The following is a 46,549-nucleotide window of genomic DNA, read 5'->3' as shown; positions in this document are numbered from 1 at the left end:
TCGCGTGCGCAAGCCGATCGGCTGGTCGACCATCATCATCGCAGCCCTTGTGGCGGTGAGCGCAGGTCTGGTCTGGCGGCGTGATGGCACCGACGGTGTTCTCGAGATACTGACCCACGATCTCTCGCTGTTCGGCGGCATCCTGCCCCGCGTGCTGGCCGGCTGCCTGCTCGGTGCGTTCATCTCCGAGATCCTGCCGCACGAAAAAGTCTCGCGCGCGCTCGGGCCGAAATCGGGCCTGAAAGGCCTTCTGATCGGCACCGCCTTCGGCGCGATCCTGCCCGGCGGTCCCTTCACCGCCTATCCCGTGGCGAGTGCGCTGCTGGCGGTCGGCGCCGATTTCGGTGCCACCATCGCCATGGTCGTGAGTTGGACCTTGATCGGCTATGGCCGGGCGGTCGCCTGGGAAATCCCGATTATGGGCACCGACTTCACGCTGTGGCGCATCGTCATCTCGCTGCCGTTGCCGGTGCTCGCAGGCGCGCTCGGCCGCTTCGTCTATGTCCGGCTTTATCCGAAGCCGGCCATGAAGGACGACGAGACATGAGCGCCGCGCTCCTGATCGACATCCTGTTGTGGGGTTCGGTGTTCGGCGTCGGCCTGATCGCCTTTCGCCGCGGCCCACCAGTGTTCAAGGCCTCGCTGCGCGAAGGCTCGATGGACTTCATCAACATCGTGCCGCGGATCGCGCTGGGGGTGATCGGCTCCGGCTACATCGCCGCTATCATCCCACAGGAGGTGATCAGCGGCTGGCTCGGCCCGGACAGCGGCTGGCTCGGGGTCGCGACTGCCGTGGTCGCCGGGGCCGCGACGCCCGGTGGCCCGGTGATCGGGTTCTCGATCGGGACGGTGGCCCTGAAATCGGGTGGTGGGGTGCCGCAGGTGGTCGCATATGTCGTCGCTTGGGCGCTATTTGCCTTCCAACGGGTGATTTTGTGGGAAATTCCGTTCATGCCGGCCCGTTTCGTCTGGTTCCGCTGCGCGGTTTCGGTGCCGTTCCCGTTCGTCGCCGCCGCCATCGCCATGCTGATCGGCAAACCCTGAGCCCGGCATGGACAGCTGTAATGTTATAATATAACATCCAGGAATGGTTCCCGCCGCGTCCCAAGCCCATCATAGCGATCATGCTCATAGCCATTCCCATGACGACGGGCATTCGCATGGACACGATCACACCCACGCACATGTCCACGGTGCGGCCTCTCCGCATCCGGCTCAGGCGGCGCACTGGTCGATCCTGCGCATGACGATGGCCGCCCGTCTCGCGGCCGCGCTCGCGGTCTGCGCCGTGCTTTGGGGCGTGGTCTTCCTGGCGATGAGGTGACCATGGCGGCGCTGCATTTCCACAACGTTACGCTCGGCTATGACCGCCATCCGGCCGTGCACCACCTCAATGGGGAGGTCGCGCCGGGCGCGCTGCTGGCCGTGATCGGCCCGAACGGCGCCGGCAAGTCGACGCTGCTGCGGGGCATCGTCGGCATCCTCAGGCCGCTCGACGGCAGCATCCATCTCGGCGGGCTCGACAGCCGCGATATCGCCTATCTGCCGCAGAGTGCGGAGATCGACCGCAGCTTCCCGATCTCGGTGCTGGACTTCGTCGCCACCGGGCTGTGGCGTGGGACCGGCCTGTTCGGCGGCATCGGCAAGGCGGCGCGCGAAAAGATCCTCCGCGCGATCGCTTCCGTTGGCCTCAACGGTTTCGAAAACCGCCCAATCGGCACGCTCTCGGGCGGCCAGATGCAGCGCGTGCTGTTCGCGCGCGTACTGCTCCAGGACGCGCGGCTGATCGTGCTGGACGAGCCCTTCAACGCCATCGACAGCAAGACCACGGCTGATCTGCTGACGCTGGTGAAGCACTGGCATGGCGAGGGCCGCACAGTGCTCGCCGCACTGCACGACATGGAGATGGTGCGCACCCATTTCAGCGAGACGCTGGTGCTGGCGCGCGGTCCCGTGGTGTGGGGGCCGACGGCGGAGGTGCTGACGCCGGAAAACCTGCTGGTCGCAATGCGGATGTGCGAAGCCTTCGACGACAGCGCCGCCACCTGCTCGGCCGATGATGCCCGCTCACGGGCGGCTTGATATCCGATGCTCTATGACGCGTTGATCGGCCCGTTCACCGAATTCGAGTTCATGCGACGTGCGCTCGCGGCCGTTATCGCGCTGTCGCTCGCGGGTGCGCCGATCGGCGTGTTCCTGATGTTGCGGCGGATGAGCCTGGTCGGCGACGCCATGGCACATGCAATCCTCCCCGGCGCCGCTGTCGGTTTCCTGCTCTCCGGCCTCAATCTGTTCGCGATGACGGCCGGAGGCCTGATCGCAGGTTTTGCCGTCGCAATCCTCGCAGGCCTCGTCGCGCGCTCGACCGGGTTGAAGGAGGATGCCTCGCTCGCGACCTTCTATCTGGCCTCGCTGGCGCTCGGCGTCACCATCGTCTCGATCAAGGGCACCAATATCGACCTGCTGCACGTGCTGTTCGGCAATATTCTCGCGATGGACGACCAGACGCTGCTGGTCGTCGCATTCAACGCCACGGTCACGCTGCTGGTGCTCGCCGTGATCTACCGTCCGCTGGTGATCGAAAGCGTCGATCCGCTGTTTTTGCGCACCGTCAGCCGGGCCGGCGGGCCTGCGCATCTCGCTTTCCTCGCGCTGGTCGTGATCAACCTCGTCAACGGCTTTCAGGCGCTCGGCACGCTGCTCGCGGTCGGCCTGATGATCCTGCCGGCCGGCATCGCGCGGTTCTGGTCGCGCGATCTCACCGTCATGATCTGCATCGCGGTCGTCGCTGCCGCCGTGTCCGGCTATGCAGGTCTCGTGCTGTCGTTCCAGACCCGTGTGCCGTCGGGTCCTGCGATCATTCTGGTGGCAAGCGCGCTCTACACCGTCTCCGTCCTGTTCGGCCGGGTCGGCGGCGTCGTTAGGCAGCTGTTTCCCGGCCGGCATTTGGAAGCGTGATAGCGATGCGGCGCATCCTGCTTTGTGTGCTTATGCTGATCGCCTCGCCGCTGCACGCCGCTGAGCAACTGAAAGTCGTCGCGAGCTTCTCGATCCTGGCCGACTTCGTCCGTAATGTCGGCGGCGACCGGATCAATCTGACGACGTTGGTCGGGGCCGACAGCGACGTCCATGTCTACGCGCCCGCGCCAAGCGATGCGAAGCGGATCGCGGACGCAAAGCTGGTCATCGTCAACGGGCTTGGTCTCGAGGGCTGGCTGCCACGGCTCGTGCAGTCCTCGGGCAGCAAGGCGCAGGTGGTTATCGTGAGCGCCGGCATCGCGCCGCTCAAGCTCGGCTCGGCCGCAGATCCGCATGGCTGGCAGTCGGTCCCCAACGCCAAAATCTACGTCACCGACATCGCCAATGCGCTGGCCGCGGTCGACCCTGACGATGCGGAGTTCTTCCGCGCCCGGGCCAAGGCCTATTTGGAAAAGCTCGAAACGCTCGACCGCGAGGTCCGCGCAGCCGTGGCCAAGATCCCGCAGGAGCGTCGCAAGGTGATTTCGACCCATGACGCTTTCGGCTATTTCGCCGCCGAATACGGCGTCCAGTTCATCGCGCCGCTCGGCGTCTCCACGGAAACCGAGCCCAGCGCGCGGGACATCGCCACCATCATCGGCCAGATCAAGGCCCAAAAAATCCCAGCCGTGTTCCTGGAAAATATCAGCGACGACCGGCTGATCCGGCGGATCGCGGCGGAGACCGGCTCAAAAGTCGGCGGGACCCTGATTTCGGACGGTTTGACCGGCGAAAAGGGGCCTGCACCCACTTACATTGATATGGTCAGGCACAATATAAAGGCCCTGACCAGTGCGCTTGACCACTAGGGCAGGGGCCACCCCGCCTCGCGTCGCGCGAAAAGCCCGAAGTCCGGAGTTGTTATGTCTGAAGCGACCGCCCCAAAAATTCCCGTGACCGTCCTGACCGGCTATCTCGGTGCGGGCAAGACCACGCTGTTGAACCGCATCCTGTCGGAAAACCACGGCAAGAAATACGCCGTCATCGTCAACGAATTCGGCGAGATCGGCATCGACAACGACCTCATCATCGGTGCCGATGAGGAAGTGTTCGAAATGAACAACGGCTGCATCTGCTGCACCGTGCGCGGCGATCTCGTGCGCATCATGGAAGGCCTGATGAAGCGCAAGGGCAAGTTCGACGCCATCATCGTCGAGACCACCGGTCTTGCCGATCCGGCCCCCGTCGCCCAGACCTTCTTCGTCGACGAGGACGTGCAGAAGAGCGCGCGCCTCGATGCGGTGGTCACGGTTGCGGACGCCAAATGGCTATCCGACCGCCTCAAGGATGCACCTGAGGCCAAGAACCAGATCGCCTTTGCCGACGTCATCGTGCTGAACAAGATCGATCTCGTTTCCAAGGGAGAACTTGCCGAGGTCGAGGCCCGCATCCGCGCCATCAATCCCTATGCGAAACTGCATCGCACCGAGCGCTGCTCGGTGGCTTTGGCGGACGTGCTCGACCGCGGCGCTTTCGACCTCGACCGCATCCTCGACATCGAGCCGGACTTCCTGAATGCCGAGGATCATGACCACGACCATGATCATCACCATCACGACCATCATCACAATCATGATCACAGCCACGGCCTGAAGCACTATCACGACGAGGACATGCAGTCGCTGTCACTCAAGACCGACAAGCCGCTCGATCCGAACGTGTTCATGCCCTGGCTTCAGAACCTGGTGCAGGTGGAGGGCGGCAAGATCCTGCGCTCCAAGGGCATCCTTGCTTTCCACGACGATGATGACCGCTACGTCTTTCAGGGTGTCCACATGATGCTGGAGGGCAACCACCAGCGCAAATGGAAGGACGGCGAGCCGCGCGAGAGCCGCCTCGTCTTCATCGGTCGCGAATTGCCGCAAGACCTCATTCGCCAGGGTTTTGAGAGCTGCATCGTCTCGTGATGAAAGAGTTTACGCCACCCGCCGATTCCGCCTCGATCGTCTCCGTCACCGAGCGCGTCAAACCGCTCGCGCTCGGCATGGTCGTGACCTCCGTGCATTTCCTTGGCAACCGCGCCGCCTTCGTCGGCGGCGAGGAGAATGTCGCGCTCGTGGATAGCCAGGGTGAGATCAGCAAGATCGCCGTGCACAGCGGCGGCATTCTCTCGGCCGCCTCCGACGGCAAGCGCCTCGTGATGGGCGGCGACGATGGAAAAGTCGTGTCGCTCGAGGCCAAAGGCGAAGTGACGCTGCTTGCGACCGACCCGAAACGGCGCTGGATCGATGCGGTGGCGCTGCATCCGGACGGTGCCTACGCCTGGTCGGCTGGCAAGACTGCTTTCTTCAAGAGCGGCAAGAGCGAGGAGAAGTCGCTCGAGGTGCCCTCGACCGTCGGCGGCCTCGCGTTTGCGCCGAAGGGCCAGCGTCTCGCGATCGCCCATTACAACGGCGCGACGCTGTGGTTTCCCAACATGGCGGGGTCGGCCGAATTCCTGCCTTGGGCCGGCTCGCATCTCGGCGTCACCTTCAGCCCGGACAACAAATTCCTGGTCACCACGATGCACGAATCGGCGCTGCACGGCTGGCGGCTTGCCGACAACAGGCACATGCGCATGACCGGCTATCCCAGCCGCGTCCGCTCGATGTCGTGGAGCGCGGGCGGCAAGGCGCTGGCGACCTCGGGCGCCGACACGGTGATCCTGTGGCCGTTCGCTAGCAAGGATGGCCCGATGGGCAAGGAGCCAGCGATGCTCGCGCCGCTGCAGGCGCGCGTGTCGGTCGTCGCCTGCCACCCCAGGAACGACATCTTCGCCGCCGGCTACAGCGACGGCACCGTGCTGATGGTCCGTCTGGAGGACGGCGCCGAGATCCTCGTCCGCCGCAACGGCACGCCCGCAGTCGCCGCGCTCGCCTGGAACGCGAAGGGGACGCTGTTGGCGTTCGCCGACGAAAATGGTGATGGCGGCCTGCTCGAGCTTTAATCTGTCATCGTTCCGACCGTGGATGGGGCCATGTGGCGCGCAGCCGTCGAGTTCCGGCCGCCACGGGCGGGAACCGCAGAGCGGCAATTTCGTTGATCCCGCAGACAAAGGCGGTGATCGACATGCCCGGCCAATATGACAAGCGCAGACTGAAGCTCGACTTGATGGTCGCCTGCTCGCTGTTCGCGGCAGGCGTCGTGGTGTCAGGCATGTCGCTGGCGCAAATCCGCGCCGAGACCCGGATGCAGACAGCCCAAGCGACGCAACCCCTTCAGGGCACGCCGTCCGACGATCAGAATAAGCCCGCGGAAGCCAAGCCCGGCGGCGACCGGCCGACCACGCCCGCCCCAGAGCCCGCGCGGCCCGAACCGCAGACGCAGGGCGCTGCCGGCGCGGCGAAACCAGCATTGCCGCCAGCCCCAGCCGAGAAGATCGCGCCGCCGATCGAGAGGAAGTAGGTTCTGCATCTACGCGGGTGCTGTCATCGTCCGCGAAGGCGGACGATCCAGTATTCCAGAGGCTGTGCGTGGATACGGAGATGCTGCGGCGTACTGGATGCCCCGCCTGCCGCTTACGCTAAAGCTTCGGCGCGCCTGGACCTCAACCTCGGCTAAGCCTTGGCGTAGCCGGGTCGCGGGGCATGACAGCAGTGGCCGTGGCGCGACGCCGCCTCACCGCACCAGAACATTCCGGAACTGCCAGGGATCGCTCGTGTCGATGTCCTCCGGGAACAGTCCCGGACGATCCGTCAGCGGCGTCCAGTCGGTATAAAAACCCTTCACCGGGCCGAGATACGGCAGCTGAATTTCCAGCAGACGATCGAAATCCATCTCGTCGGCTTCGACGATGCCCTCGTTCGGGTTTTCTAGCGCCCACACCATGCCGCCGAGCACGGCGGAGGTCACTTGCAGACCGGTGGCGTTCTGATAGGGCGCGAGCTTGCGGGTCTCTTCGATCGAGAGCTGCGAGCCGTACCAGTAGGCATTGTTGTCATGGCCGAACAGCAGCACGCCGAGTTCGTCGATGCCGTCGACGATTTCGTTCTCGTCGAGGATGTGGTGCTTTTCCTGCATCTTCGCGGCGCGGCCGAACATTTCATGCAGCGACAGCACGGCATCGTCAGCCGGATGATAGGCGTAGTGGCAGGTCGGCCGATAGACCGCCGTGCCCGATGCGTCGCGCACGGTGAAATAGTCGGCAATCGAGATCGACTCGTTGTGGGTGACGAGGAAGCCATATTGCGCGCCGCGGGTCGGGCACCAGGTGCGCACGCGCGTGTTGGCGCCGGGCTGCATCAGATAGATGGCAGCGCCGCAGCCGGCTTCGTGAGTCCGCGCATTCTCGGGCATCCATTTTTCGTGGGTGCCCCAGCCGAGCTCGGAGGGCTGCACGCCTTCCGACAGGAAACCTTCCACCGACCAGGTGTTGACGAAGACATCGGGCTCTTTCGGCTTCTTGGAGCGCTGGGTGTCGCGTTCGGCGATATGGATGCCCTTGATACCGGCCTGTCGCATCAAGTCCGCCCATTCGGCTTTGGTCTTCGGCTTGGGGGCATTGAGCTTCAGATCGGCGGCGACGTTGAGCAACGCCTGCTTGACGAAAAACGAGACCATGCCGGGATTGGCGCCACAGCAGGAGACGGCCGTCGTCGACCCCGCGGGGCGCGCCTTCTTGGCGGCCAGCGTCGCTTCGCGAAGGGCGTAGTTGGAGCGCGCCTCCGGGCCCTTCGACGAATCGAAATAGAAGCCGAGCCAGGGCTCGTTGACGGTGTCGATATAGAGAGCGCCGAGCTCGTTGCAGAGCTCCATGATGTCGGTGGAGCCGGTGTCGACCGAGAGATTGACGCAAAAGCCCTGGCCGCCGCCTTCGGTGAGCAGCGGGGTCAGCAACTCGCGGTAATTGTCCTTGGTCACACCCTTCTGGATGAAGCGCACATTGTGCTTCTCGCAATGCGCCTTGCGACCCTCGTCCTTGGGATCGATCACGGTGATGCGCGATTTGTCGTAATCGAGATGCCGCTCGATCAGCGGCAGCGTGCCTTTGCCGATGGAGCCGAAGCCGACCATGACGATGGGGCCAGTGATCTTCGCGTAGATCTGCGAGGCGGGGCTCATAGGATGGTTTCTCCGGAACGTGCTGGCGAGCAAATGGTGAGGGATGGCTCAGGTGCTGCGGCGCTTGGCAGTGGCTTCGATCTCGACTTTCATCTCGGGCTTGTAGAGCGCCGAGACGACGAGAAGCGTGGCGGCCGGGCGGATCTCGCCGAGGACTTCGCCGCAGACCGCGAAATGCGCGTCTGCGTTCTTGGCGTCGGTGAGGTAATAGGTGACGCGGACAATGTCGGCCATCTCGAAGCCGCCCTCCTTCAGGGCAGCTTCGATGGTCTTGAAGCAGTTGCGTGACTGGCTCGTGACATCGGCCGGCATCGTCATGGTGGTGTAGTCGTAGCCGGTGGTACCCGCGACGAAGGCGAACTCGCCGTCGATCACGGCGCGGCTGTAGCCGGCGGTCTTCTCGAACGGGGAGCCGGTGGAAATCAGGCGGCGGGACATGGTCGTAGGCCTCGACTGAAGAGGAATTTCGTGGGGTTTACGCAATTTGCCGGCCTGCGCAACCCCAAAGGAATGGAGCTTAACGCAGGCACAGCCGGGCGTTGCCGCTTAACGCGGCTAGGTCGTCGCCATCATGGCGATCCCTTAAGCCGCGCGCGCCTGGAGGGCGCGAACTACCCTCCGTTTGGGCAGGGCCGCACCAGTCGGGACGATCATCCCGGCGGCGCCGTCCAGCGCGCCTGTCGTGAATTCGATCGCCAGCAGGCGGTCGCGCTCGAACGGACCGGGCAGCGACAGCTCGCCGGTGTTGGCGGCCGAGAAGCCGAAGCGGGCGTAATAGGGGGCATCGCCGAGCAGGATCACGGCGGCATGCCCGCGCGCCCGGGCGGCAGCCAGCGCTTGTTGCATCAGCGCGGCGCCGATCCCGAGCTCGCGGCAGGCAGGGTCCACCGCCAGCGGTCCGAGGACCAGAGCGGGCCTGCCTCCGGCGCTGACGTGCCACAGCCGCACGGTTCCCACGAGCTTCCCCTCGCGCATCGCGGCCAGCGCAAGGCCGGCAGCGGGGGCGCGTCCGTCACGCAGGCGCTGACAGGTACGGCCATGGCGGTTCTCGCCAAAGGACGCATCGAGCAGCGCTTCACGCATCGCAACGTCGACAGCACGCTCCGCACGGATCGCGAACGGAGCGGCTTTCGAAGTGGGGTCAATTTGTGTCTTCCGAAGAGCAGTCATGGCGCGTCAGTCCCCGCTTGAAACTGACGTGCGCAAAGCACGCCGGTTCAAGGCGTCGTCAGAAATCGAAATGTCAGGGAGGGAGCCGGCAAGCCGGTTCCCGGGTTCGTCAGGCCTCAGACGCGAGGCGGATCAGATGTGGTAGGTTTTCAGCGGCGGGATGCCGTTGAAAGCCACCGCCGAGTAGGTCGACGTATAGGCCCCGGTGCCTTCGATCAGCAGCTTGTCGCCGATCTCGAGCGTCACCGGAAGCGGATACGGGTTCTTCTCGTACAGCACGTCGGCGCTGTCACAGGTCGGGCCCGCGAGCACGCACGGCGTCATGTCCGCGCCGTCATGCGGGGTGCGGATGGCGTAACGGATCGACTCGTCCATGGTCTCGGCGAGACCGCCGAACTTGCCGATGTCCAGATAGACCCAGCGCACCTCGTCCTCGTCGCTCTTCTTCGAGATGAGCACGACTTCGGACTCGATGATGCCGGCGTTGCCCACCATGCCGCGGCCCGGCTCGATGATGGTCTCCGGAATCTGGTTGCCGAAGTGCTTGCGCAGCGCGCGGAAGATCGAGCGCCCGTAGGTCACCACCGGCGGTACGTCCTTCAGGTACTTGGTCGGGAAACCGCCGCCCATGTTGACCATGGTCAGGTTGATGCCGCGCTCGGCGCAGTCGCGGAACACCTGCGAGGCCATTGCCAGCGCACGGTCCCACGCCTTCACCTTGCGCTGCTGCGAGCCGACATGGAAGGAGATGCCGCACGGCTCCAGGCCCAGACGCTTGGCAACGTCGAGCACGTCGACGGCCATCTCCGGGTCGCAGCCGAACTTGCGCGACAGCGGCCATTCGGCGCCGGCGCAGTCATAGAGGATGCGGCAGAACACCTTTGCGCCGGGCGCGGCACGGGCGACCTTCTCGACTTCGGCGGCGCAATCGACCGCGAACAGCCGAATGCCGAGCGCGAAGGCGCGCGCGATGTCGCGCTCCTTCTTGATCGTGTTGCCGAAGGAGATGCGGTCGGGCGTCGCACCGGCGGCCAGCGCCATCTCGATCTCGGCGACCGTCGCGGTGTCGAAGCAGGAGCCCATGGAGGCGAGCAAAGCCAGCACTTCCGGCGCCGGGTTCGCCTTGACGGCATAGAACACGCGGCTGTCGGGCAGCGCCTTGGCAAAGGTCTGGTAATTGTCGCGCACGACTTCGAGGTCGACGACGAGGCACGGCTCGGTGTCGAGGCCCTCGCTGCGGCGGTTGCGCAGGAATTCCTGGATACGGTCGGTCATAGCACTCTCCCAAACGGCCCAGCGACGGGGATCCGTTCAAAAAATGACGTCGGATAAGAGCGCTCCGGCCAGATCGCGCGATGGAGGCGCGACGAGCCAAAGACTCACATCAGACTGTGCTGCCGTGGATTGGTTGGGAATGTTCCCGCCCGCACACCTGGCAATGAAGGACAAGCCTTTTCAGTAGCCCGCGCCGGCGTTGGACTGCCGGTAGAGACCAAAAAAGCCCGATCCGTCGTTGCTTTAAGTCGCGTCCCCCGTTGAGAGCGGGGTGCGCCGGTTCGCCTCCGGCTGCCAGTCACGGTTGCAAAGAGCAAAGTCACCTTCGACAAGGCATCTCTTTGAGAGAGATGCTGGACGCTCCGGGTTTGCTTTCGTCTTCCGGCGATGAGCCTTCCGACTTCCACACTTCCGAAGAGCCCCTCGGCTTCTTCACCCCTTGGCGGCTGTCCGGCCTCTTGTCCGGATACCTACCGACTGACACACGACCACAGGCACGTGCGAAATTGGGCAATCCGCACATAAGTGTTTTGACTCTGCTTCGCAAGAGATTTTTTAGGCTGCGAACAGAATTGCCTAACATCTGCTTGCGCAGTGTTGCGCGCGCGACGCGAAAGATGAACGCGCGTTAAGTTTTCTGCGCGGCGCGCGTCACTCGCGAGCGTCCGCGCTTCAGCCGCGCTTCGTGAACGGCTCGACGCGTTGAGCGGCGCGGATGAAGGCCGTCATCACGAGCACGCCGAGCGCAAACAGCGTGGCCTGAAGGATGTGCGTGCCTTGCTCGCCCAGCCCGAACAGGATCGCGAGCGCCCAGCCGCCGGCAAACGCCGCGCCGAACACCTCGGCGCCGATCAGGATGGCGGCGCTGACGACGGTGATGACGCTCGGCCAGACGATCCGACGGGAAGACGAGGAGGTCGCGTTCATGAGCTCAGGGGTCCTAGGCTTGGAGGGCCGCAATCTCACCGAAAAGGCAGCCGGGAGCAAGGGCAAACGGCCCAAAAAAGCCCTATCGCGTGCTATAGCTGGCCGCAACAATCGAGCCACAAATCGGGACTTGTAATGTCAGAACCCCGCCAAACTACGGACTCCGAGACCAACCCGCTGCTGAAGGCGTGGGTGACGCCGTTTGCGACCCCGCCCTTCGACGAAATCAAGCCGGAGCACTTCCTCCCGGCCTTCGAGCAGGCCTTCGCCGACCACTCCGCCGAGATCGCAGCGATCACCAACGACCCGACCGCGCCCGACTTCGCCAACACCATCACGGCGCTGGAGCGCTCGGGCAAGCTGCTCAGCAAGGTCGCGTCGGTCTTCTACGACCTCGTCTCGGCGCATTCCAACCCGGCCATTCTGGAGATCGACAAGGAGGTTTCCTTGCGGATGGCGCGGCACTGGAATCCGATCATGATGAACGCCGTGCTGTTTGGCCGCATTGCCCAGCTACACGAGAACCGCGCCAATCTCGGTCTGACACCGGAACAGCTCCGCCTGCTCGAGCGCACCTACACCCGCTTCCACCGCTCCGGCGCCGGCCTCTCCGAAGAGGCCAAGACGCGGATGGCGGAGATCAACGAGAGACTCGCCCAGCTCGGCACCAGCTTCAGTCATCATCTGCTCGGCGACGAGCAGGAATGGTTCATGGAGCTCGGCGAAGCCGACCGCCAGGGCCTGCCGGAGAGTTTTGTCGCCAGCGCCAAGGCTGCGGCGGAAGAACGCGGCATGGCCGGCAAGGCCATCGTCACCCTGTCGCGCTCCTCGGTCGAACAGTTCCTGAAGAGCTCGGCCCGGCGTGACCTGCGCGAGAAGGTCTACAAGGCCTTCACCGCGCGGGGCGACAACGGCAATGCCAACGACAACAACGCGACCATCGTCGAGGTCCTGAAGCTGCGCGAGGAGAGCGCCAATCTCCTGGGTTATCCGACCTTCGCGGCCTACCGGCTCGAGGATTCCATGGCCAAGACGCCGGAAGCGGTGCGCGGCCTTCTGGAGCGGGTCTGGAAGCCGGCCCGGGCGCGGGCGCTCGCCGACCGCGACGACATGCAGGCGCTGATCACGGAGGAGGGCGGCAATTTCAAGCTCGCCCCCTGGGACTGGCGCTTCTATGCCGAAAAGCTGCGCCTTCAGCGCGCCAATTTCGACGACGCCGCGATCAAGCCGTATCTCGCGCTCGATCACATGATCGCCGCCGCCTTCGACTGTGCCACGCGCCTGTTCGGCGTCACTTTCGAGGAGCGCAAGAACGTGCCGGTCTGGCATCCGGACGTCCGGGTCTGGGAGATGAAGGGGCGGGACGGCAAGCACAAGGCGCTGTTCTATGGCGATTACTTCGCCCGGCCGTCGAAGCGCTCCGGCGCCTGGATGACCTCGCTGCGCGACCAGCAGAAGCTCGACGGCGAGGTCGCGCCGCTGATCCTCAACATCTGCAACTTCTCCAAGGGCGCGGACGGGGAACCCTCGCTGCTGTCGCCCGACGATGCCCGCACCCTGTTCCACGAGTTCGGCCATGGCCTGCACGGCATGCTCTCCAACGTGACCTATCCGTCGCTGTCGGGCACCTCCGTGTTCACCGACTTCGTCGAATTGCCCTCCCAGCTGTACGAGCATTGGCAGGAGCGGCCCGAGGTGCTGCAAAAGTTTGCCCGCCACTACCAGACCGGCGAGCCGCTGCCGGACGATCTGCTGCAACGGTTCCTGGCCGCGCGAAAATTCAACCAGGGTTTCGCCACGGTCGAGTTCGTCTCCTCGGCGCTGATCGATCTCGAATTCCACACCCAGCCGGCCTCCGCCGCGCAGGACGTCCGCGCCTTCGAGAGACGCGAGCTGGAGAAGATCGGCATGCCCGAGGAGATCTCGCTGCGTCACCGTCCGACGCAATTCGGTCACATCTTCACCGGCGATCATTATGCCGCCGGCTATTACAGCTACATGTGGTCGGAGGTGATGGACGCCGACGCCTTCGGCGCATTCGAGGAAGCCGGCGACATCTTCGATCCCGCCGTCGCAAAACGCCTGCACGACGACATCTACTCGAGCGGCGGATCGGTCGATCCGGAAGCCGCCTATGAGGCCTTCCGCGGCCGCCCGCCGGAGCCCGATGCGCTGCTGCGTCGCCGAGGTCTGCTTGACGCCCCGAAGGCGGCCTGATGGGCGTGCGCGCCCTGCTCGGGCTGCTGCTCGCCGCTGGCCTCACCTTTGTGGCCGGGGCGGCGCAGGCGCACCCGCATGTCTGGATCACCGCGACCAGCGAGTTGCTCTATGCCGCGGACGGCACCATCACCGGCGTGCGCCACGCCTGGACGTTTGACGACATGTTCTCGGCCTATGCCGTGCAGGGGCTCGAGAGCAAGACCAAGGGCGTCTATACCCGCGAGGAGCTCGGACCGCTGGCGCAGACCAATGTCGAGTCGCTGAAGGAATATGCCTACTTCACCTTCGCGCGAGCCGACGGCAAGAAGGAGCGATTCCAGGAGCCGGTCGACTACTTCCTCGACTACAAGGATACGGTCCTGACCCTGCACTTCACGCTGCCGCTGAAGAATCCGGTCAGGTCCAAGCAATTGATGCTCGAAGTGTTCGACCGCTCCTTCTTCATTGACTTCCAGATGGCCAAGGACAACCCGATCAAGCTGGTCGGCGCGCCCGCCGGCTGCCAGATGAAACTTGAGCGGCCGAGCGACGGCACCGCGAGTGCGCAGAAGCTCAACGAGCAGACCTTCATGAACGGCGAGAACTCCAATTTCGGCATGATGTTCGCCAACAAGATCACGGTGGATTGCCCTTGAAGTCGAAACTCTCCCCGCTCGCACGTGGGCTGCTCACCTGTGCCGCCGTTCTGCTGGTTGCGGGCGTGGCCGACGCGGCCCTCCACGAACTCGTCGCGCAGAACCCGTTTGGCGCACCAAGACCCGCGCGGGCGGCTGAGCCTGAGGCCAGTGGCCTCATCGGCTGGCTCTTGGCAAAACAATCGGAATTTTATCGCCAGATGTCGGCGACCATTCGCGCCGCCAAGTCCGACGGCTCGGCGGTGTGGACGCTGCTCGTCATCTCCTTTGCCTACGGCATCTTCCACGCCGCAGGGCCCGGCCACGGCAAGGCGGTGATCGCCTCCTATCTCGTCGCCAATCGCGAGACTGTCAGGCGCGGCATCGTGCTGTCGTTTGCATCCGCGTTGATGCAGTCGCTGGTGGCGATCCTGATCGTCGGTATCTCGGCCTGGGTGCTGAATGCGACCGCCAGGACCATGTGCAAGGCGGAAGGCGCGATCGAGATCGCAAGCTACGCCCTGATCGCGCTTTTCGGCCTGCGCCTGGTCTGGGTCAAGGGCCGTACCTTCATCCGTGCGCTGCAGGCGGTTCAGCCGGTGTCGGCGATCGCGGGCGTGCCGCATGACCATCATGATCACGGTCACCACCATCATGATGCGCATGATCATCATCGTCACGATCATGCGCACGCCCATCATCACCACGCGCATCACCACGTCCATGACGAGCATTGCGGCCATTCCCACGGCCCCATGCCGAGCGAGCTCGCCGGCCTCGGAGGCTGGGGACGCGGCTTTACCGCGATCCTGACCGTCGGCATCCGTCCCTGTTCGGGCGCGATCCTGGTGCTGGTGTTCGCGTTGGCCCAAGGCCTGTTCTGGGCCGGCATCGCCGCAACTCTGCTGATGGGGCTCGGCACCGCGATCACCGTCGCGGTCATTGCCGTGGTCGCCGTCTCCGCCAAGGACATCGCCGCCCGCCTGAGCGCCGGACGCGACGGCAACGGCGCGCTGTTCATGCGCGGCATCGAATTCGCCGCCGCCGGCCTCGTGCTGCTGTTCGGTGCAGGCCTGTTGTTGGGTTACATCGCGGCCGAACGGACGACGTGTTTCTGAGTTTTTCCCTCTCCCCTTGTGGGCGAGGGTGGCTCGCCGCGTAGCGGCGAGACGGGTGAGGGGTTGTCTCCGCGAGCGATCCTCTTGCAGCTGCGTTCGCCGATAGAACCCCTCATCCGGCGCTTCGCGCCACCTTCTCCCACAAAGGGAGAGTCACACCGGCAAGAACTGCTTCAACGCCGGCATGAAGAAGATCCCGAGATTGATCGCAAAGCCGATGCTCCAGAGGATGGAGCGCAGCGTCGGGCGGTTCCCGAGATAGGTCAGCACATAGGCGATCCGTACGATCAGGAACAGCACCGCGAGCTCGTCGATCATCCGCTGCGGCGAGTCCCGGAATTCGGCCAGCAGCACCGCGAAGGCGAAGAACGGAAAGGTCTCGATACCATTCTGGTGGGCGCCGAGCGCGCGCTGCGCGATGGCCTCTTCGTAGAAGGCGGGATCGCGCGGGCGTGAATTGTCGAACCCGCGAAACCTGATCCATTTGACCGAGACGATCGTCACCAAATAGAGCAGCAACGCTCCGGAGACGCACCATTCCGCGAGTGTCATCTTTCCTCCCCCGCCTCGGTGCGACCCTAGCGAAACCGGCCTGATCTTGACAAGCTCGGGGCAACGCGCGACCCAACGAGCATGACAACCCTAGCCCCTCTCAAGACCACGAAGCCGCTGCCTCAGTCCGGCCAGCCGCGCGTCGGCGTACTCCTGGTCAATCTCGGCACGCCCGATACCGCCGACGCGCGCGGCGTGCGGGTCTATCTGAAGGAGTTCCTCTCGGACGCCCGCGTCATCGAGGATCAGGGCTTGATCTGGAAGCTGGTGCTGAACGGCATCATCCTGCGCACCCGCCCCCGCGCCAAGGCGCGCGATTATCTCAAGATCTGGAACACCGAGAAGAACGAGTCGCCGCTCAAGACCATCACGCGCTCGCAGAGCGACAAGCTCGGAGCCATGCTGTCGGACCGCGACCAGGTCACGGTGGAATGGGCTATGCGCTACGGCAATCCCTCGATCAAGTCGGGCGTCGATGCGCTGATTGCGAAGGGCTGCGATCGCATTCTTGCCGTCCCCCTCTATCCGCAATATTCCGCCGCGACGTCGGCCACCGTCTGCGATGAGGTGTTTCGCGTGCTTGCGCGGCTGCGCGCGCAGCCGACGCTGCGGGTGACGCCGTCTTACTACGAGGACGAAGCCTATATCGAGGCGCTCGCCACCTCGATCGAGACGCATCTGGTGAGCCTGTCGTTCAAGCCAGAGCTGATCGTCGCCTCCTTCCACGGCATGCCGAAGGCCTATGTCGACAAGGGCGACCCCTATCAGGACCAATGTGTGGCGACCACCGAGGCGCTGCGGCGCCGGCTCGGCATGGACGAGACAAAGCTGCTGCTGACCTTCCAGTCGCGCTTCGGATTCGACGAGTGGCTGCAGCCCTACACTGACAAGACCATGGAGCGTCTGGCGAAAGAGGGCGTGCGCCGTATCGCGGTGATCACGCCGGGTTTTTCCGCCGACTGCCTGGAGACGCTGGAGGAGATCGCGCAGGAGAATGCCGAGATCTTCAAGCACAATGGCGGGGAGCAGTTTTCCGCGATCCCCTGCCTCAACGACAGCGACCCCGGCATGGATGTGATCCGAACGCTGGTGCTGCGCGAGCTCCAGGGCTGGATATAGTGAGCCTGGATCCGAGGAGCGCCCCATGAACCGCCGCGAGGTTCTGGCGCTTCTTGGGGTGACCACGATGCTGCCGGCCTCGGTGCTGGCGCAAGCGAATGCGACGCGCCGGCTCGGCGTGCTCTCGGTCACTGCGGCGGACGATGCGATCGGGCAGACGCGTAGCGCGGTCCTGGTCGAGGCGCTTGCCGGCCATGGCTGGAAGGAGGACGGCAGCCTTGAGATCGATTGGCGCAACGGCGGCGGCGACCGCGCGCGGATCGCGCAACTCGCCGACGAACTCGTGGCGCTCAAGCCCGACATCCTGCTTGCGGTCGGCACGCCCTCAGTGGAGGAGCTGCGCCAGCGCACGACGACGATCCCGATCGTTTTCGCCGTCGTCACCGATCCTGTCAGCCAGGGCTTTGTCCAGAATCTCGCCCATCCCGGCGGCAATATCACCGGCTTCACCGATTACGACGGCCCGCTGGCCGGCAAATGGCTGGAGATGCTTACGCAGGTCGTGCCAAAGCCGTCACGCGTTTCCGTCGTCTACAATCCCGCCACCGCGCCGTTCGCGCCGCTGATGCTGCGGACGATCGAAGACGCCGGCCGCGCGCTCGATGTGACGGTGGTGCCCGCGCCGGTCCATGACACGGCCTCGATCGCCGCCCTGGCCTTGCGGAAAGACGGCGGCCTGCTGGTGCTGCCGGATTTCTTCACCATGTCCAACCGTGCGCTTCTCCTGGCAGCCATCAATGAAGCGCGCGTGCCGGCGGTGTTCTGGAGCCGGACCTTCGTCGACGAGGGTGGCTTGATGTCCTACAGCACCGACAGCGCCGAGCAGCTCCGCCGCGCCGCCACCTATATCGATCGCATCCTGAAGGGTGCGCGAGCGGCCGACTTGCCGGTCCAGAATCCGACCACGTTCGAGCTGGCGATCAACTTGAAGACGGCCAAGGCGATCGGCGTCACGCTTCCGCCAAGCCTGCTCGCAACCGCGAACGAGGTCATCGAGTAGGATTTGGCTGCGACCGCCGGATTCGTTAACGTCGTCGCTAGGTGTGCGCCAGCACGCTTTCAAGAGCGCCTCGCAAATACATAATCGCGACCATTCCCTCTCCCGGTGTCTTGTGTAGAATCCTACCGATGCCGAAATCAGGCACGACCGCTGAGCCTTGAATCCTTCTGAACTCTTTACTGAATACTTTACTGAACCCTTGGGGTCGTGATCCCGACCAATGACAGCGCGGAAAAGGCCTTTTCCCGCCAATCTTTTCCGCCTTGGAGGAAATATGAGCGGTTTCGACATTTTCGCGATTGTTCTGGTCTTGCTCGTCATCGTCACGCTGGTGGCCGGCGTGAAGACGGTGCCGCAGGGCTATGACTGGACCATCGAGCGGTTCGGCAAATACACCCAGACGCTGAGCCCCGGGCTCAATCTGATCGTGCCCTATTTCGATCGCGTCGGACGCAAGATCAACATGATGGAGCAGGTGATCGACATTCCCGAGCAGGAGGTGATCACCAAGGACAACGCCACCGTGACGGTCGACGGCGTCGCCTTCTTTCAGGTGTTCGATGCCGCCAAGGCGAGCTACGAGGTCTCTAACCTGACCCAAGCCGTCACCGTGCTGACCATGACCAACATCCGTTCGGTGATGGGCTCGATGGATCTCGACCAGGTGTTGTCGCACCGCGACGAAATCAACGAGCGCCTGCTGCGTGTAGTCGATGCCGCCGTCTCGCCCTGGGGCCTCAAGGTCAATCGTATCGAGATCAAGGACATTGTGCCGCCGGCGGACCTCGTCGAAGCCATGGGCCGACAGATGAAGGCCGAGCGCGTCAAACGCGCCGACATCCTTCAGGCCGAAGGTGCACGCCAGTCCGAGATCCTGCGCGCAGAGGGTGCCAAGCAGGGCCAGATCCTCCAGGCGGAAGGTCGCCGCGAGGCCGCCTTCCGCGACGCCGAAGCACGCGAGCGGTCGGCGGAAGCTGAGGCCAAGGCGACGCAGATGGTCAGTGAAGCCATTGCCAAGGGCGACGTCGCGGCGCTGAACTACTTTATCGCCGACAAATATATCAAGGCGTTCGGGCAGTTTGCGGACTCGCCGAACCAGAAGATCATCATGCTGCCGATCGAGGCCACCAGCATGCTCGGCTCGCTCGCCGGCATCGGCGAGATCGCCAAGGCGACGTTCGGCGAGAGTGCTGCATCCGCCGCTGCCGCCGCTCGTCGCGGTTCGGTGCCGACGACTGGGAGCACGCCCCCGGCGGTGCCGCCGCGGCAGGGGTAAAGCGCATGCCCCGGAAAAGTGGACACCGGTTTTCCGACAAGGGCATGCGCCATTTCAAAGAGGTCGTGTCATGACCGACATGTTCGTATCGCTCGGCACCTGGAACTGGCTGATCTTCGGCTTCATCCTGATGGCGCTGGAGGTGCTGGCGCCGGGAGTCTTCCTGTTCTGGCTCGGGCTCGCCGCGCTGCTGGTCGGGCTGATCTCGTTCGGAGTGGCGATATCCTGGCAGATCCAGCTCGTGATGTTCGCGATCTTCGCCGCCGCCGCCGTGCCGGTTTGGCGTCGGCTCGCCCGGCCGAAGCCGGATGCAATTGCCGCCAGCCCCTTCCTCAACAAGCGCGCGGATGCGCTGCTCGGCCGCGAGTTCACGCTGGAGAAGCCGATCGTCGACGGCAACGGCACCATGCGCATCGGCGACACCGTCTGGCGCGTCGCAGGTCCCGATACGCCGGCGGGCACGCGTGTGAAGGTGGTGCAAGTGGACGGCGCGAATCTGACGGTGGCGGCGGCTTAGTCCACCGTCATTGCGAGCGCAGCGAAGCAATCCAGACTGCTGCCGGTGGAAAGATTCTGGATTGCTTCGCTTCGCTCGCAATGACGAGCTAGTCGGGACGGCATCGCCAGACTTACGCGCCGCTCTTGCTGCGCCACCGCTCCGCAAACCTATGCAGCGGCATGAACGTCTCGCACAAGTCCCGCCCGAGCGCCGTCAGCGCGTAACCGCCGGCTTCGCCGAGCTCCACGAACCCGGCCTCGCGCAAATCGTCCAGCCGCGCCTGCAGCACCGTCGGCGAGGCCTCGTCGCAGGCGGTGCGCAATGCGCGCGAGGTGAGGGGGGCGTCGCGCAGCTCCCACAGGATTCGCAGGCTCCAGCGTCGTCCGAGGAGGTCGAGCAGCACCATGATCGGCCGCCCGCTGCGCGGGCCACGGACGCCGCGCGATCTCGAAGTGGTCTGTTTCGCCATCGTCGCCCCCTTGCGCGGTGCTACAAATAGTGTAGCTTCATGCTACGTTAAATGTAGCAAGAGAGGCGGCCAATGTCCCCGGTCACAGCGCGCATTGCCCCGCTCACCCCGCCTTATCCCCCGGAGATCCAGGCCCAGTTCGACCGCATCATGCGCGGCGCGCCGCCACTGCTGCTGTTCCGGGTCATGGCGGGCCACACCCGCGCCTGGGACAAGTTTCGCGCCGGCGGCTTGCTCGATCCCGGACCGCTGTCGCTGCGCCAGCGCGAGATCGTGATCGACCGCACCTGCGCGCTGAACAAATGCGAATATGAATGGGGCGTGCATGTCGCGGTCTTTGCCGGGCCGGCGAAACTCACCGAGGAGGAAGTGCGCGCCACCGTGCAGGGTGATGCGGCGTCGTCGTGCTGGTCCCCGGCCGAGCAGACGCTGATCGCCGCCGTCGACGCGCTGCATCACAGCGCGACGTTTGACGACGCTGAGTTCGCTGCGCTGTCGGCGCATTACGACGAGGCGCAGATCCTGGAGATCATGCTGCTGTGCGGCTTCTACCGCACGGTCTCGTATCTGGCGAACGGACTGCGGTTGCCGCTGGAGGAGACGGCGGCAAGATTTCCTGCGCCGCTCTAGCCGCCGTCGTTGCGAGCGTAGCGAAGCAATCCAGAGTCTTTCCGCGGTGGCACTCTGGATGTTTCGCTGCGCTCGCAATGACGGTGAGTGGCTCCCTACGCCACGCCTGCCCGCAGCAGATCGTGCAGGTGCACGATGCCCACCACCTTGTCCGCCTCGGTCACGACCAGCGTCGTGATCTTGCGGGTGTTGAGCACCTCGATCATCTCGGTGGCCAGCATCGAGGGCGGTACGGTTTTCGGCTGCCTGGTCATGACGTCGTCGACCGACGCCGTCAGCAGGTCGGGCCGCATGTGGCGGCGCAGATCGCCGTCGGTGATGATGCCGAGAGCCTCGTTCGCCTCGTTGACGATGCAGACGCACCCCAAACCCTTGGCGGACATCTCCATCACCGCGTCCGACATCTTGGTGCCGAGCGGCTTGACCGGGATTTCCGCACCGGTGCGCATGTAGTCGCGGACGAATTTCAGCATCGCCCCTAACTTGCCGCCGGGGTGGAAATGCGCGAACTCCAGCGCGGTGAAGCCGCGGCCTTCGAGCAGCGCGATCGCAAGCGCATCGCCTATCGCGGCCTGCATCAGGGTCGAGGTGGTCGGCGCCAGATTGTGCGGGCAGGCCTCGCGCGCCTTCGGCAGCTCGATCACGACGTCGGCCGCTTGTCCCAGCGAGGATGCCGCGTTCGACGTCACCGCGATCATCGGGATTGCGAATCTTGCGGAATAGTTCACGAGAGTCTTCATCTCCGGCTGCTCGCCGGACCAGGACAGCGCCATGATGACGTCGTCGGTGGTAATCATGCCGAGGTCGCCATGGGCGGCTTCGGCGGTGTGCACGAAGAAGGCGGGCGTGCCGGTCGAGGCCAACGTTGCCGCGATCTTGCGGCCCATATGGCCCGACTTGCCGAGCCCGGTGACGATGACGCGGCCCTTCGCGTTGCGGATCAGATCGACCGCCTGGGCGAAGCTCGCGCCAAGCGGGCCGCGCAGGGCGGCGGCGAGCGCGTTGATACCGCCGCTCTCCGTTTCCAGCGTGCGGAGTGCGGATTCGACGCTGTCGGGAATGGGGCCGGATGATTGGGTCATCAGCGGTTTCGAACTCGGCATGTTCTGGTCCAGGAGGAGGGGCCTTCGCCCGTTGGCGCCTGCTTAACACGCCGCGGCCTTCGAGGCGACGAGCCCGACCCGACCCTCAACCGGTCGTTAACCATAATTGTTTTAACTCCATTAACGATAGTTCCCGCCGATCGGTGGGGACAATCGCGAAAGTGTTTGATTTCGTTGGAGTTCTTCCATCGTGGGGTCGTCTCCAGGCACGAGCCGGAGCAAACGCGCGCATTTCCTGCGCGCGGCTTTGCCGTGCTTTGCGCTGACGGTCCTCGGAAGCGCCCCCGTGGCCGCCCAGAGCCTCACCCCCGACCTGTTCAGTCCCAACCGCGGTGGCTTCGCTTCGCCCGACACGCTGCCGACGCGCCGCACCGCGGGCGTTCCGCAGGCACCGTCGGATGCGCTGCCGGCGCTGCCCGATCCCAACTCCGACTTTCGCAAGCGCCAGCAGACGCCGGCGCGCCCATGGCAGAACCCGACGAACCAAAACGCGACCAGCCAGGTCCCGACCTATGGCCTGCCGGCCGCCAACGGTGCGAGCAGCTCCGGCTACGACTCGCTGAACCGCAAGCGGCAGCAGCCGAAGTTCTATCCGGGTCAGCCCAAGCCGAAGCGCCCTGCTGGTCCCGGCTCGCGGGCGCCGACCACTACGCCGCCGCCATCCACGCTCGGTTCGCCGAAGATCGCGCCGCCCCCGTCCGCCTCCGCCAACAAGGCGCCCGTGCCGGCGGCGATGGCGGGCACCGTGCCCGGCCAGCCGCTACGCCGCCGCCTCAAGGCCGATGACGATGCGTTCGGCGCGGTCGGCGACTATGCCGGCAGTTTCCTGATCAAGGGCGGGCTCGAGCTCTCCACCGGTTACGACACCAATCCGGCGCGTCTGAACAAGCCGGTCGGCTCGCCGGCCTATGTGGTTGCACCCGATCTCCTCGTGGCGTCCGATTGGGAGCGCCACGCGCTGGTCGCGGATCTGCGCGGCTCGTTCTCGGGCTACACCAACAACATGCCGGCGACGATCGACGGCTTTGCCTCGCCTTCGCCGGTCGAGGTCGACCGCCCCGACTTCAACGGCCATGTCGACGGCCGCCTCGACGTCAATCGCGATCTCAAGCTGACCACGCAGCTGCGCCTGCGGCTCGCCACCGACAATCCCGGCAGCCCGAACGTGCAGGCCGGCCTGCAAAAATATCCTGTTTATGCCGCCTATGGCACGACCGTCGGCTTCGACCAGAGCTTCAACCGCTTCCAGATCGCGGCCGGCGCCACTGTCGATCGCACCGCCTACACCAACTCAAAACTGACCGACGGCTCGACCTTCAGCAACGACGATCGCGACTTCAACCAGTATGGCGGCGTCGGACGCTTCTCCTACGATCTCAAGCCGGGGCTGAAGCCATTCGTCGAGATCCAGGGCGACACCCGCGTCCATGACCTGGCCGCCGACCGCAACGGCTATTTCCGCGATTCGAACGGCGGCTACGCCAAGGTCGGCACGTCCTTCGAGTTCTCGCGGATCCTCATCGGCGAGGTCTCGGTCGGCTATTCCGCGCGCAACTATGTCGACCCGCGCCTGAGCCAGCTCGCGGGCTTCCTGACCTCGGGCTCGCTGATCTGGAGTGCAAGCGGCCTCACCACGGTGAAATTCGCCACCGACACCCAGATCGCCGAGACCACCGTCCCCGGCTCCTCCGGCGTGCTGGTGCACACCTACGGGGTCGAAGTCGATCACGATTTCCGCCGCTGGCTTACGGCAGTGGGCAAATTCACCTACGGCACCTACGACTATCAGGGCCAGAATCGTAACGACAAGACCTACTCGTTCGAAAGCAATCTGATCTACAAGCTCAACCGCAACATCTGGATCAAGGGCACGCTCCGCCACGACATCCTGGATTCGAACCAGCCGGGGTCAAGCTCGCAGGCGACGGTGGTGATGGTCGGGGTGAGGTTGCAGAATTAGAGGGGAGGCCCCGTGGCGGCTCGGATTACTTTGGACATCAACTCGGCTGGAGTATTCGAGCTATGGCTCAATCCCGAAGGCCGAGACCTTCTCGTCAAGGAACTGCTCGCCCTGAGCGAGACCAACGACCACTTTCACCTGATGCCCAGTGAAGTAGCCTCGGACGTCGAAGTTTCGGCGCGTCCCTATCGGCCGAACGACAAGCTTCTCGAATACGGTAAGGTGCTGTTCCGGCTTGACGAGTGGGACGCACAGCACTTTCCGCACGTCTTGGGCTAAGGCCCCGTCGCTCTCGCCATCTACTCCGCCGTCATGCCCCGCGAAGGCGGGGCATCCAGTACGCCGCGGCTTCTCGGTAAATCACAACTGTTTCGGAATACTGGATCGCCCGCTTTCGCGGGCGATGACACCGTTTGTAAATCTGACAGCGAGCCAAGCAACTACCGCGGCAGATCCGTCTTCCCCATCAGGAACGTATCGATCGACCGGGCACACAGCCGGCCCTCGCGGATGGCCCAGACCACCAGCGACTGGCCGCGGCGCATGTCGCCGGCGGTGAACACGTTGGGGCGTGAGGTCTGATAGTCCAGCGTGTTGGCCTTGACGTTGCCGCGGGGGTCGAGCTCGACCGAGAGCATCTTGAGCAGGCCCTCGTGCACGGGATGGACGAAGCCCATCGCGAGCAGGACGAGGTCGGCGTCGAGTTCGAACTCGGTGCCGGCGATCGGCTTGAACTTGTCGTCGACGCGCACGCAGTGCAGCTTCTTGACCTTGCCGTTCTCGCCGGTGAACTTCTGCGTCAGCACGGCGAATTCGCGGATCGCGCCTTCGGCCTGGCTGGAGGACGTCCGCATCTTCAGCGGCCAGTTCGGCCAGGTGAGGCCCTTGTTCTCGTGCTCCGGCGGGGCGGGCATGATCTCGAGCTGGGTCACGGAGAGCGCGCCCTGGCGCAGCGAGGTGCCGATGCAATCGGATCCGGTGTCGCCGCCGCCGATGACGACGACATGCTTGCCACCGGCCAAAATCTCCTGGACGCCGTTCAACGGTTCCTCCGACACGCGGCGGTTCTGTTGCGGCAGAAAGTCCATGGCATAGTGGATGCCGGCAAGGTCGCGGCCGGGAATCGGGAGGTCGCGCGGGGCTTCGGCGCCGCCGGTCAGCGCCACGGCATCGTACTCGTTGAGCATCTCGCGTGGGTCGACATTGCCGTCGGCGCCGACATGGCTGTTGTAATGGAAGGTGACGCCTTCGCCTTCCATCTGCGCGACGCGGCGGTCGATGATGCCCTTCTCCATCTTGAAGTCGGGGATGCCGTAGCGCAGCAGGCCGCCGGCCTTGGCGAACTTCTCGAACAGATGCACGTCGTGGCCGGCGCGCGCGAGCTGCTGCGCGCAGGCCATGCCGGCCGGACCGGAGCCGATCACCGCGACCTTCTTGCCGGTCTTATGGGCGGCGATTTCGGGCTTCAGCCAGCCATTGTCCCAGGCGCGATCGACGATCGCGCATTCGATGGTCTTGATGGTGACGGGGTTGTCGTCGATGTTGAGCGTGCAGGACGCCTCACACGGCGCCGGGCAGATGCGCCCCGTGAACTCCGGGAAATTGTTGGTCGAGTGCAGATTGCGCGAGGCTTCTTCCCAGTTGCCCTGATAGACGAGGTCGTTCCAGTCCGGGATCTGGTTGTTGACCGGGCAGCCGGGCGTGCCGGGCGAGACCGAGCCGGTGCCGTGGCAATAGGGAATGCCGCAATTCATGCAGCGCGCGGCCTGGTCGCGCGTTTCCTTCTCGGAGAGGGGAACGACGAACTCGTGGAAATGCTTCACGCGCTCGGCGACCGGGGTGTACTTGCGGTCATGCCGTTCGATTTCGAGAAAACCCGTGATCTTGCCCATTAAACCCGAAGTCCCTGCCGCTTAAATTCGTTGTGTTTCTCTCTCGTCGTCATTGCGAGGAGCGTGAGCTTCGAAGCAATCCAGTCTGCATCCGAGGAGAAAGTCTGGATTGCTTCGCTACGCTCGCAATGACGGGCGCTGATATTTCTTACGCCCCGATCGCGATTTTCGGCTCGGCGTCCGCGTTGGCGGCCATCTCGCGCAGCGCGCGCCGGTATTCGACCGGCATCACCTTGCGGAATTTTGGCAGCCAGTCCTTCCAGTTGGCCAGGATGTCGGCGGCGCGCCTGGAGCCTGTCGCCTTCGCATGGCGCGTGATCAGGACGTGCAGCCGCTCGACGTCGGAGGCGAGCAGGTCCTTGAACACGTCGACCCGGCCGTGCGCTTCGAGGTCACCGGAGTGGTGATAGGTGCCGGCGTTGATCAGCTCTTCCGACAGCACCGGCTCGAGCTCGACCATCGCCATGTTGCACAGCCTGTCGAAGTCGCCGGTCTCGTCCAGCACATAGGCGATGCCGCCGGACATGCCGGCCGCGAAGTTGCGTCCGGTCTTGCCGAGCACGACCACGATGCCGCCGGTCATGTATTCGCAGCAATGGTCGCCGGCGCCCTCGACCACCGCCACGGCGCCGGAATTGCGCACGGCAAAACGCTCGCCGGCGATGCCTCGGAAGTAGCACTCGCCTTGAATGGCGCCGTACATCACGGTGTTGCCGACGATGATGCTCTCTTCCGGCACGATGCCGCTGTTGGCCGGCGGCTTGACGATGATCTTGCCGCCCGAGAGGCCCTTGCCGACATAGTCGTTGGCTTCGCCTTCGAGCTCGAAGGTGACGCCTTGCGCCAGCCAGGCGCCGAAGGCCTGGCCGGCGGTGCCCTTGAGGCTGACATGGATGGTCTCATGCGGCAGGCCGGCATGGCCGTAGATCTTGGCGACCGCACCCGACAGCATCGCGCCCGCGGAGCGGTTGGTGCTGTTGATCTTGGCCTCGATCTTCACCGGCGCACCGCGGTCGAGCGCAGGCGTCGCCTGCTCGATCAGCGTGCGGTCGAGCACCGCTTCCAGATGATGGTTCTGGCGCTCGGAGTGATAGATCTTCTGGCCCTTCTCTTCCTTCTGCTTGACGAAGAGCTTGGAGAAATCGAGCCCCTTGGCCTTCCAGTGCGCGACCAGCTTGGTCTGGTCGAGCAGCTGCACCTGGCCGATCATCTCGTTGAAGCTGCGGAAGCCGAGCGAGGCCATGATCTCGCGGACCTCCTCGGCGACGAAGAAGAAGTAGTTGATCACATGCTCGGGCTGGCCGGTGAAGCGCTTGCGCAGGACGGGGTCCTGGGTCGCGACGCCGACCGGGCAGGTGTTGAGATGGCACTTGCGCATCATGATGCAGCCGGCCGCGATCAGGGGCGCGGTGGCGAAGCCGAACTCGTCGGCGCCGAGCAGCGCGCCGATCACGACGTCGCGGCCGGTGCGGAAACCGCCGTCGACCTGGACCACGATGCGGCTGCGCAGCCGCTCGCGCACCAGCGTCTGGTGGGTTTCGGCGAGGCCGATCTCCCACGGCGAGCCGGCGTGCTTGATCGAGGTCAGCGGCGAAGCGCCGGTGCCGCCCTCGAAGCCCGCGATGGTGACATGGTCGGCGCGCGCCTTGGCGACGCCCGCGGCTACGGTTCCGACGCCGATCTCCGAGACGAGCTTGACCGAGACCGCGCCGTCCGGGTTGACGTTCTTGAGGTCGTAGATGAGCTGCGCCAGATCCTCGATCGAGTAGATGTCGTGGTGCGGTGGCGGCGAGATCAGGCCGACGCCCGGCGTCGAATGCCGGACCTTTGCGATGGTGGCATCGACCTTGTGGCCGGGCAACTGGCCGCCTTCGCCGGGTTTTGCACCCTGCGCCATCTTGATCTGCATCATGTCGGAGTTGACGAGATACTCCGTGGTGACGCCGAAGCGGCCCGAGGCGACCTGCTTGATTGCCGAGCGCATGCTGTCACCGTTCGGCATCGGCTTGAAGCGGTCGGCTTCCTCGCCGCCTTCGCCGGTGTTCGACTTGCCGCCGATCCGGTTCATGGCGATCGCGAGCGTGGTGTGCGCCTCGCGCGAGATCGAGCCGAAGCTCATCGCGCCGGTGGCGAAACGCTTGACGATGTCCTTGGCCGGCTCGACCTGGTCGAGCGGTACCGGCTTGCGCTTCTCTTCGTCCGCATTCTTGATCCGGAACAGGCCGCGCAGCGTCAGGAGACGCTCCGACTGCTCGTTGAGGATCTTCGCGAAGGCGCGGTAGCGTTCCAGCGAATTGCCGCGCGCGGCGTGCTGGAGCAGCCCCACCGACTCGGCGGTCCATGCATGGTCCTCGCCGCGGCTGCGATAGGCATATTCGCCGCCGACATCGAGCGAGGTCTTGTACACGAGCGCGTCGCCGAACGCGTCGGCATGACGGCGCACCGCCTCTTCGGCGATCTCGCCAAGACCGACGCCCTCGACGCGGGTGTGCGTGCCCGCGAAGAATTTTCCGACGAATTCCGCCTTCAGGCCAATGGCGTCAAAGATCTGCGCGCCGCAATAGGACTGGTAGGTCGAGATGCCCATCTTGGACATCACCTTGAGCAGGCCCTTGCCGATCGACTTGATGTAGCGCTTGACGATCTCGTAGTCGTCGAGCGAGCCGGGCAGGCGGTCCTTCATCGCGATGATGGTCTCGAACGCCAGATACGGATTGATCGCTTCCGCGCCGTAGCCGGCGAGACAGGCGAAGTGATGCACTTCGCGCGGCTCGCCGGATTCGACGACGAGGCCGACCGAAGTGCGCAATCCGGTGCGGATCAGATGATGATGCACGGCGGCGCAGGCCAGCAGCGACGGGATCGGAACCCGGTCGGTGCCGACCATGCGGTCGGACAGGATGATGATGTTGACGCCCTCGCGCACCGCGCTCTCGGCGCGCGCGCAGAGCTCGTCCAGCACCTGGTCCATGCCGGCCGCGCCGAGGCCGGCGTGGAAGGTGGTGTCCAGCGTGCGCGACTTGAAGTGCGACTCGGCGACCTCGGAGATTGAGCGGATCTTTTCGAGGTCCGCGTCGGTCAGGATCGGCTGGCGCGCTTCGAGGCGCTTGGTAGTGGCTAGGCCTTGCAGGTCGAACAGGTTCGGCCGCGGTCCGATGATGGAGACGAGGCTCATCACCAGCTCCTCGCGGATCGGATCGATCGGCGGATTGGTGACCTGCGCAAAGTTCTGCTTGAAGTAGGTGAACAGCGGCTTGGCCTTGGCCGACAGCGCCGAGATCGGCGTGTCGTTGCCCATCGAGCCTGCGGCTTCCTCGCCGGTGGAGGCCATCGGCGTCATCAGGATGGTGATGTCTTCCTGGCTGTAGCCGAACGCCTGCTGGCGATCGAGCAGCGACAGGTTGGAGCGCACGCCGGTGGTCGGCACCTTCGGCAGCTCTTCCAGCACGATCTGGGTCCGCTCCAGCCACTCCGTGTAGGGATGGCTCCTTGCGAGCTCGGCCTTGATCTCGTCGTCGGGGATGAGGCGGCCCTGCTCGAGGTCGACCAGCAGCATCTTGCCGGGCTGCAAGCGCCACTTGGTGATGATCTGGTCCTCGGGAATCGTCAGCACGCCCATCTCGGACGCCATCACGATGCGGTCGTCCTTGGTGACGAGATAGCGCGCCGGCCGAAGGCCGTTGCGGTCCAGCGTGGCACCGATCTGGCGGCCGTCGGTGAAGGCGATCGCGGCGGGGCCGTCCCACGGCTCCATCAGGGCTGCATGATATTCGTAGAAGGCGCGGCGCTTCTCATCCATCAAGGGATTGCCGGCCCACGCCTCCGGAATCATCATCATGACGGCGTGCGGCAGCGAGTAGCCGCCCTGCACCAGGAATTCGAGTGCGTTGTCGAAGCAGGCGGTGTCCGACTGGCCTTCGTAGGAGATCGGCCAGAGCCGGTTGATGTCCTTGCCGTACAGCTCGGAGCTCACCGAGGCCTGGCGCGCCGCCATCCAGTTGACGTTGCCGCGCAGCGTGTTGATCTCGCCATTATGCGCGATCATGCGGTAGGGATGCGCCAGCGACCACGCCGGGAAGGTGTTGGTCGAGAAACGCTGGTGCACGAGCGCCAGCGCGCTCTCGAAATCCTTCTCGTGCAAATCGGGATAGTACTTGCCGAGCTGGTCGGCGAGGAACATGCCCTTGTAGATCACGGTGCGGCAGGACATCGAGCACGGATAGTAGCCGGCGAGGCCGCGGTCGCGGCGCTGATAGATCGCTTGCGAGATCGACTTGCGCAGGATGTAAAGCCGGCGCTCGAAATCGTCCTCGGTCTTGGCGGTGCCGTTGCGGCCAATGAACACCTGCATGCAGGCGGGCTCGGTCGGCTTTACGGTGACGCCGAGCGAGGAATTGTCGGTTGGCACGTCGCGCCAGCCGAGCAGCGTCAGGCCCTCTTCCTTGATCTGGTCGGCGATGATGCTCTTGATGACGTTGCGCCAGGCAGTGTCGCGCGGCATGAACAACGCGCCGATGGCGTATTCGCCCGGATTGGGCAGCACGAAGCCGAGCTCCTTCGCCTTGCGGCTGAAGAAAGCATGCGGGATCTGCACCAGAATGCCGGCGCCGTCACCGGCGCGCGGGTCGGCGCCGACGGCGCCGCGGTGCTCGAGGTTACAGAGGATGCTGAGCGCGTCCGCGACGATCTCGTGCGACTTCTGGCCCTTGATGTTGGCGATGAAGCCGACGCCGCAGGAATCTTTTTCCAGGCTCGGATCGTACAGGCCTACGGCCGGCGGCCGTGAATTGTGTTCCTGAATCGGATCGGTCGTTTTCGAGGCGACCGTCGCCGACAGTTGTTCTGCCACGATGTTTCCGCGCTCGACTTGCGACCCGTTCATGTTCTCGTCCTCTCCATGCGGCAAGCTGCCTCACCGCCATCTTCGGCGCACCTTGGGCGTCCCGCGGCACCCGCTTCTGGGTCACCGCTCGTCCGCTCGCGAGCCGCATTTTCTTAAATTCAGGCCAAGGCGTTCTTCGTCCCCGAGAACGGCTTTGCCTGTTGCCTTCTTGGCGCTCGAAAGCACCGACTTTCGTTGCAATCCCTATGCCGGAACCGCAAGCAAAATTGAGACAGTCTTCCTGTCCTAACCATCACCTTGCCAAATTTTTGTCTATCACACAAGCGCGCGCAAGTCCCGATTCCCCATATGTCAATCAATCGCTTTCCAAAAGTTGCGCGGCCCCGGTTTTGAAGCAAACGCGCCCTGATCCGGCCCTGCCGACGCCGGAATCCCCAATGAAGCTTCGGATCAACCCTTTGGAAGACCCGCCACGCCGCAAGAAGCAAAAGAGCGCGATCCATCCGGGGGCCTGACAGGAGCGTCTCGACCATGAAGTTTTTCACAGGATGTGTGGCCGCCGCCACGCTGGCGCTGGCCGCGACCGCGGCTCAAGCGCAGGTTCCAGCGCGAGGGGCGATGATCGCGGTCTCGGATTTCGACGCCCCCTATGCGCCGTCGGAGGCCGCGCCGCCGCCGCGCTACGGCTATGGCTACGAAGAACGCGGGCCGGCCCCGGTGCTGCTGCCATCGACCGAGGTCTACGCGGTGCTGCGCGAGAACGGCTTCTCTCCACTGGGCATCCCGCGCCTGCGCGGCGGCGTCTACACCATCGCGGTGATTGACCGCCGGGGGGAGGACGGCCGGCTCGTGATCGATGCCCGCGACGGAAGGATTTTGCGCTTCATGCCGGCTGCCGACGCCTACGGCATGGCACCCGGCTACGAGCAGCCTGCGGTTGCACCTTACCGCCCGCAAAGCGCGCTGCCGCCGCCGACCATGGTCCGCAGTGGTCCGCCCCGCCCTCCGGCCCCGATCCCGCATGTCGCCAGCCGTTCCGTGCCGCTGCCCAAGGCGGCTCCGCCGCGCGAGGCCCCGGGCGTCCCCGCCAAGCCGGCCGAGCCTGCGACGCCGCAGGCCCAGGTGCCGCAGGCACAACCTGTGACGCAGACCGCGGCCGCCGTGCCGTCCAAGCCCGCTGAGGTCGCACCGCAAGCCGCCGCGCCAACCGTAGGTCAGGTCAAGCCTGCCGCGACTATCCTGCCTACGCAGGAGATGCCGGCGGCACAGGGGCTGGACTAAGCGCGGGCGTTTGAGGCGATGGCCCGCATCACCCCAACGGTGTCGTCCTGGCGAAGGCCAGGACCCATACCGCGAGGTGCATCATATGAGTGACGCGGGAGTACCGAACTCCGAATCTTCGCCAAACTCCTCCCTGTGGTGATGGGTCCTGGCCTTCGCCAGGACGAGGTTGGGGAGAGAGTTAGCGCAAACAGAAGGCGTCTCAGCACTCAGGCGCCTTCTGAACCATGACGAGCGCGGCTCAGCTCCGGCCATACCCCGCCGCTTCCAGGATCAAATTCGCCACCTCCTTCGGATGCGACACCAGCGACAGATGGCCGGCGTCGAGCTCGATCGTGGTTGCGTTCATGCGCTTGGCGAGGAAGCGTTCGAGATCGGGATTGATGGTGTAGTCGTTCTTCGACACCGCGTACCAGCTCGGCTTGGAATGCCATGCCGCCTCCGTGGTGCGACCGGCGAAGATCGAGGCGGCCGTCGGCCATTGCACGGCGTAGAGCTCCTTGGCCTGCTCCGGCTTAACGCCATTGGCGAAGTACTTCAGGAAGGCGTCTTCTGACAGCTTGGTGTAGCCGTCGCGCTCGACGACGCCGGCGCGTGCCGGTCCCGCCGGAAACTGCTTCGACAGCGCGACAAAATCCTCGTTGGCATCGGGCGCACGGGCGGCGACATAGACGAGGCCGGTGACCTTCGGGTCGGTGCCGACCTGGCTGATCACGGTGCCGCCCCAGGAATGCGCGACCAGCACGGTCGGACCATCCTGTTCGGCCAGCACGCGCTTGGTCGCCTCGACGGAATCCGCAAGCGACGACAACGGATTTTGCACGGCAGTTACGTTGAGCCCTGCGGCCTGGAGGATCGGGATCACTTCCGACCAGCTTGAGCCGTCGGCCCAGGCGCCGTGCACCAGCACAACGTTCTTGGCCTTTACGGTCTGCGGCGTCTGCGCGTGAGCGAGGCTGAGAGGGGCCGCCAGCAGGCTCGCGGCGACGAAAAGGCTGCGCCAGAAAGTCATGATTGTTCTCCGTCTTGTTTTTGGGTTCGATATCCAAAAGACGATGCGCGGGGCGGCGGTGTTACGCCATTTCACCGCTCTGTGATGCGGCGCAACAGTCCAGCACGGCCGTTCAGCAATCGGTGACGTCCCGGCGACGACCGAGACCATCCTCTCTGGTAAGGTATGGCAGATCCGTCGTTCGGTATTTCTTCCGTGCACGATTGATCGATCTCGCGGCAGGATTCCCCGGCTCTCGCCGGGACGAGGAGAGCCCAACAAAAAAACGCCCCGGGGCACCGGGGCGTTTTCGCAACCTGGAAGCGGCCGACGTGATTTACGCGGCTACCGAGTTCTCGATCACCTGTGCGCCTTGCGCACCGGTGTTGATCGCGATGTGGCGGGGCTTCTTCGCTTCGGGAATCTCACGGACGAGGTCGACGTGAAGCAGCCCGTTCTCGAGCGAGGCGTTCTTCACCTGCACGAAGTCGGCAAGCTGGAAGGCGCGCTCGAAGGCACGCGCGGCGATGCCACGGTACAGCACTTCGGCCTTCGAGTTCTCGTTGGCGACTTTCTCGCCCTTAATCGTCAACGTGTTTTCCTTCGCGACGATGGAGAGCTCATCCTTGGCAAAGCCCGAAACCGCAACGGTGATGCGGTAGTCGTTCTCACCGGTACGCTCGATATTGTAGGGGGGATAACCGGGGCTGCCGTCCGAACCGGCCTGGTCGAGCAGGTTGAAGAGACGGTCGAAGCCGACGGTGGAACGGTAGAAGGGGGTCAGGTCGTAGGTACGCATGGTCAAGTCCTCCATTGAGCGACTGTTGAGTAACCCGCCCGCCAATCGGGCCGGGCTTTCGTCTGTGTGCAGCCTGATGTTCCGGTTCCGAAACACTGGTAGCGGCCTGCACCAAGGTGATATGGGTTCAGGGGAACGGCGTTCAAGAGGGCGGATACTCAGCCTTTTCGGCGCTCCCGCCCCTGATTTGCAGCTCTTCGTGCCCAAGCCCTCCCCATCATGACGCTGGTCTCGATACCGTCCAATCCCGTTCCCGAAGACGTCGTCAGCGGCACCATCAAGACCCCTGATGGCGTCGAGCTGCGCTTTGCGCGCTGGGCACCGCCGGCGAACCGCAAGGGCACGGTCTGCGTCTTCACCGGACGCAGCGAGCAGATCGAGAAGTATTTCGAGACCGTGCGCGACCTGCGCGACCGCGGTTTTGCGGTGGCGATGATCGACTGGCGCGGGCAGGGCCACTCCTCGCGCCGCCTGCGCGATCCGCGCAAGGGCTATGTCCGCGACTTCGCTGATTTCGAGATCGACGTCGAGACCTTCGTGCAGCAGGTGGTGCTGCCGGATTGCCCGCCGCCCTTCTTCGCGCTCGCCCACTCCATGGGCGGCACCGTGATGCTGCGGGTGGCGCATGCGGGCAAGCGCTGGTTCGACCGCATGGTGCTGTCTGCGCCGATGATCGACCTCCCCGGCCGCGCCACCTCGTTTCCGGCGCGGGCTCTGCTGAAGACGATGCGCGTGCTGGGGATGGGCGGCCGTTATGTCCCCGGCGGCAGCGACCAGATCACCGGGCTCAATCCCTTCATCAACAATCCGCTGACCAGCGACCCCGTGCGCTATGCGCGCAATGCCGCAATCCTGGAGGAGGATCCGACCCTCGGGCTCGCGTCACCGACGGTCGCCTGGGCCGATACCGCCTTCCGCGCGATGAACACCTTCAAGGGCAAAAACTACCCGTCCGAGATCCGTCAGCCGATCCTGATGCTGGCGGCCTCCAGCGACACCGTGGTCTCGATCGCGGCGATCGAGGAGTTCGCCTATCATTTGCGCGCAGGCTCCCATCTCGTGATCGCCGGTGCCAAGCACGAGATTCTCCAGGAGCAGGACCGCTACCGTTCCCAATTCTGGGCAGCCTTCGACGCCTTCGTGCCAGGCACGCCGCTGTTCAAGTGAGGGGAGGCGATGCTGCCCTGCGACCACACGCCGGCATGCCGGGACAAGCCCGGCCATGACGAGGAAGTAGCATCACCCACTACAGCGTCTTCAGATACTCGATCAGATCGTAGCGCTCGTTGTCGTCCTTGAACACGCGGCCGATGACACCGGGACGTTTTTCCTCGCCCGGCTTGCGCTCGAAGGAATGGCCGAGCACGCTGTTGCCCTGGATCGGATCCTTGTCCGACCCGGCCGAGAACTCGGTTTCACCCGTCTTGCACTTCTCGTTGGCGGTGACCGCAAAGCCGACGGTCACGGGATCATAGTCGCGGCGGCCCATGCAGAATTTTTGCGGGCGCTCGCTTGCAGGCTTCAGCAACCAGTAGAGAGAGGGCACCGAACCGTTGTGCAGATAGGGTGCCGTGGCCCAGACGCCGTTCAGCGGCCGTGCCCGATAGCGTGCTCCCCCCACCGGATTGAGGCAGTTCTTGCGCGCGAGATTCCACAATTTCGACCGCTCGGCGTCCGGAGTCTTCTCGTCGTCCATCCATTTGCGGGCGACGAGATCCACCACCGTCATCAACCCGAGCGCATAAACCATCTCGGTCGGCGAGCTTGCGGTCGAGACGTCGCATTGCCACCATTTCTGGAGGTCGGCCGTATTCACCTTCAGGAAGCCGGGCAGATCGACGATCCTGTTGCTGAGCACGAGCGACTGTTCGGGATCCGTCTTGATCTCGTCGAGGGGGATCGTCACCGCGTTCAGCACCTTGCTGTCGCCGCTCGGCTCCCAATGTCCCGACGACCAGAAAGCCGGGGTGTCGATCGCCGGCAGATGGCATCCGGAGCACATCTCGGCGTAGATCTTGCGGCCATTGTCGACCTTCTTTTGATCGAGCCTCCAATTGTCGCCAAGGATCTGCGAGGGCCATTTCGGCGCCAGCAGGCCGCCGAACTTCGGGCCGGTGGAGGGATCTGCCGTCTTGAACGGGTCTGGCCCCCTGAGCATGTCCTCGATCCAGCCGAGCGTGTTGATATGAACCGAGGAGCGCCACAGCCTGTCCTCCGGGTAGGCGTCGGACAGGTTGAGCAGCGCCGTCACGCCGAGGGCTTCGCCGGCGTTGCGGATCAGCGGCTGCTCGATCGAGGCGTCGTACTGGGCGAACTTGAACCAGGGCACGGTCCAGATCGGGGGATAGCTGACCGGCGCGTCCTGGGCGTGCAGGTTCTTCTCGAATCCCTTGATCCCGCTCAGCGCGAGATCCTGCGAAAAAACTTGATTGCCGATGCGATTGAGAGCGTCGAGGCGACCGAACCCTTCCTCGGTGTCCTGCTGCTGCCTGCCGTTCCAGGTCTTCTTGCCTTCAATCGTCTTTTGCTGGGTTTGCGCCCAGTCGATCAGGAAGTTGCCGATCGCGCTGAGCTTCTGCTTGAGCGCGGCGCGGTCAGCCTTGCTGGCATCGGGGCCGAGCACGCGATCGGCGAAGCGCTGGAAGCGGAACGGCACGTAAAGCGTGTAGGCGATCGACAGGCCGGTGGAGACCTCGAGCTTCTTCAGGTCGGTCATGGCCGGGCCGCCGTCGAAACGCACGTCCACGCCCTGGTAGTGGATCTGGCCGGTATGGCAGGCCGCGCAGGTCAGCCCGATCTTGTCCTCTTCGCGACGGCCGGTCGCGGGATCGACGACACCGGTCATCCGTGCGAAGCCGACCGGCAGGCCGTCGACGTTCTCCGCCGGCGTCCACCTGGTCGACCAGTCCGGCACCTGTGTCGTCTCGTAGACATTGGCATAGCCGAAGCGGCGCAGTGACGTCGCGTCAGTCTGGATCGACTGCGGGCTCGGGATGAACCCGAAGCGCTCGAGATAGGTGCCGTCCGTCATCATGCCCGGCGCCGAGAACAGATGCAGGCGCGGCTGCTCCAGGGCCATGAACCATTCATAGGGCACCGGGAAGGTCGCTGTGCCCTGGCTGGCATGGTGAAACCAGTGCCTGTCCTTCAGCGACCAATTCTGTTCGAGCCAAAAGGCCGCCTTCGTCTCCGGGACCGTGGGCAAGGGTGGCGGCAGGAGATTCACGAGAATTCCCTTTTGCGGCAGCATGGCGCGCACCTGGTCGGGAAATTCGGCGACCGCAACGAGCAAGGCGAGACCGAGGGCGAGCAGCAGGGCCGCAACCTTGAGGGCGCCCCGCACCACACGCTGGCAGGTGGACAGCACCGGCTGCGATACCAGCCGCTGGTTGATGCGAGCAGGGAATTGCCGCTCGTTGAACAGAGTGCGCACGTCGGCCACGCTGAGATAGCGGTCCTCACCCGCGCCCTTGCCCATGATCTTCAGGAGGATCGGCCACTCGAACTTCATCAGCAGGGGGTAGTACCAGCGCGCGGCGCTGCCGGCGCGCTTGAGGTTGTCGCGCATGAAGACGCCGATTTCCGAGGCGTTGAGACCGGGCTCAGAGCCGCCGCCGTTCGGATCCCGGTAGTCCCGGCCGAAGCTCGCAAACCGCGCAAGCTCGTCCTCATCGACCTTGCCGTCGACGCCGAGGACGCGCGAGCCGGCACCGCGCTTGTCGAGAGGGCCGCCACGCAACGCGTCGAGCTGTGCGCCCGAAAATATGCTCTTCAGGATGTGACCGAGCCCGTTGGCGATAAGCGCAACGCCGCGGACCTGGATGCGGGCCGAGACCTTCTTCAGCCCGGTCTCGCCGCTCGCATTCGCGATCGTTTGCGACAGCGTGCCGAGCGGAACGGTTCTGCCGTCAACAAACCCCTCGCCGACGAGGCCGCGGAGGAATGGACAGGGATTGTTCGGGGAGACCTGGATCGAAGGGTCTAAGGAGGGCTTCGGAGCGGAGTCATGCATGGCCCAAATCCTGAAAACGGCGAATCGTGAAATACAGACGCGGCGATAGAGCGCGGAAAGTCCTGACAAACCGACAACACGTTATACTACTTCAGCGTGTAGCCGAGTGTGGCTGAATTCACTGTCGTGTCAATAAAGGCGGAGGGGACATTGCCGCGTGGCCGCGGCTGGCTCTCAGGATTCGGCGACGCGTTTGACGTCGCTCGAAACCAGGGTCAGTTTGCCGAGCGGCACGCCCGCATTCAAGAGTCCGGCGCGGTAATGGGCGAGGTCCTCGGGCCGCTTCCAGTGGAAATTGCGCAAATGGCGGTCGACATTGAGAGTCGGGTAGTTAGCCATGAGCACGCGGGTCGCCTCGACCGCCTCGTCGCCGCGTCCCAATTGCGCCAGCGCCGCGGCGCGGATTGCCAGCGCCTGCAAATGGTTCGGGTTGATGTAGAGCTGTTCTCGAGCCCATGACAGAGTCGCGTCATATTGGCCCAGCAGATAATGGCTGAAGGCGTTCAGTGCGGCCCATTGGTAGCGCGGATCGCTGTTGTCGCGCTGTGCGGCCATCGAGAACAGCTCGATCGCCTCGCGGTGCTCGCCGATGACGAAATGGCAGATGCCGAGCACGCCGCGCGCGCCGTTGTCGTAGGGGTTGAGCGCGACGGCGCGCTTGGCGGCGTCCATCGCGGCCTCGTAATGCCCCTCCAGCGCGTGGGTCCAGGACAGGATCGAGAACGCAAATGACGAGCGCGGATCGAGCCGAACGCTGGTTTCGGCAAGCTTCATCGCCTCGGCCCACATCTCGCGCGTGCCCTTGACCCAGCCGAACTGGATGCTCTGGATCTGAATCGTGGCGAGATAGGCGTGCGCAATCGACAGCTTGGGCTCGAGCCTGATGGCCTCCCGGAACAGGTCGACGGCGATGGCCAGGTCTTCCTTGGTTTGCCGATAATAGTGCGACAGTCCTTTGAGGAAGCGGTCCCAGGCGGTGACGTCGGTCGAGAGCCGCGCCGGCGCCGAGGCTTCGGCCCGGACGATCTCGGTGGCGATGGCGGCGGACAGGTTGGTGGTGATCTCGTCCTGCATCGCGAAGAGATCGCCGATGTCGCGGTCGTAGCGGCCAGTCCAGAGCTGCTCGCCGGTCTCCGGCGCGATCAGCTCTGCGGTCACGCGGATCTTGGCTCCGGCACGCCGCACCGAACCCTGGATCAGATAGGTGGCGTCGATCTCCCGCGCGATCAGGCGGGTGCTGGCGTTGTTGCCCTTGAACACGAACGTCGAGTTGCGGCTCAGCACGCGATAGAAGGATTGCAGCGACAGCGCGTGGATCAGATCCTCGGTCAGGCCGTCGGAGAAATACTCGTCCTGTGCGTCGCTGAGATTGGCGAAAGGGAGCACGCCGACGATCGCGGTGCGATACTGCTGCGAGAGGGCGGATGCCTCCCTCAGCGCGGGCGCAAGCGCCGGTGCACCTTCAGGCGTCCAGGTCCAGACCCCGATCGGATCCTTGATGTTCTTGAAGCGGTGGTTGCCGGCATCGACCAGCGGCACGGTGAGATGCTTGCTGGCCTCCTTGTAGGCCTTGGCCGAGATGGCGAAGCCGCCGGGGCTCGCCACGGCTTCGAGGCGGACGGCAATGTTGACATCGTCACCGAAGACCTCGTCCTCGTCGGCGATGACGTCACCCATATGGATCCCGAGGCGGAACTGCATGGCGCGATCGGCGGGCAGATGGTGATTGCGCTCCGCCATCAGGGTCTGCATCGCGATCGCGGCCTCGGTGGCGCCGACGATCGAGGGGAATTCCAGCAGGAAGCCGTCGCCGGTGTTTTTGACGACGCGGCCGCCGTGATTGAGGATGATGGGATGGATCGCGCTGCGATGGGCCTTGAAGGCGGCATGGGTGCCGGCCTCATCGGTGCCCATCATGCGCGAATAGCCGGCGACATCGGCGCAGACAATGGCAGCCAGACGTCTTTCCATATTCCGGAGCTCCAAGAGACTTGCAAGAGACTTGGAAGAGATCGAGGACCGGCCACAGCGTGGCAGTCGCCTCGAATCCCGCATTCAAAGAACCCGTTCCTTATAGAGCAGATGAGGCCGAGCGAAAGTATGATCCGCATTGCAAATTCGAGGTAAATCCTCGGCAATCCGGCAGTGGACGGGGACGAGCGAACGCACTAAGCCGACCTCTTGGGCTACGGTTGGGCGGCGGAGGCACGTCACACATGCTGGGCATTCACGAAATCTGGCTCTTCGTCCTGTCGGGCGTGCTGCTCAACATCACGCCGGGGCCTGATACGGTCTATGTGATCGGCCGCAGCATGCAGCTGGGCTGGCGAGGTGGCGCCGCGGCCGCGCTGGGCATCAGTTGCGGCTGCTTTTTCCATGTCGCGGGCGCGGCAATCGGCCTTTCGGCCCTGCTGATGGCCTCATCGACCGCGTTCTCGATCCTGAAGCTGGTCGGAGCGGCCTATCTCGTCGTGACCGGGCTTCAGATGCTGTGGTCGCGCCCGGTGCTGGCCTCGGCCATCGACGAGCCTGTGCAGAGCTCGCTGCGGCGGGTTTTCCTCCAGGGCGTCTTCACCAACGCGCTCAATCCCAAGGTCGCGCTGTTCTTCCTTGCCTTCCTGCCGCAATTCGTCGCAGCGGACTCGGCGCACAAGCCGCTCGCCTTCCTGATGCTGGGCCTGATCTTCATCTGCACGGGAACGCTGTGGTGCCTGGTGCTGGCGGCGTTCGCGGCAAGGGCCGCCCACCGCTTGCGGAGCTCCGAAGGCGCGGTCGCCTGGGTCAACCGTACCCTCGGCGGCCTCTTCATCTATCTCGGCATCCGCGTCGCCATGCTGGAGACGCGGTAACGTCCTTTACGCGAATTCCTTCAGCAGCGCGCTGCCGGCGAGATAGAGGCCGAGCAGGATCATCGCGATCAGGAACCAGCGGCGAAACGCTTCCGCCGGCATCCGCGCCCGCACCGTTTGGCCGATATACATGCCGGCAAACGCGCAGGCCATGCCCACGGCGCCCGGCACCGCGTTGGCCGGCGTCAGCAATCCCCCCGCGGTGAGATTGAAGGCGAGCGCCAGTGTCGCTGTCGTGAAAAACACGCCGAGCGCCTGCACCAGCTCGTCCTTCTCCATGCCGATCGCCTGCATGAACGGCATCGAGGGGATCACCTGCACGCCGGTCGAGGCCGAGATCACGCCGGTGACCACGCCGACCACGCCGCCGACCCATTTCTCGTTCTTTGGCGCAACATGAAACTGGAATTTGTTCAGCCCGATGATCGCGTAGATGACCAGGAGCACGCCGAGCACGATCGTGCCGTAGCGCGCATGCGGGCCGGTGAGCGCGCCGGCATTGAGCCAGCACCCGATCACGGTGCCGATCATCAGCGGCCACAGCCGCCTCAGGATATCGCGCAAATGGGGGCCGACGAAGGTCTGCCAGATGTTGGTGACGATGGCGGGGACGATCACGATGGCGATCGCGCGGCTCGGCGCCATGCTCACCGCGAGCAGGCCCATGGAGACAGTCGGCAGGCCGAGCCCGACCACGCCCTTGACGAATCCGGCGATCAGGAAAACGGCGGCGATGAGAATGAGGAGCGGGTCGATCATATCTGCACATTGACCGATGCAGCGCGCCGGCACAATCTGTAGCTTACGGAGAAAGCCTTCGTTTGGAACGAAGGCTGAAGGGACCCCCGATGCGCTTCGACCTCGTCGACCTCCAGCTGTTCATCGCGGTCGCCGACCAGCGCAGCATCACCCGCGGCGCGGAGCGGTCGCATCTGGCGCTGGCCTCAGCCAGCGCGCGCATCAAGGGGCTGGAGGATGCGCTCGGCGTCGCGCTGCTCAAGCGCGGGCGCCGCGGCGTTGAGTTGACCTCGGCCGGCGAGAGCCTGCTCGATCACGCCCGTCTCGTCATTCACCAGATCGACGCCATGCGCGGCGATCTCGCCGGCTTTGCCAGCGGCGTGCGCGCCAGCGTGCACTTCCTCGCCAATACCTCGGGGCTTTCGGAGCATCTGCCGAAGGCGCTCGCCGGCTTCCTGCGCGAGCATCGCGACGTTGCCATCGACATCGAGGAGCGCGAGAGCACCGACATCGCGGCCGCGATCACTGCGGGCGCGGCCGATCTCGGCTTCGCCGCCGAGCACGCGCTGCCCGATCATATCGAGCGATTCGCCTTCAGCGAGGATCGCCTGACGCTGGTGACGTCTAGGCGCGGCCCGTTCGCCGGCCGCCGCGCGATCGATTTCCAGGAGGCGGGCGCTTGCGACTTCGTCGGGCTGACCAGCGCCACCGCGCTTCAGGTGCATATTTCGAAGCACGCCGCCCGGCTCGGCATGCGGCCGCATTACCGCGCACGCTTGCGCGACTTCGATGCGATCTGCCAGATGGTCGCCGCCGATGTCGGCGTCGCGCTGGTGCCCGAAGCCGCGGCCCGCCGCTGCGCAAAACTGATGCCGCTCGCCATGGTCCGCCTGCGCGATAGCTGGGCCAACCGCAAACTCGTGATCTGCGCGCGAAGCTTCAAGACACTACCGCGCCCGGCGAAGATGCTGGTGGAGCATTTGCGGTCTGCGGCGGTGTGAGTTCTGGGATTTCCCCTCCCTTTAGAAGAGGTTAAGACGCAGCTACTTCGCCGTCTCCACGCCAGCGTCCTTGATCACCTTCGCCCATTTCTTCGTCTCGTCCGCGATGAATGTGCGAAAATGCTCCGGCTCATCGCCGACCAGCGTCGCGCCCTGGGCAGCGAGCTTTTCCTTCACCGCCGGATCCGCCATCGCCTTCGTGGCCAGATCATGTAGCGCGGTGACGATCTCCTTCGGCGTGCCCTTCGGCGCGACCATGCCGTACCAGTTCTCGATGCGCAGATCCGCAAAGCCCGCTTCCGCGGTGGTCGGCACGTCAGGCGCCGTCGGCGAACGCTCGGCGGAGCCGACCGCGATCGGTCGCAGGGCGCCCGCCTTGACCTGCGGCAGCAGCACGGGGAGGTCCAGGAACGTCATCTGCACCTGCTGGCCCAGCAGATCGTTCACGGCGGGCGCCGCGCCGCGATAGGGCACGTGCACGATGTCGATCTTGGCCGTCAGCTTGAACAATTCACCGGCGAGATGCGGCAGGCTGCCGGGTCCGGAGGAGGCGAAGTTGAGTTTTCCCGGCTGCGCCTTGGCGAGCGCGATCAATTCCGCGATGTCCTTTGCGGGGACGTTGGTGGCGACCACCAACATTTCCGGCACGGTTGCGACCAACGTCACGGGCGTGAGGTCGTTGAGCGTATCGTAGGCGACCCTTTCCATGCTCGGGCTGATCGCCAGCGCGCCGGCGCTGGAGATCGCGATGGTGTAGCCGTCAGGTGCAGCCTTGGAGACGGCATCGGTGCCGAGCACGCCACCCTGGCCGCCGCGATTGTCGATCAGCACCGGCTGCCCTGACAGTTCCGACATGCGCTGGCCGATCACCCGCGCGATGATATCGTTGGGGCCGCCGGCCGGAAACGGCACGATCAGCTTGATCGGCTTGGCCGGGAAATTCTGGGCGGAGGCGAGCGTCGGAAAAAGAAGCAAGGCCGCGAGAAGGAGCGTACGCCGGTTGGTCATGCAGGCTCCTAGATCGCCTAGCCGTTGAGCAGTTTCAGTGCTTCTTCGTGAACCCTGGCGTCGCCGGCCGCGACGATGCGGCCGCCGCCCTGGGCCGGCTTGCCTTCCCAGGTGGTGACGACGCCGCCGGCACCGGTCACGATCGGGATCAGGGCTGCGATGTCGTAAGGCTTCAGCTCGGTCTCGACCACGAGATCGACGTGACCTGCCGCCAGCATGCAATAGGAGTAGCAGTCGCCGCCATAGCGCGACAGCCGCGCGCCCGTTTCGATGCGGCCGAAGATGGCGCGGTCGCGCTCGCTCATCAGCAGCGGGCTGGTGGTGTAGGTCGTCGCCTCCGACAGCAAGGCGCAGCGCCGGACCTGGAGCCGGCGCTCGCCGGACGGGCCTTTATAATGAGCCGAGCCGCTGTCGCCGGAAAAGCGTTCGCCGATGAAGGGCTGGTGCATCATGCCGTAGACCGGCGTGCCCTTGTGCAGGAGCGCGATCAGCGTGCCCCAGATCGGAAAGCCGCCGATGAAGGATTTGGTGCCGTCGATGGGGTCGAGCACCCAGACATAATCCGAATCCTCGCGCTCGTTGCCGAATTCCTCGCCGACGATGCCGTGCTGGGGAAAGTTGGCCTTGATCAGACGCCGCATCACCGCCTCCGCGGCGCGATCGGCCTCGGTCACGGGGTCGAAATCCTTGGTCTTGCTCTTGTCCTCGATCGACAGCGAGGTGCGGAAGAACGGTAGGATGGTTTCGCCGGAGGCGGTGGCGAGCCGTCCGATGAAGGCGGAGAAATCGATCACCGTCACGGCGTATCCTCAAAAAAGCGAAAGTCGGGTGAAGCTCACTCCTGCCTAGCTCAAATCGGAAGAATCGTGCAGCGCTGTCTTGCTTTTGCACCCTGGTATTTTGGATGCCGGATGCGTCCCTCCTTCAAAGAACTTGGCTGGCCAAAAATCGATCATTGAGTTGAAACCTTAGTTCCGGATCTGCCTCGTTCGTATGCAAATGACTATCAACCCATTGAATTTCCTTATCAAAGGAACTGAATCTGGGTTTCTCTAGAAGCAACCGAGCTATGTCCTCATTGCATGGGAAACCGGTCGAAAGCCCTTGCACTTTGTGCGTCGCGGCCGCATATTGTTGCGGTGCGGTAGCGCTTCTCGCGTTACTGCTGCCCTCCTTGGGCGTTTCCTCCCTAGACTTGGGCCGCTTCTTCATTAGAAGCGGCCCTTTTTTCTTTCAGCCTCTGCTTTCTCTCGGCATCGGCTTTCATTTCGATGCTCGCCGCGAAACGCATTCGCGCTGATCGCACCCAACACAATTGTTCGAAGAAAACGTCGCGCCTATTCAGCCGCGGCCTGGAACGGGCCGAGATCGCCGAACGGGACCGTGGTCGCCAGCACGTCTGCGAGCACGCCGAAGTCCGACGCCACTTGTGCAAAGCGCGGACTGCGCTCGCGCCGCCGCTCGTCCATGTAGATTGCGCGGTTGAGCTCGAGCTGCACGGCATGCAGGCCACTGGCCGGGTTACCGTAATGCTCGGTGATGAAGCCGCCGGCGTAGGGCTTGTTGCGGCCGATCGAATAGCCGAGGCCGGCCATGGTCTCCTCGACCCGGTCGGGCAATAGCGGCGTGCAGCTCGTGCCGTAGCGGTCGCCGATGACGATGTCGGGCCGGCGCGGCTCGTCGCGGGAGACGCCGACCGAGGGCATCGAATGGCAGTCGACCAGCACGACGGTGCCGAACATCTGGTGCACCTTGTTGATCAGCCGGCGCAGCGCGCGATGATACGGCTTGTACAGCGTCTCGATCCGCCCCAGCGCGTCGTCGACCAGGATGCGCTCGCGATAGATCTCCTGGCCGTCGCCGACCACGCGCGGAATGGTGCCAAGTCCGCCGGCAACCCGCATCGAGCGGGTGTTGGCAAAGCTCGGCAGGCGCCCGGTGAACATCCGGGGATCGAGCTCATAGGGCTCGCGGTTGACGTCGACATAGGAGCGCGGAAAGTTGACCCGCACGGTCGGAAAGCCGCGCTCGCTGAGATGGCCGATCAGCTCGTCCATGAAGGAATCTTCGGAACGCCGCAGCGTCGGCAGGTCGATCCTGGAGGCGCTGAGGAATTCGTCCGGATAGGTCGAGCCGGAATGGGGCGAGTTGAAGATAACCGGCGCGCGCCATTGCGCGGGCTCAACGATCTCGAAGGCTGGCGACTTGTCGCCGTCAAACCGGGTCATCTTCTCAGGCTTCGTCCCTTGGTGTCAGGCTTCGCCCTTGGCAATCAGGCTCCGCCTCTCGGTATCAGGCTTCGCCCTTGGCGCATTGATTCGGCCGATCGGGCGGCTCTTATGTGTCGTCATTGTCCGGAATCGCAACCATCCTGCCAAGCGAAAAGATGAGATCTGCGCTGGAACATGTCTTAACCCTGCGGGCAGCGAGGTGGGGACCGGCAGGTACGGCTCGATTGCTTCGTGCCGTATTCCGGTTCACAAGAGTCCGGCAGCGCGAGCTGCGGAGGGTAAAGATTTTCACCCCAAATTTACCCTCCGTCGGGCTTAGTGACCTCCGCTGATATCCTCTGGGGATTCGACATTTCCGCCATGCCAAAGATCCTGCTCGCCGAAGACGACAACGACATGCGCCGTTTCCTGGTCAAGGCGCTGGAAAACGCCGGTTTTCAGGTCTCGTCCCACGATAACGGCATGGCCGCCTATCAGCGGCTACGGGAAGAGCCGTTCGAGATGCTGCTCACCGACATCGTGATGCCGGAGATGGACGGCATCGAGCTCGCCCGCCGGGCCTCGGAACTCGACCCCGACATCAAGATCATGTTCATCACGGGCTTCGCCGCGGTCGCCCTGAACTCCGATTCGGATGCCCCCAAGAACGCCAAGGTGCTGTCCAAGCCCGTGCATTTGCGCGAATTGGTCAGCGAAGTGAACAAGATGCTGGCGGCCTAAATCGGCCCCCTTCCGTCCTTGCACCGGCTCCCGTGAGCCGTTATAGGGACCCGACCCGATCTAGAGACATCTAGGGCGCGTAGCTCAGCGGGAGAGCACTACCTTGACATGGTAGGGGTCACAGGTTCGATCCCTGTCGCGCCCACCATCCTTCGCTCGCGATAGCCGAGTGAAGGATGCCACGCCGAAGCCCA

Annotated in this window: 42 protein-coding genes and 1 tRNA gene; 25 read left to right on the top strand and 18 right to left on the bottom strand. The window is 64.5% G+C overall.

The features are described 5' to 3' along the window. The 9 genes from IVB32_RS08265 to IVB32_RS08225 form a co-directional block, all read left to right on the top strand. Positions 1 to 547, top strand: a 547-nt coding sequence (locus tag IVB32_RS08265) for a permease (RefSeq protein ID WP_247410078.1), incomplete at its 5' end; no start/stop codon positions are given. Next, complete coding sequence (locus tag IVB32_RS08260; protein ID WP_018453311.1) at positions 544 to 1,044, top strand: hypothetical protein; 501 nt, start codon at positions 544 to 546, stop codon at positions 1,042 to 1,044. The genes IVB32_RS08265 and IVB32_RS08260, both read left to right, overlap by 4 nt. A gap of 43 nt (positions 1,045 to 1,087) precedes the next feature. Then, a complete protein-coding gene (locus tag IVB32_RS08255; RefSeq protein ID WP_039798633.1) occupies positions 1,088 to 1,324 on the top strand; it encodes a hypothetical protein in 237 nt (78 codons plus the stop codon). A gap of 2 nt (positions 1,325 to 1,326) precedes the next feature. Next, on the top strand, positions 1,327 to 2,082 hold the full coding sequence (locus tag IVB32_RS08250) for an ABC transporter ATP-binding protein (protein ID WP_018453313.1): 756 nt from the start codon (positions 1,327 to 1,329) through the stop codon (positions 2,080 to 2,082). Between the two features lie 6 nt (positions 2,083 to 2,088). Continuing rightward, the gene (locus IVB32_RS08245) at positions 2,089 to 2,958 is read left to right on the top strand and encodes a metal ABC transporter permease (RefSeq protein WP_007597190.1); all 870 of its coding nucleotides are present in this window, start codon (positions 2,089 to 2,091) and stop codon (positions 2,956 to 2,958) included. Between the two features lie 5 nt (positions 2,959 to 2,963). Next, complete coding sequence (locus IVB32_RS08240) at positions 2,964 to 3,827, top strand: metal ABC transporter substrate-binding protein (protein WP_018453314.1); 864 nt, start codon at positions 2,964 to 2,966, stop codon at positions 3,825 to 3,827. A 54-nt stretch (positions 3,828 to 3,881) separates the two neighbouring features. Then, complete coding sequence (locus IVB32_RS08235; RefSeq protein ID WP_026232508.1) at positions 3,882 to 4,925, top strand: GTP-binding protein; 1,044 nt, start codon at positions 3,882 to 3,884, stop codon at positions 4,923 to 4,925. Continuing rightward, positions 4,925 to 5,944: a WD40 repeat domain-containing protein gene (locus IVB32_RS08230; RefSeq protein WP_018453316.1), complete on the top strand. Its 1,020-nt coding sequence runs from the start codon at positions 4,925 to 4,927 to the stop codon at positions 5,942 to 5,944. Before IVB32_RS08235 ends, IVB32_RS08230 begins: the two co-directional genes overlap by 1 nt. 122 nt (positions 5,945 to 6,066) lie before the next feature. Next, a complete protein-coding gene (locus tag IVB32_RS08225) occupies positions 6,067 to 6,402 on the top strand; it encodes a hypothetical protein (protein WP_026232509.1) in 336 nt (111 codons plus the stop codon). A gap of 213 nt (positions 6,403 to 6,615) precedes the next feature. Here the strand turns inward: IVB32_RS08225 and IVB32_RS08220 are convergent, their stop codons facing one another. The 5 genes from IVB32_RS08220 to IVB32_RS08200 form a co-directional block, all read right to left on the bottom strand. After that, the gene (locus tag IVB32_RS08220; protein ID WP_018453318.1) at positions 6,616 to 8,058 is read right to left on the bottom strand and encodes a homospermidine synthase; all 1,443 of its coding nucleotides are present in this window, start codon (positions 8,056 to 8,058) and stop codon (positions 6,616 to 6,618) included. Positions 8,059 to 8,106: 48 nt separating this feature from the next. After that, entirely contained in the window at positions 8,107 to 8,496 is a 390-nt protein-coding gene (locus IVB32_RS08215) for a RidA family protein (RefSeq protein ID WP_018453319.1), read from the bottom strand. A 144-nt stretch (positions 8,497 to 8,640) separates the two neighbouring features. Then, positions 8,641 to 9,228: an N-acetyltransferase gene (locus IVB32_RS08210; protein ID WP_026232510.1), complete on the bottom strand. Its 588-nt coding sequence runs from the start codon at positions 9,226 to 9,228 to the stop codon at positions 8,641 to 8,643. A gap of 132 nt (positions 9,229 to 9,360) precedes the next feature. After that, positions 9,361 to 10,503, bottom strand: coding sequence for a type III PLP-dependent enzyme (locus IVB32_RS08205; RefSeq protein ID WP_018453321.1), 1,143 nt, complete (start codon positions 10,501 to 10,503; stop codon positions 9,361 to 9,363). A 672-nt stretch (positions 10,504 to 11,175) separates the two neighbouring features. Continuing rightward, positions 11,176 to 11,430: a hypothetical protein gene (locus tag IVB32_RS08200; protein WP_018453322.1), complete on the bottom strand. Its 255-nt coding sequence runs from the start codon at positions 11,428 to 11,430 to the stop codon at positions 11,176 to 11,178. Between the two features lie 135 nt (positions 11,431 to 11,565). Between IVB32_RS08200 and IVB32_RS08195 the strand changes: the two genes are divergently transcribed. Genes IVB32_RS08195 through IVB32_RS08185 form a run of 3 tightly spaced genes read left to right on the top strand, consistent with a single transcriptional unit; the run spans position 11,566 to position 15,382 of the window. Continuing rightward, complete coding sequence (locus IVB32_RS08195) at positions 11,566 to 13,647, top strand: M3 family metallopeptidase (protein ID WP_018453323.1); 2,082 nt, start codon at positions 11,566 to 11,568, stop codon at positions 13,645 to 13,647. Next, positions 13,647 to 14,285 (top strand): DUF1007 family protein, encoded by a 639-nt coding sequence (locus tag IVB32_RS08190; RefSeq protein ID WP_247299312.1) that lies wholly within the window; start codon positions 13,647 to 13,649, stop codon positions 14,283 to 14,285. Before IVB32_RS08195 ends, IVB32_RS08190 begins: the two co-directional genes overlap by 1 nt. Next, positions 14,282 to 15,382 (top strand): nickel/cobalt transporter, encoded by a 1,101-nt coding sequence (locus IVB32_RS08185; RefSeq protein ID WP_018453325.1) that lies wholly within the window; start codon positions 14,282 to 14,284, stop codon positions 15,380 to 15,382. The genes IVB32_RS08190 and IVB32_RS08185 overlap by 4 nt, the downstream gene beginning before the upstream one ends. Before the next feature lie 153 nt (positions 15,383 to 15,535). Here IVB32_RS08185 and IVB32_RS08180 read toward each other — a convergent pair whose 3' ends face one another. Beyond that, a complete protein-coding gene (locus IVB32_RS08180) occupies positions 15,536 to 15,934 on the bottom strand; it encodes an MAPEG family protein (RefSeq protein WP_018453326.1) in 399 nt (132 codons plus the stop codon). A gap of 81 nt (positions 15,935 to 16,015) precedes the next feature. Here IVB32_RS08180 and hemH point away from each other — a divergent pair, with 81 nt between their 5' ends. The 4 genes from hemH (at position 16,016) to IVB32_RS08160 (ending at position 19,846) form a co-directional block, all read left to right on the top strand. Beyond that, on the top strand, positions 16,016 to 17,053 hold the full coding sequence (hemH, locus tag IVB32_RS08175) for a ferrochelatase (protein ID WP_018453327.1): 1,038 nt from the start codon (positions 16,016 to 16,018) through the stop codon (positions 17,051 to 17,053). Between the two features lie 25 nt (positions 17,054 to 17,078). Next, entirely contained in the window at positions 17,079 to 18,053 is a 975-nt protein-coding gene (locus IVB32_RS08170; protein WP_018453328.1) for an ABC transporter substrate-binding protein, read from the top strand. A 274-nt stretch (positions 18,054 to 18,327) separates the two neighbouring features. After that, on the top strand, positions 18,328 to 19,329 hold the full coding sequence (locus IVB32_RS08165; RefSeq protein ID WP_007615156.1) for an SPFH domain-containing protein: 1,002 nt from the start codon (positions 18,328 to 18,330) through the stop codon (positions 19,327 to 19,329). A gap of 70 nt (positions 19,330 to 19,399) precedes the next feature. Next, the gene (locus IVB32_RS08160; RefSeq protein ID WP_007597152.1) at positions 19,400 to 19,846 is read left to right on the top strand and encodes an NfeD family protein; all 447 of its coding nucleotides are present in this window, start codon (positions 19,400 to 19,402) and stop codon (positions 19,844 to 19,846) included. Between the two features lie 112 nt (positions 19,847 to 19,958). On the opposite strand, the gene IVB32_RS08155 is transcribed toward IVB32_RS08160, so the two are convergent. Further along, positions 19,959 to 20,297 (bottom strand): helix-turn-helix domain-containing protein, encoded by a 339-nt coding sequence (locus IVB32_RS08155; RefSeq protein WP_204512442.1) that lies wholly within the window; start codon positions 20,295 to 20,297, stop codon positions 19,959 to 19,961. Positions 20,298 to 20,369: 72 nt separating this feature from the next. Between IVB32_RS08155 and IVB32_RS08150 the strand changes: the two genes are divergently transcribed. Continuing rightward, entirely contained in the window at positions 20,370 to 20,927 is a 558-nt protein-coding gene (locus IVB32_RS08150; protein WP_018453330.1) for a carboxymuconolactone decarboxylase family protein, read from the top strand. 95 nt (positions 20,928 to 21,022) lie between these two features. On the opposite strand, the gene IVB32_RS08145 is transcribed toward IVB32_RS08150, so the two are convergent. After that, on the bottom strand, positions 21,023 to 22,030 hold the full coding sequence (locus IVB32_RS08145) for a KpsF/GutQ family sugar-phosphate isomerase (protein WP_166520846.1): 1,008 nt from the start codon (positions 22,028 to 22,030) through the stop codon (positions 21,023 to 21,025). A gap of 190 nt (positions 22,031 to 22,220) precedes the next feature. On the opposite strand from IVB32_RS08145, the gene IVB32_RS08140 reads away from it, so the two are divergent. Together IVB32_RS08140 and IVB32_RS08135 are read left to right on the top strand one after the other, a co-directional pair. Then, positions 22,221 to 23,990, top strand: coding sequence for an outer membrane beta-barrel protein (locus IVB32_RS08140; protein WP_247299314.1), 1,770 nt, complete (start codon positions 22,221 to 22,223; stop codon positions 23,988 to 23,990). Between the two features lie 12 nt (positions 23,991 to 24,002). Beyond that, on the top strand, positions 24,003 to 24,269 hold the full coding sequence (locus tag IVB32_RS08135; protein WP_018453333.1) for a hypothetical protein: 267 nt from the start codon (positions 24,003 to 24,005) through the stop codon (positions 24,267 to 24,269). A 161-nt stretch (positions 24,270 to 24,430) separates the two neighbouring features. Here IVB32_RS08135 and IVB32_RS08130 read toward each other — a convergent pair whose 3' ends face one another. Next, a complete protein-coding gene (locus IVB32_RS08130; RefSeq protein WP_018453334.1) occupies positions 24,431 to 25,882 on the bottom strand; it encodes a glutamate synthase subunit beta in 1,452 nt (483 codons plus the stop codon). Positions 25,883 to 26,030: 148 nt separating this feature from the next. Further along, entirely contained in the window at positions 26,031 to 30,764 is a 4,734-nt protein-coding gene (gene gltB / locus IVB32_RS08125) for a glutamate synthase large subunit (RefSeq protein ID WP_026232514.1), read from the bottom strand. Between the two features lie 492 nt (positions 30,765 to 31,256). On the opposite strand from gltB, the gene IVB32_RS08120 reads away from it, so the two are divergent. Then, complete coding sequence (locus tag IVB32_RS08120) at positions 31,257 to 32,006, top strand: hypothetical protein (RefSeq protein WP_018453336.1); 750 nt, start codon at positions 31,257 to 31,259, stop codon at positions 32,004 to 32,006. 241 nt (positions 32,007 to 32,247) lie between these two features. Here IVB32_RS08120 and IVB32_RS08115 read toward each other — a convergent pair whose 3' ends face one another. Both IVB32_RS08115 and IVB32_RS08110 read right to left on the bottom strand, forming a co-directional pair. Next, positions 32,248 to 33,018 carry an alpha/beta hydrolase gene (locus IVB32_RS08115; RefSeq protein WP_018453337.1) on the bottom strand — a complete coding sequence of 257 codons (771 nt, stop codon included), beginning with the start codon at positions 33,016 to 33,018 and terminating at the stop codon, positions 32,248 to 32,250. 316 nt (positions 33,019 to 33,334) lie between these two features. Further along, a complete protein-coding gene (locus IVB32_RS08110) occupies positions 33,335 to 33,796 on the bottom strand; it encodes an Hsp20 family protein (RefSeq protein ID WP_026232515.1) in 462 nt (153 codons plus the stop codon). A 219-nt stretch (positions 33,797 to 34,015) separates the two neighbouring features. Between IVB32_RS08110 and IVB32_RS08105 the strand changes: the two genes are divergently transcribed. Continuing rightward, complete coding sequence (locus tag IVB32_RS08105) at positions 34,016 to 34,963, top strand: alpha/beta hydrolase (RefSeq protein ID WP_018453339.1); 948 nt, start codon at positions 34,016 to 34,018, stop codon at positions 34,961 to 34,963. Positions 34,964 to 35,042: 79 nt separating this feature from the next. Here the strand turns inward: IVB32_RS08105 and IVB32_RS08100 are convergent, their stop codons facing one another. Next, positions 35,043 to 37,808, bottom strand: coding sequence for a di-heme-cytochrome C peroxidase (locus IVB32_RS08100; protein WP_085350689.1), 2,766 nt, complete (start codon positions 37,806 to 37,808; stop codon positions 35,043 to 35,045). 174 nt (positions 37,809 to 37,982) lie between these two features. After that, complete coding sequence (locus IVB32_RS08095; protein WP_162496403.1) at positions 37,983 to 39,779, bottom strand: tetratricopeptide repeat protein; 1,797 nt, start codon at positions 39,777 to 39,779, stop codon at positions 37,983 to 37,985. A 245-nt stretch (positions 39,780 to 40,024) separates the two neighbouring features. Between IVB32_RS08095 and IVB32_RS08090 the strand changes: the two genes are divergently transcribed. Beyond that, a complete protein-coding gene (locus tag IVB32_RS08090; protein WP_018453342.1) occupies positions 40,025 to 40,657 on the top strand; it encodes a LysE family translocator in 633 nt (210 codons plus the stop codon). Positions 40,658 to 40,663: 6 nt separating this feature from the next. Here the strand turns inward: IVB32_RS08090 and IVB32_RS08085 are convergent, their stop codons facing one another. After that, positions 40,664 to 41,416 (bottom strand): sulfite exporter TauE/SafE family protein, encoded by a 753-nt coding sequence (locus IVB32_RS08085; RefSeq protein ID WP_018453343.1) that lies wholly within the window; start codon positions 41,414 to 41,416, stop codon positions 40,664 to 40,666. 89 nt (positions 41,417 to 41,505) lie between these two features. On the opposite strand from IVB32_RS08085, the gene IVB32_RS08080 reads away from it, so the two are divergent. Then, entirely contained in the window at positions 41,506 to 42,396 is an 891-nt protein-coding gene (locus tag IVB32_RS08080) for a LysR substrate-binding domain-containing protein (protein ID WP_018453344.1), read from the top strand. A gap of 42 nt (positions 42,397 to 42,438) precedes the next feature. Here the strand turns inward: IVB32_RS08080 and IVB32_RS08075 are convergent, their stop codons facing one another. The 3 genes from IVB32_RS08075 to IVB32_RS08065 form a co-directional block, all read right to left on the bottom strand. Continuing rightward, positions 42,439 to 43,404, bottom strand: coding sequence for a tripartite tricarboxylate transporter substrate binding protein (locus tag IVB32_RS08075; protein ID WP_018453345.1), 966 nt, complete (start codon positions 43,402 to 43,404; stop codon positions 42,439 to 42,441). A gap of 17 nt (positions 43,405 to 43,421) precedes the next feature. Further along, positions 43,422 to 44,204, bottom strand: coding sequence for a histidinol-phosphatase (hisN, locus tag IVB32_RS08070; protein ID WP_018453346.1), 783 nt, complete (start codon positions 44,202 to 44,204; stop codon positions 43,422 to 43,424). Between the two features lie 537 nt (positions 44,205 to 44,741). After that, the gene (locus IVB32_RS08065) at positions 44,742 to 45,632 is read right to left on the bottom strand and encodes an N-formylglutamate amidohydrolase (protein ID WP_018453348.1); all 891 of its coding nucleotides are present in this window, start codon (positions 45,630 to 45,632) and stop codon (positions 44,742 to 44,744) included. 363 nt (positions 45,633 to 45,995) lie between these two features. Here IVB32_RS08065 and IVB32_RS08060 point away from each other — a divergent pair, with 363 nt between their 5' ends. Continuing rightward, positions 45,996 to 46,355, top strand: a complete 360-nt coding sequence (locus tag IVB32_RS08060) for a response regulator (RefSeq protein ID WP_007597092.1) — start codon at positions 45,996 to 45,998, stop codon at positions 46,353 to 46,355. Between the two features lie 73 nt (positions 46,356 to 46,428). Further along, a tRNA-Val gene (locus IVB32_RS08055) sits at positions 46,429 to 46,503 on the top strand. The last annotated feature ends 46 nt before the right edge of the window (positions 46,504 to 46,549 follow it).

Origin of the sequence: Bradyrhizobium sp. 23 (genome assembly GCF_023073295.1) — a bacterium.
GTDB lineage: Bacteria > Pseudomonadota > Alphaproteobacteria > Rhizobiales > Xanthobacteraceae > Bradyrhizobium > Bradyrhizobium canariense_D.
The sequence above is the reverse complement of the archived record's forward strand: the minus strand, read 5'-3'. Positions and strand labels throughout refer to the sequence as shown.

Bases quoted from the DNA above. Each gene is read 5' to 3' on its own strand.
- IVB32_RS08155 (WP_204512442.1), bottom strand. From the start codon at position 20,297: ATGGCGAAACAGACCACTTCGAGATCGCGCGGCGTCCGTGGCCCGCGC.
- gltB (WP_026232514.1), bottom strand. From the start codon at position 30,764: ATGAACGGGTCGCAAGTCGAGCGCGGAAACATCGTGGCAGAACAACTG.
- IVB32_RS08095 (WP_162496403.1), bottom strand. From the start codon at position 39,779: ATGGAAAGACGTCTGGCTGCCATTGTCTGCGCCGATGTCGCCGGCTAT.
- IVB32_RS08180 (WP_018453326.1), bottom strand. From the start codon at position 15,934: ATGACACTCGCGGAATGGTGCGTCTCCGGAGCGTTGCTGCTCTATTTG.
- IVB32_RS08080 (WP_018453344.1), top strand. From the start codon at position 41,506: ATGCGCTTCGACCTCGTCGACCTCCAGCTGTTCATCGCGGTCGCCGAC.
- IVB32_RS08250 (WP_018453313.1), top strand. From the start codon at position 1,327: ATGGCGGCGCTGCATTTCCACAACGTTACGCTCGGCTATGACCGCCAT.
- IVB32_RS08100 (WP_085350689.1), bottom strand. From the start codon at position 37,808: ATGCATGACTCCGCTCCGAAGCCCTCCTTAGACCCTTCGATCCAGGTC.
- hemH (WP_018453327.1), top strand. From the start codon at position 16,016: ATGACAACCCTAGCCCCTCTCAAGACCACGAAGCCGCTGCCTCAGTCC.
- IVB32_RS08145 (WP_166520846.1), bottom strand. From the start codon at position 22,030: ATGCCGAGTTCGAAACCGCTGATGACCCAATCATCCGGCCCCATTCCC.
- IVB32_RS08085 (WP_018453343.1), bottom strand. From the start codon at position 41,416: ATGATCGACCCGCTCCTCATTCTCATCGCCGCCGTTTTCCTGATCGCC.
- IVB32_RS08160 (WP_007597152.1), top strand. From the start codon at position 19,400: ATGACCGACATGTTCGTATCGCTCGGCACCTGGAACTGGCTGATCTTC.
- IVB32_RS08065 (WP_018453348.1), bottom strand. From the start codon at position 45,632: ATGACCCGGTTTGACGGCGACAAGTCGCCAGCCTTCGAGATCGTTGAG.
- IVB32_RS08215 (WP_018453319.1), bottom strand. From the start codon at position 8,496: ATGTCCCGCCGCCTGATTTCCACCGGCTCCCCGTTCGAGAAGACCGCC.
- IVB32_RS08260 (WP_018453311.1), top strand. From the start codon at position 544: ATGAGCGCCGCGCTCCTGATCGACATCCTGTTGTGGGGTTCGGTGTTC.
- IVB32_RS08130 (WP_018453334.1), bottom strand. From the start codon at position 25,882: ATGGGCAAGATCACGGGTTTTCTCGAAATCGAACGGCATGACCGCAAG.
- IVB32_RS08075 (WP_018453345.1), bottom strand. From the start codon at position 43,404: ATGACCAACCGGCGTACGCTCCTTCTCGCGGCCTTGCTTCTTTTTCCG.
- IVB32_RS08220 (WP_018453318.1), bottom strand. From the start codon at position 8,058: ATGAGCCCCGCCTCGCAGATCTACGCGAAGATCACTGGCCCCATCGTC.
- IVB32_RS08190 (WP_247299312.1), top strand. From the start codon at position 13,647: ATGGGCGTGCGCGCCCTGCTCGGGCTGCTGCTCGCCGCTGGCCTCACC.
- IVB32_RS08120 (WP_018453336.1), top strand. From the start codon at position 31,257: ATGAAGTTTTTCACAGGATGTGTGGCCGCCGCCACGCTGGCGCTGGCC.
- IVB32_RS08245 (WP_007597190.1), top strand. From the start codon at position 2,089: ATGCTCTATGACGCGTTGATCGGCCCGTTCACCGAATTCGAGTTCATG.
- IVB32_RS08090 (WP_018453342.1), top strand. From the start codon at position 40,025: ATGCTGGGCATTCACGAAATCTGGCTCTTCGTCCTGTCGGGCGTGCTG.
- IVB32_RS08170 (WP_018453328.1), top strand. From the start codon at position 17,079: ATGAACCGCCGCGAGGTTCTGGCGCTTCTTGGGGTGACCACGATGCTG.
- IVB32_RS08150 (WP_018453330.1), top strand. From the start codon at position 20,370: ATGTCCCCGGTCACAGCGCGCATTGCCCCGCTCACCCCGCCTTATCCC.
- IVB32_RS08230 (WP_018453316.1), top strand. From the start codon at position 4,925: ATGAAAGAGTTTACGCCACCCGCCGATTCCGCCTCGATCGTCTCCGTC.
- IVB32_RS08105 (WP_018453339.1), top strand. From the start codon at position 34,016: ATGACGCTGGTCTCGATACCGTCCAATCCCGTTCCCGAAGACGTCGTC.
- IVB32_RS08115 (WP_018453337.1), bottom strand. From the start codon at position 33,018: ATGACTTTCTGGCGCAGCCTTTTCGTCGCCGCGAGCCTGCTGGCGGCC.
- IVB32_RS08205 (WP_018453321.1), bottom strand. From the start codon at position 10,503: ATGACCGACCGTATCCAGGAATTCCTGCGCAACCGCCGCAGCGAGGGC.
- IVB32_RS08060 (WP_007597092.1), top strand. From the start codon at position 45,996: ATGCCAAAGATCCTGCTCGCCGAAGACGACAACGACATGCGCCGTTTC.
- IVB32_RS08165 (WP_007615156.1), top strand. From the start codon at position 18,328: ATGAGCGGTTTCGACATTTTCGCGATTGTTCTGGTCTTGCTCGTCATC.
- IVB32_RS08235 (WP_026232508.1), top strand. From the start codon at position 3,882: ATGTCTGAAGCGACCGCCCCAAAAATTCCCGTGACCGTCCTGACCGGC.
- IVB32_RS08110 (WP_026232515.1), bottom strand. From the start codon at position 33,796: ATGCGTACCTACGACCTGACCCCCTTCTACCGTTCCACCGTCGGCTTC.
- IVB32_RS08195 (WP_018453323.1), top strand. From the start codon at position 11,566: ATGTCAGAACCCCGCCAAACTACGGACTCCGAGACCAACCCGCTGCTG.
- IVB32_RS08210 (WP_026232510.1), bottom strand. From the start codon at position 9,228: ATGACTGCTCTTCGGAAGACACAAATTGACCCCACTTCGAAAGCCGCT.
- IVB32_RS08255 (WP_039798633.1), top strand. From the start codon at position 1,088: ATGGTTCCCGCCGCGTCCCAAGCCCATCATAGCGATCATGCTCATAGC.
- IVB32_RS08200 (WP_018453322.1), bottom strand. From the start codon at position 11,430: ATGAACGCGACCTCCTCGTCTTCCCGTCGGATCGTCTGGCCGAGCGTC.
- IVB32_RS08240 (WP_018453314.1), top strand. From the start codon at position 2,964: ATGCGGCGCATCCTGCTTTGTGTGCTTATGCTGATCGCCTCGCCGCTG.
- IVB32_RS08225 (WP_026232509.1), top strand. From the start codon at position 6,067: ATGCCCGGCCAATATGACAAGCGCAGACTGAAGCTCGACTTGATGGTC.